At 50.0% G+C, this 40,905-nt stretch carries 34 protein-coding genes and 1 riboswitch; of the genes, 23 read left to right on the top strand and 11 right to left on the bottom strand.

Annotation, left to right across the window (positions count from 1 at the left end; all coding sequences use genetic code 11):
* From JWG39_RS12565 to JWG39_RS12550, 4 genes are all read right to left on the bottom strand, one after another.
* A partial coding sequence (locus JWG39_RS12565) for an amidohydrolase family protein (protein WP_205219761.1) occupies positions 1–1,057 on the bottom strand: 1,057 nt, incomplete at its 3' end.
* A 14-nt stretch (positions 1,058–1,071) separates the two neighbouring features.
* Positions 1,072–2,148: a cyclic dehypoxanthinyl futalosine synthase gene (gene mqnC / locus JWG39_RS12560; RefSeq protein ID WP_205219760.1), complete on the bottom strand. Its 1,077-nt coding sequence runs from the start codon at positions 2,146–2,148 to the stop codon at positions 1,072–1,074.
* An 11-nt stretch (positions 2,149–2,159) separates the two neighbouring features.
* Complete coding sequence (mqnE, locus tag JWG39_RS12555) at positions 2,160–3,254, bottom strand: aminofutalosine synthase MqnE (protein ID WP_205219759.1); 1,095 nt, start codon at positions 3,252–3,254, stop codon at positions 2,160–2,162.
* Positions 3,255–3,377: 123 nt separating this feature from the next.
* Positions 3,378–4,703 carry a sigma-70 family RNA polymerase sigma factor gene (locus tag JWG39_RS12550; RefSeq protein ID WP_205219758.1) on the bottom strand — a complete coding sequence of 442 codons (1,326 nt, stop codon included), beginning with the start codon at positions 4,701–4,703 and terminating at the stop codon, positions 3,378–3,380.
* Positions 4,704–5,850: 1,147 nt separating this feature from the next.
* On the opposite strand from JWG39_RS12550, the gene malQ reads away from it, so the two are divergent.
* The 3 genes from malQ to JWG39_RS12535 all read left to right on the top strand — a co-directional run bounded on the left by malQ (position 5,851) and on the right by JWG39_RS12535 (position 9,380).
* A complete protein-coding gene (malQ, locus tag JWG39_RS12545; protein ID WP_205219757.1) occupies positions 5,851–7,410 on the top strand; it encodes a 4-alpha-glucanotransferase in 1,560 nt (519 codons plus the stop codon).
* Between the two features lie 85 nt (positions 7,411–7,495).
* Positions 7,496–8,527, top strand: a complete 1,032-nt coding sequence (gene fbaA / locus JWG39_RS12540; protein WP_205219756.1) for a class II fructose-bisphosphate aldolase — start codon at positions 7,496–7,498, stop codon at positions 8,525–8,527.
* A gap of 373 nt (positions 8,528–8,900) precedes the next feature.
* Positions 8,901–9,380, top strand: a complete 480-nt coding sequence (locus JWG39_RS12535; RefSeq protein WP_205219755.1) for a PilZ domain-containing protein — start codon at positions 8,901–8,903, stop codon at positions 9,378–9,380.
* Between the two features lie 43 nt (positions 9,381–9,423).
* On the opposite strand, the gene hflX is transcribed toward JWG39_RS12535, so the two are convergent.
* Together hflX and JWG39_RS12525 are read right to left on the bottom strand one after the other, a co-directional pair.
* On the bottom strand, positions 9,424–11,055 hold the full coding sequence (gene hflX / locus JWG39_RS12530; protein WP_338032216.1) for a GTPase HflX: 1,632 nt from the start codon (positions 11,053–11,055) through the stop codon (positions 9,424–9,426).
* A gap of 94 nt (positions 11,056–11,149) precedes the next feature.
* Positions 11,150–12,793: an NAD+ synthase gene (locus JWG39_RS12525; protein WP_205219754.1), complete on the bottom strand. Its 1,644-nt coding sequence runs from the start codon at positions 12,791–12,793 to the stop codon at positions 11,150–11,152.
* A 233-nt stretch (positions 12,794–13,026) separates the two neighbouring features.
* On the opposite strand from JWG39_RS12525, the gene JWG39_RS12520 reads away from it, so the two are divergent.
* The gene (locus tag JWG39_RS12520) at positions 13,027–13,170 is read left to right on the top strand and encodes a hypothetical protein (protein WP_205219753.1); all 144 of its coding nucleotides are present in this window, start codon (positions 13,027–13,029) and stop codon (positions 13,168–13,170) included.
* Between the two features lie 305 nt (positions 13,171–13,475).
* Here the strand turns inward: JWG39_RS12520 and mltG are convergent, their stop codons facing one another.
* Both mltG and lon read right to left on the bottom strand, forming a co-directional pair.
* Entirely contained in the window at positions 13,476–14,495 is a 1,020-nt protein-coding gene (gene mltG, locus JWG39_RS12515) for an endolytic transglycosylase MltG (RefSeq protein ID WP_205219752.1), read from the bottom strand.
* A 66-nt stretch (positions 14,496–14,561) separates the two neighbouring features.
* Positions 14,562–16,949 carry an endopeptidase La gene (gene lon / locus JWG39_RS12510; RefSeq protein WP_205219751.1) on the bottom strand — a complete coding sequence of 796 codons (2,388 nt, stop codon included), beginning with the start codon at positions 16,947–16,949 and terminating at the stop codon, positions 14,562–14,564.
* A 469-nt stretch (positions 16,950–17,418) separates the two neighbouring features.
* Between lon and JWG39_RS12505 the strand changes: the two genes are divergently transcribed.
* From JWG39_RS12505 to dgt, 14 genes are all read left to right on the top strand, one after another.
* The gene (locus JWG39_RS12505; protein WP_205219750.1) at positions 17,419–18,207 is read left to right on the top strand and encodes an acyltransferase; all 789 of its coding nucleotides are present in this window, start codon (positions 17,419–17,421) and stop codon (positions 18,205–18,207) included.
* Between the two features lie 45 nt (positions 18,208–18,252).
* Positions 18,253–18,447, top strand: a riboswitch (cobalamin riboswitch).
* A gap of 48 nt (positions 18,448–18,495) precedes the next feature.
* Positions 18,496–19,338 carry a precorrin-2 C(20)-methyltransferase gene (gene cobI, locus JWG39_RS12500; RefSeq protein ID WP_338032215.1) on the top strand — a complete coding sequence of 281 codons (843 nt, stop codon included), beginning with the start codon at positions 18,496–18,498 and terminating at the stop codon, positions 19,336–19,338.
* 1 nt (position 19,339) lies between these two features.
* The gene (locus JWG39_RS12495; protein WP_205219749.1) at positions 19,340–20,287 is read left to right on the top strand and encodes a hypothetical protein; all 948 of its coding nucleotides are present in this window, start codon (positions 19,340–19,342) and stop codon (positions 20,285–20,287) included.
* A gap of 4 nt (positions 20,288–20,291) precedes the next feature.
* Positions 20,292–21,335, top strand: coding sequence for a FecCD family ABC transporter permease (locus tag JWG39_RS12490; protein WP_205219748.1), 1,044 nt, complete (start codon positions 20,292–20,294; stop codon positions 21,333–21,335).
* Positions 21,328–22,113, top strand: coding sequence for an ABC transporter ATP-binding protein (locus tag JWG39_RS12485; RefSeq protein WP_205219747.1), 786 nt, complete (start codon positions 21,328–21,330; stop codon positions 22,111–22,113). The genes JWG39_RS12490 and JWG39_RS12485 overlap by 8 nt, the downstream gene beginning before the upstream one ends.
* A 2-nt stretch (positions 22,114–22,115) precedes the next feature.
* Entirely contained in the window at positions 22,116–23,015 is a 900-nt protein-coding gene (locus JWG39_RS12480; RefSeq protein ID WP_205219746.1) for an ABC transporter substrate-binding protein, read from the top strand.
* Positions 23,012–24,367, top strand: a complete 1,356-nt coding sequence (locus tag JWG39_RS12475) for a cobyrinic acid a,c-diamide synthase CobB (RefSeq protein ID WP_205219745.1) — start codon at positions 23,012–23,014, stop codon at positions 24,365–24,367. Before JWG39_RS12480 ends, JWG39_RS12475 begins: the two co-directional genes overlap by 4 nt.
* A gap of 15 nt (positions 24,368–24,382) precedes the next feature.
* On the top strand, positions 24,383–25,024 hold the full coding sequence (locus JWG39_RS12470; protein WP_205219744.1) for a precorrin-8X methylmutase: 642 nt from the start codon (positions 24,383–24,385) through the stop codon (positions 25,022–25,024).
* Positions 25,025–25,307: 283 nt separating this feature from the next.
* Positions 25,308–26,411, top strand: coding sequence for a cobalt-precorrin-5B (C(1))-methyltransferase (locus JWG39_RS12465; RefSeq protein WP_205219743.1), 1,104 nt, complete (start codon positions 25,308–25,310; stop codon positions 26,409–26,411).
* Positions 26,412–26,413: 2 nt separating this feature from the next.
* On the top strand, positions 26,414–27,625 hold the full coding sequence (gene cbiE, locus JWG39_RS12460; RefSeq protein WP_205219742.1) for a precorrin-6y C5,15-methyltransferase (decarboxylating) subunit CbiE: 1,212 nt from the start codon (positions 26,414–26,416) through the stop codon (positions 27,623–27,625).
* Positions 27,625–28,389 (top strand): precorrin-4 C(11)-methyltransferase, encoded by a 765-nt coding sequence (gene cobM / locus JWG39_RS12455; protein ID WP_205219741.1) that lies wholly within the window; start codon positions 27,625–27,627, stop codon positions 28,387–28,389. Before cbiE ends, cobM begins: the two co-directional genes overlap by 1 nt.
* A 50-nt stretch (positions 28,390–28,439) precedes the next feature.
* The gene (locus JWG39_RS12450) at positions 28,440–29,444 is read left to right on the top strand and encodes a cobalamin biosynthesis protein (protein ID WP_205219740.1); all 1,005 of its coding nucleotides are present in this window, start codon (positions 28,440–28,442) and stop codon (positions 29,442–29,444) included.
* Positions 29,366–30,136 (top strand): precorrin-3B C(17)-methyltransferase, encoded by a 771-nt coding sequence (gene cobJ, locus JWG39_RS12445; RefSeq protein ID WP_205219739.1) that lies wholly within the window; start codon positions 29,366–29,368, stop codon positions 30,134–30,136. Before JWG39_RS12450 ends, cobJ begins: the two co-directional genes overlap by 79 nt.
* A 449-nt stretch (positions 30,137–30,585) precedes the next feature.
* Positions 30,586–32,034 (top strand): dGTPase, encoded by a 1,449-nt coding sequence (gene dgt / locus JWG39_RS12440; RefSeq protein WP_205219738.1) that lies wholly within the window; start codon positions 30,586–30,588, stop codon positions 32,032–32,034.
* A 142-nt stretch (positions 32,035–32,176) separates the two neighbouring features.
* On the opposite strand, the gene JWG39_RS16845 is transcribed toward dgt, so the two are convergent.
* Complete coding sequence (locus JWG39_RS16845) at positions 32,177–32,311, bottom strand: hypothetical protein (RefSeq protein ID WP_275889008.1); 135 nt, start codon at positions 32,309–32,311, stop codon at positions 32,177–32,179.
* Between the two features lie 359 nt (positions 32,312–32,670).
* On the opposite strand from JWG39_RS16845, the gene JWG39_RS12435 reads away from it, so the two are divergent.
* The 5 genes from JWG39_RS12435 to JWG39_RS12415 all read left to right on the top strand — a co-directional run bounded on the left by JWG39_RS12435 (position 32,671) and on the right by JWG39_RS12415 (position 37,257).
* The gene (locus JWG39_RS12435) at positions 32,671–32,940 is read left to right on the top strand and encodes a FeoA family protein (RefSeq protein WP_205219737.1); all 270 of its coding nucleotides are present in this window, start codon (positions 32,671–32,673) and stop codon (positions 32,938–32,940) included.
* 4 nt (positions 32,941–32,944) lie between these two features.
* Positions 32,945–33,178 carry a FeoA family protein gene (locus tag JWG39_RS12430; RefSeq protein WP_205219736.1) on the top strand — a complete coding sequence of 78 codons (234 nt, stop codon included), beginning with the start codon at positions 32,945–32,947 and terminating at the stop codon, positions 33,176–33,178.
* Between the two features lie 2 nt (positions 33,179–33,180).
* Positions 33,181–35,523 carry a Fe(2+) transporter permease subunit FeoB gene (gene feoB / locus JWG39_RS12425; protein WP_205219735.1) on the top strand — a complete coding sequence of 781 codons (2,343 nt, stop codon included), beginning with the start codon at positions 33,181–33,183 and terminating at the stop codon, positions 35,521–35,523.
* Between the two features lie 90 nt (positions 35,524–35,613).
* Positions 35,614–35,835: a FeoC-like transcriptional regulator gene (locus JWG39_RS12420; RefSeq protein WP_205219734.1), complete on the top strand. Its 222-nt coding sequence runs from the start codon at positions 35,614–35,616 to the stop codon at positions 35,833–35,835.
* 165 nt (positions 35,836–36,000) lie between these two features.
* Entirely contained in the window at positions 36,001–37,257 is a 1,257-nt protein-coding gene (locus JWG39_RS12415) for a DUF2325 domain-containing protein (RefSeq protein WP_205219733.1), read from the top strand.
* Positions 37,258–37,427: 170 nt separating this feature from the next.
* Here JWG39_RS12415 and JWG39_RS16840 read toward each other — a convergent pair whose 3' ends face one another.
* On the bottom strand, positions 37,428–37,562 hold the full coding sequence (locus JWG39_RS16840; protein ID WP_275889007.1) for a hypothetical protein: 135 nt from the start codon (positions 37,560–37,562) through the stop codon (positions 37,428–37,430).
* Between the two features lie 114 nt (positions 37,563–37,676).
* Entirely contained in the window at positions 37,677–40,547 is a 2,871-nt protein-coding gene (locus JWG39_RS12410; protein ID WP_240192123.1) for an ATP-binding protein, read from the bottom strand.
* Between the last annotated feature and the right edge of the window lie 358 nt (positions 40,548–40,905).

Here is a 40,905-nt window from a genome sequence, read left to right as displayed (position 1 = left end):
CCCCCCCCTCAGTCGCCATCAACAGAATACGAGAAGGCGTAATCCCCTGGTCACTGAGTCGGCACATCTCCTGCCAGATATCAAGGTCCGGGTTGGAGGTTATAGAATCTGTACCGAGGCAGAGGCGGCCTCCGATGCTTTCTGCCAGCCTTACGGCGTCAGACTGCCCGACGCCGAGCCATCTGTTGCTCGATGGACAGAGGCAGACATGTGCCCCACTTCTTTCGAGGAGGGGAAAATCCTCTTCTATAAGGTTGGTGCAGTGTACCAGCAGGGTCTGATCATCAAGAAGGTTCAGTGCGGAGAAATACTGCACTGCAGAAGGAAACCGGCCGCAACGGGTAAAAGAACCATCCCAGGCATGACGCTTTTCCAGAAAATCACGGAAAATTCCGCTGTGCCTGGAGAGAAATTCCAGTTCGTCTTTCGTCTCGGAGGTGTGAATAGAGAAGAGCTGCCCATTTCGGCGGCAGCGTTTTTTCAGCGCAACAAGCAGTTCAGGAGCAACGGAATACGGCGCATGTGCAGTCAGATGGCAGGTCTCCGGCAGAGCAGCAATACGCTTTTCAGCAGCCTCTACAGCAGTTGCCACCGGTGCAATAATCTCCAGCATGCCAACAACTTCCGGCACAGCCGCCTCACCCTCCAGCCAATGAGACGATGGCAGAGCGTTGGCGATATCGCCAATCAGAACAACACCGTCATTGTACTGCCTGCGGGCCATCTCAGTGGCCGCAGCGCAGAGCAGCTCTTCACTGAAGTTACATCTGGTCCGCTCCGCCATGAGTTGTTCAACCCAGGCAGTAAAAGGTGTACCTGCCTGTGGTCTGGACGTACTGCTGTAAGCAGAGAGCTCAAGGTGGCAGTGAGCATTGACGAGGCCCGGCAGAATTGCTCCACGGTACCGTTCGTATACCGCATCGGCATATTTCTCCTGCAGCAGGGGACGCCGGCCCATGTCAATCACCCCCCCGTTCTTGTCAAGAACAACGCAGTTGCAATCCTGCTCTATCCCCGGGGGAAGAAGACAGATTCTGTCAGCCTCAATAATTCGCATCAGTCCTGCCAGAATCAGACAAGAGAATAATCCATGAAACGCTGCGCAGGAGTAAATCCGGCATCTTTCACCAGTCTGCGGATTTCTTCCTGCGAGAGTCGGAAAGTAACTCCCGCCGCTGCCACCACGTTCTCCTCAATCATGGTACTGCCAAAATCATTGGCTCCAAAGGAGAGGCTGATCTGCGCAATCTTCGCTCCCTGTGTTACCCAGGAAGCCTGAACGTTATCAAAATTATCAAGATATATGCGGGAAAGAGCCAGCATTGCCAGATACTCATGGGCGGTTGCCTTCTCAATCTGGCCTTCGTAAAGAGTATTGCCCGGCTGAAACGGCCAGGAGATAAATGCAGTGAAGCCACCGGTCCGATCCTGCAAATCCCGCACTCGGGTCAAATGAGCCAGTCGTTCCTCCATCGTTTCAACATGGCCAAACATCATGGTAGCGGTAGTACGCAAACCTTTTTTATGCGCCTTCTCCATCACTTCAAGCCACTCGCTGGTATTGCATTTGCGTGGTGAAGTCTCATTACGGGGGCGATCGTCGAGAATTTCCGCTCCGCCGCCGGGAATGGAGCCCAACCCGGCCTCAATCAGCGCGTCAAGAACTTCATCGACACTCTTCTTTGAAAGTTGTGCGAAATGCTGAATCTCCGGGGGGGAGAAACCGTGTACATGGATACCGAGTGAGTGCATGTAATGCACCATATCCACATAAAAATTTAGTCCAAGATCCGGGTGCAGCCCGCCCTGCAGCAGAATCTGTGTGCCACCAAGCGTTTTTGTCTCTTCAATCTTTTGTTTCAACTCTTCATTACTCAGCACATACCCGTGCGTATCGCCGGGGGCAACGAAAAAAGCACAGAATTTACATCCAGATGTACAAATATTGGTGTAGTTGATATTACGGTCAACGACATAGGTCACCCGTCCTTCCGGGTGCTTGCGCCGACGCACCGTATCGGCGAGTACCCCCAGCTGGAGCAGCGAGGCGTTGTTTGCCAGTTCCATAAACTCAGAGCTGTTAATACGGCTGCCCTCCTCCATCTTTTCCAGAAAGGTGCGGAGGTGCCCATTATCCAATTTCTTCATGGTGCCCTTCCTTAAAAAGTTTTGAGAACGTTATAGAGGGTGTCCCGCTCCACCGGAATTCGGCCAGCCTCCCTGATGAGACGGATAAGAGTTTTGTGACCAAGGGCCTGACAGGTGTCACCATCAGCCATGTGAGTGATGGTCTCTTCCTTGACAGTACCGTCCATGTCGTCGGCACCGAAGGAGAGCGCAATCTGAGCCACCTTCGCTCCGAGCATCACCCAGTAGGCCTTGATGTGGGGAAAGTTGTCGAGGAAAAGACGGGAGACAGCTATATTTTTCAGGTCCGTAACACCTGTTGTGGCGGCAATCTCCGACATCTGAGTATTTCTGGAATGAAAAGCCAGCGGAATAAAAGACATGAAACCGCCTGTTTCATCCTGGGTCCTGCGCAACACATCCATATGCTCCAGCCGTTCATCAATAGTTTCGATGTGACCGTAGAGCATGGTGGCATTACTTTTCAATCCAAGGCGGTGGGCAGTCTTCGCCACCTCAATCCAGCCGTCACCGGAGAGTTTTTTCTCGCAGAGAATTTGACGAATACGGGGACTGAAAACTTCTGCCCCGCCGCCGGGAATGGAGCCCAGCCCGGCATCTATTAACAGTTCAAGTGTCTTTTGAACACTGTTCCCGGAAACTTTGGCAAAGTTTGCAATCTCCACACAGGTGAAGGCTATGAGATGCACATCCGGCCGCACCTCTTTGATACCGCGAAGCATATCGAGATAGTACTCAAGGGGCAGATCAGGATGGCAGCCTCCGACAATATGTACCTCAGTAATTGGCTCATCAAGGTGTTCACGAATCTTTTTCTTCACATCATCTACACTCATCTCCCAGGCGATACCGGCTTCCTTCTTGCAGCCAAAGGCGCAAAATTTGCACAGGTTGATACAGATGTTGGAGTAGTTGATGTGCTGGTTGTAATTAAAATAGGCATTGTCACCATTTTTACGCACCCGAACGATATCAGCAAGGGCACCAAGGGCGAGAAGATCATTACATTCATAGAGACGGCGGCCATCCTCGACAGAGAGTCGCTCTTCATTTAAAACTTTCTGATGAATATCCCCAAGACCTCGTTGTTTTATATATTTTTCCATAATAAAAAAGACGGTTTTTTTCCCGGCTTTATACCTCAAAATTTAGAAGAAAAAATCGCAGGAGAGCGCAACCGAATTGAGAATCCCCTTCATGCTGTCTAAAAACCCTCTCTGCAGATTGCCTCAGTCAATAAAAAATTTCAACTTATCACGCCTGCTGGAATGACGCAGACGATTAAGCGCTTTTTTCTCGATCTGGCGGATACGTTCCCGCGAAACATTGAACAACTTGCCAATTTCTTCAAGTGTATATTCCGCCTTTTCACCAATACCGAAACGAAGGCGGATGATTTTCTCCTCACGCTCAGAGAGCGTTTCAAGAATATCATTCACCCTGCCGGTAAGCTCCCGGTTCTGCACCGCGTCGTAGGGCGATTGCGACTCCTGATTCTCAAGGAAATCACCGAGAGTGGAATCATCATCCCCCACAGGAGTCTCCAGAGAAATCGGTTCACGGGAGGCCTCAAGGATGGAGAGAATTTTGTCCATCGGCAGGCTGGTCGCCTTGGAAATTTCCAGAGGGGTCGGTTCACGCCCAAGTTCTTTATAGAGGGCATAAAATGCCTTGAAGAACTGGCTGCGCAACTCAAGAAAATGCACTGGCAGACGGATAGTCCGGGTCTTATCAAGAATTGCACGGGTTATTGCCTGACGAATCCACCAGCTTGCGTAGGTCGAAAATTTATTTCCCTTGGTATAATCAAAGCGGAACACCGCCCGCATCAGACCAAGATTTCCCTCCTGAATAAGATCAGCAAGTGTCAGACCCTGGTGCATATAGCGTTTGGCAATGGAGACTACAAGCCGCAGATTGGCTCGAATCATTGAGTCTTTGGCCACCTCAATACTGCGGCTGTAGGCTTCTATTTTCATCTGCAGTTCAATAAGTTCACGAATATCCGAATACTTACGGGATGAAACGGTCACATTATGACACATGTAATTCAACTGCTGTTTCTTTGGCTTCAACGTAGGATCACGTTTCTCCCACAGATCAATCCGCTCCCGGAGCACCCGCATCTCTTTAACGCCTGAATCATCCTCACGAATAGAAGTGATAATGGCATCGAATCCCTGCCGGATTGCTTTGGAATACTTTGCCTCTTCCTCAGGAGTGAGCAATTCAAACTGTCCCATTTCACGCAGATAGGTAGTGGTCGTTTCTTCAGCCTCATGAGCCTCATCGTCTGATGAGCTGACCTTGTCCTCCCGGGGGTTATCCTGTTTGGAATCACTGCTCTCCCACTCTTCTCCTGAAAGAGTGCACTTTACACCGCTCTTCTCCACGGAAACGACCTCAATGGATTGTTCCGTTAAAAAATTAAAAACCGACTCGATTTCACTGGGGTCCTTGACTTCATCCGGAAGCAGTTCATTCAGCTTGTCAAAGCTGATGCATCCTTCATCCTTTCCTGCTTTCAACAAATTTGCTTTGAGTTCCTTCAGCACAGAAAAAGCTCCCTTTTAAATTAAAAAAAACAAAACCTGACACCGCAGCGTAACCGGCTCAGGAAAAAATAAATCGTTATGAATCAATAATATACAACGTTTTTCTGCACAGCCAAATTGGAAAAAAATAAAATTACAGATCTCCCTTTCGGCTTTTCCTCTCTTCCTTCTTTTTCCTTCTTTCTGTAATACAATATTCATCATTTGCCATAACCGGGTTCAGGGAACATCGAACAATCCCCCCTCTTCTTTGTTCCAGGCAAACAACTATCCTCGGAGATAAGCGCCAGATTCCGATATCAAGTACAGGCGGGCAGATTTCCTCCTGCGCCTCGCATATAAACGAATGCAGGATGTTTCAAGGTTCCCGTATGTAATTTCAGCATATTGCACATACAAAAAACAGTTTTTAAATAAATCTTATATAATAAGCAGTAATACTGATGCCAGTACTGCTTTCCACGGGTTTTTGAAAAGTTCCGTTAATTTGCTTCGATGTCCTGAACTGCAGGATGTATTTTTTTTTGCTCCAATAATGAAAACGACAGTGAAGAAGTGGCGGGTTTTCTGAAATAAATCACAGTGTGAGTCCCGTTTTTTTAAGAGATAAAACTTCTGCACAGAGTAGAAATTTTGGGAAAGCAGCTACGGAATCGGTGCAGGGATCCTCCGTGGCTGGCAGGAACGAAAGAGAGGCTGTGTATCTCAACGCAAACCCCACCTCCCCCGATTCTTTTCGAACAATATAGTATTACTCATCCTCGTATAAAAATCAACGAACGAAATTTAAAGATGATGTAAATCGCTTTTTACCACATCTGCCTGCCTGCAGAGCAAGAACCTTCTCCGAGAAAAAATTAATACAGCACTGACAATCTTAATAATTCGAATGCACTGTGACATGGATATTATTATTATTTTGATTATAATAGTACAAGAATGGTTTTACTTCAGGGTACCTTGAAACAGCCTGCATTCGTTTGTATTCGAGACGCAGGAGGAAACCTGCCCGCCTGTACCTTGATATCGGAGTCTGCGCGTACCTCCGAGGATGATTTTTTGACTCAGTAATTTCCACTACTGAATGAATTTGACAAAAAGAAGCATATAGCTCCATAAATTTCGCAGTAAAAGAGGAAAAGAACCAATGAAACTGCAACGCATGAGCGGAATTCTCGCACACGTCACATCTCTGCCTTCACCTTTTGGTATAGGCGATGCGGGAAATTCGGCCCTCAATTTTCTCAATTTTCTTGAGCAAAGTGAACAGAGTTGCTGGCAGATACTGCCAACGGTTCCCACCTGTGAACACTTCAATCACTCTCCCTATATGAGTAATTCCGCCTTTGCAGGTAATCCCCTGCTTATCTCCCCTGAATCTCTCAGAGATGACGGCTTCATCTATGATGATGATCTCAACGACCACCCGTCCTTTTCTCCCTTCTTTGTCGAATTTGAGAAAGTATGCCAGTTTAAAGAGAAACTTATAGCCATTGCTGCAGCCAATTTTCAGTGGGAAGACTCTTCGTGCAGAAAATACGCTGCCGATTTTAACCGTTTCATCAAAACAACGAAATGGCTTCGTGACTATGCTCTGTTCATGACGGCAAAAGAGGTTTTCAACCAGGCTGTGTGGAACCAGTGGCCAGAGGATATTGCCGGACGCAATAAAAAAGCACTTGACGCCTTTGCGGCCGAATATCGCGACCGTATCACCTATTACAACGTAGAACAGTTTCTCTTCTCCATGCAGTGGAAGCGGCTGAAAGAAAAAGCTGACGAAAAAGGCATCCAGCTTTTTGGCGATGTCCCCATTTATGTCAGTTATGACAGCGTTGATGTGTGGGTAAATCCCAACATTTTTTTTCTTGATAAAGAGACGTTCAAGCCTGTAAGTGTTGCCGGCGTTCCTCCGGATTACTTTTCAAAAACCGGTCAGCGATGGGGAAATCCTCTCTACAACTGGCAGAGCAAATCGCCAGCCATCCGCAAAAAGATCTACGACTGGTGGGCTGCACGCCTTGCCCATACTTTTGAGATGGTGCATATCAGTCGCATTGATCACTTCCGTGGTTTTGAATCATATTGGGCCGTGCCCGAGAATGCCGAAACTGCTGAAACGGGCGAATGGCTGTCTGGTCCCGGAATCCGCTTCTTTGATGCCATGAAAAAACGGCTCGGAAACATAAATATTGTGGCGGAGGATCTTGGTATAATCACTTCGGAAGTAGAAGAACTGCGTGACAGAACCGGGTTTCCCGGTATGAAAGTATTGCTGTTCGCCTTTGACGGAAACCCGGACAACGCTTTTCTCCCGCAGAACTATGACACAGCCAACTGTATTGTCTACACCGGAACCCATGACAACAGCACTGCAGTCGGCTGGTATTTTGAAGAAGATCGAACTGATGAGGATCGGCAGCAGATGAAATCCTATGTCAACGGAAATCTCGGTGACAACCATCAGGTTCACCGCGATCTGATATATCTCGCTCACTCTTCCACAGCCTTTCTTTCCATAATTCCGTTGCAGGATGCACTTGGTTTCGGTAATGACTGCCGGATGAACACCCCTGGAACGACCGAAGGCAACTGGAAATGGCAATGCTCCAGTGAATACCTCACCGGGGAAGTCAGTACCTTTCTGCGTGAAACCACCCTGCGTTTCAATCGCGGTCGTAAAACTCCAGAGACTCCACTTTCATAAAAAAAATGATATATTACAAAAAATAGAGAATGGGCACAGAAGAGCCCGGTACAGACAGTCTAAATCCTAAAACAGGAGAATAATTATGCCAGTAGTCAATTATCAACAGTATTGTCAGATGTTGGATAACGCAAAGCAGAACAAATTTGCCTATCCGGCAATCAACACCACTTCGAGTGAGACTATCAACGCCGCGCTGCTTGCCTTTAAAGAAGCAAAATCAGATGGTATCATTCAGGTATCTACCGGCGGAGGCAAGTTTGGCTCGGGTCTTGGTGTCGGCGACGCGGCAAAAGGTGCCATCGCCCTTGCAGACTATGCCCGCCAGATGGCGGAGTATTATGATGTCAATATTGCCCTGCACACCGACCACTGCCATCCCGAGGCTGTGGACAGTTTCCTCGTTCCCCTGCTGGCCGAGTCAAAAAAGCGCACAGCAGCGGGACAGCCGCCAGTGTTCTCTTCTCACATGTTTGACGGATCGCCCATTCCGATGAAGGAGAATATTGCTCAATCAAAAGAAATCTTCAAAAAATGCAGGGAAATGGACGTTATCCTTGAGATCGAAATAGGGGTTGTCGGCGGCGAAGAAGACGGTCATGACACCTCAGGTGTCAAAAAAGAAAAACTCTATACCACACCAGAAGATATGGTCTTTGCCGCGAAAGAGCTCCTTCCCATCGGCCGCTTTCTCCTCGCAGCTACCTTTGGTAACGTTCACGGCGTGTATAAACCCGGCAACGTTAAACTTCAGCCCATTATTCTTAAAAACGGCCAGGACGCCATTGCAAAAGAACTGGGCGCAGATAAGCGCCTTGACCTCGTTTTCCACGGTGGTTCCGGTTCTGACTTGAAAGACATTCGTGATGCTGTTGACTACGGTGTGATAAAAATGAATATCGACACCGACACCCAGTACGCCTATACACGTCCGGTAGTGGACCATATGATGAAAAACTACGATGGCGTTCTCAAAATAGAGGGCGAAGTCGGGAACAAGAAGGTGTACGATCCCCGGTCATGGGGTAAAAAAGGAGAACGCAACATGGCAGACCGTATCATCCGTGCCTGCGAAGACCTTCGTTCCTCCGGAACCAGTCTTGGGAAAAATATCTGACACGCAGTCTGCTTTTCATTGAATGCGTGGATTCCCACGCATTCAATTACACGATTCCAAACTGGTGAAAAATATCTGTTGATGTTGCTCAGATATTCAGTTATGAAACCGCCATCATGCTCTTGGGAAAAAGGTTAATTGGGTTGAATTTCCTTATATTTTTTATTAAAAGAAGAGCTGAAAAGAATCAATTATTCAGCAAGAAACTAAAATCTAGAAAATGTGGCCACGAATAACAGCTTCAGGCTGGTATTACTCCACAGATGGACAGGGAAACGAAAGATTTACTCTCCTGCTTTAACTATGACTTGCGTTTAACATTGAGCAGCCAGCTGCATCGAAAAAGGAGAAGAATCCAGAGGAAGGAGTTACTGTGACTGACACCAGAAAAAGCGAAAAGACCTACGTAAGAGAAGATAACAAAGCAACAATTATCTGCCCTGAATGTGGTTTAAGCAGACATATCTCTGTGGCGGGGCTGCGCGACAAAAAACACCGCATCAAAGTACGTTGCAGTTGTGGCTATACTTTCGAACTTAACCTTGAATTTCGCAGGAATTTCCGCAAGAAAACTGATTTTCCGGGGAATTGTACTTTTGAAAAGGATACCAGGAATATTCGTGTTATTGATCTCTCAATCAGCGGAGCCTGTTTTGAGGTGCGGAGTCCCCACGATATTAAACCGGGAATGGAGGGTGAACTTCTTTTAACCCTTGATAACCGCAAGATGTCAAGTCTCTACCGCAAAGTTGTCATCCGCACCGTCAACGGCAATCGTATAGGTTGTGAATTCCTTGATTCCAATACGCCTTCAAGAGAACTCGGTTTTTACATGATGCCGACCCCCGATTGAACATCTTCGTTTATTTTGTGTAACACTGTGACGGGCCTGCAATTTACAGTCCCGTCGCTTTCCCTCCGAGGTATCGTTCTGCTTCCAGAAGAAAACTTTCCAGCGTCTCTGGATGTTGTGCACTCACCAGCAGCCCTTCTTTCGCTACTGTCATCTCCAGCAGTTCCCGATCCTCAACAAGATCTATTTTGTTAAAGAGTTTCAACACAGGTATTGAACCAAGGTCAAGCTGCTGCAGAATATCCTCTACCACCTGCATGTGCTCCCTGTACAGGGAGTTTGAAACATCAACCACATGCACCAGCAGGTCAGCCTCCTGCAGTTCTTCCAGCGTTGCCATAAAAGCCTGCATCAAATCTGCGGGCAGATGACGGATAAAACCCACGGTATCAGTGAGAATTACCTCCATTTCGGTGGGAAAGCGCATCCGGCGGCTGGTAGGGTCAAGAGTGGCAAAAAGCTGATCCTCCGTATAGATATCGCTCTTTGTCAAAGTATTGAGCAACGTAGATTTTCCGGCGTTGGTATAGCCTACGAGTGAAAGCACCGGCAGGTCACGTTTACGCCTCTGTCCCCGACGGCGATAACGTTCAAGGCTCACCTGCTTGAGTTCACGGGCCAGGCGGGCCAGACGGTCATTAATACGACGACGGTCAATCTCCAGTTTGGTTTCTCCCGGCCCCCTTGCACCAATTCCGCCGGTAAGACGGGAAAGAGCATCATCACGGCTCGACAGGCGGGGCAGCATATATTTCAGTTGCGCCATCTCCACCTGCAGTTTTCCTTCTCGACTGGTGGCCCGCCGGGCAAAGATATCAAGGATAAGCTGGGTGCGGTCAATAACCCTCATATCTGTAAAATTGGTAATTGAACGAATCTGGGAGGGGTTAAGCTCCTCATCAAAAATCAGCAGGTTGGCATTAAGCTGGAGGGCGAGAATCATTATCTCGGCCAGCTTTCCCTTCCCGAGAATAAGGCGGGGATTGATCTTCCTGCGCCGCTGCAGTACCTGATCCAGCACTTCAACCTCTGCCGAACGCGCCAGTTCGGCCAGCTCAGTGAGCGATTCCTCCGCGTGCAGCCGTGGCTCGGTGGAAACAGAGACGAGGATCGCACGGTCTCCCTTGCTCTCTACCCTCCGAGACGTGCTCACACGACTGAATTCCCCCTCAAGGGCAGCAATCAGCTCCTCCGCAGAATCTTTCTGCTGTGCCGGATGTACCGATGTAAGAAAACTCCACCCCCTGCCCTCTTCAACTTCAGGCAGCAGATGAACGGTGTGCAGCAAACGGGGCAGACCGTCTTTTCCCACTTCAAGCATGGAGAGCAGATCGAGCCGAAGAAAGAGCAGGTCCATCAGGTCTTCTTCACTGATCATCTCCCCGCCAAGATGGGTATGTACAAGGCGCAGTCCGCGCAGGCGGCCACCTGCTGCACGGATATTCCCCAGTGACGGAATAACTATCTGCGCATAGTCCCCGACAATGAGCATCTCCACCTTGCCGGCACGGTTGATCAACAGCCCGAGCTGGCGGTTCAATTCAAAACTCAGCTCCGCCAGTGTCCTCGCCATCTCCGGACTTATAATCTGTTCGCGCCCGCTTTTTCTTCTGGCAAGTCGCTCCAGTGCTTTAATCTGGCGGGTCTTCAGCCCGTTAAGATTCCCTTCAATCACTAAATTGTTTCCTTCCTGCAGTCCTCAAGGACTGCGTTGAAGATGTGTGGTTCAAGATCTCAAATCCTCCTTCCGCAAAAATCAATACAGTAGATTACCCTCTAAAATTTTGCACATTAGGATAACGTCGACCGATACCAAATGCCCGAGGGCGCACCTTCAGACCGAGAGCGGCCTGTTTCCGTTTATACTCATTAATGCGGATTCTGCGCAGGACATCTTCCACCATTACCCGCTCAAACCCGGCGGCAACGATCTCCTCGATACCCTTTGCTTCCTCAATGGTCATGACAATGATCTGATCAAGTTGATCGTACTCGGGAAGCTCATCCTGATCCTTCTGCCCCGGCTTCAATTCGGCCGAAGGCGCCTTCTCAATAATGCTCTGAGGAATTACTTCTCCGCCCCGATTGGCGTAGCGGGAAAGCTCATAAACATCACCCTTGAGCAGATCAGAAATAACCCCCAGTCCGCCGCACATATCACCGTAGAGAGTACAGTATCCCACAGCGATCTCACTTTTGTTCCCGGTGGTAAGCAACAGATGACCAAATTTATTTGAAATGGCCATTAACAGATTGCCGCGAATCCGCGCCTGCAGGTTCTGCTCAGTAACATCCTCCTCCCGTCCCGCAAAGAGACCGGCAAGCTGCGTATTAAAGGCAGCGAAAAGGTCCCCGATAGGCTGCACCTCGAAATGAACTCCGAGGTTTTGAGCAAGTGCACGCGCATCATCCATAGACCCCTGTGAACTGTAGGGAGAAGGCATGGCTACGGTGAGGACATTCTCCGCGCCGAAAGCCTCCACGGCGAGAACTGCGGTGAGTGCGGAATCAATTCCGCCGGAGAGCCCAAGGACAGCAGAGGTGAAACCATTTTTCCCCGCATAATCTTTTACCCCGAGCACAAGGGCATCCCACATGGCAGAGGTTTGTGTGCGTTCCACAGTTTCATGCAGCTCTCCTTCTCCCGTTTCTGTATTGTACACGACCATATCTTCTGCAAAACCTTTCGCCCGGGCAGCAATCTCTCCGTTCGCAGTCATGACAACACTGCGGCCATCAAAGATCAGTGAATCCTGACCGCCGACCTGATTGCAGTAGAAAAAGGGAAGATTATGGACAAAGCGAAATCTATCGAGAATGGCAAGACGCTGAATATATTTCCCTCGGGTGAAGGGAGAAGCGGAGATATTAATAATACCACTGAGGTGACACCCCTCCTCCGAGGCGCAGGCAAGGATATCATTCACCGGATTGACATCATATCCAGGCATTTCTTCGGCCCAGATATCCTCACAGACCGTCACCCCAAAGGAAAGTCCGTCCACTTCATAAAGCGAAGTCTGAGTATCGGTGGTAAACCAGCGGGCCTCATCAAACACATCGTAGGTGGGAAGCAGTTTCTTGGTGCTGCGATGAACAACCACCCCTCTGCGATATACGGCGGCACAGTTATAGAGTCGGCGGGGCTCACCATATTTAGTGTAGATACACCCCAGCATCACATCAATATTCGGCAGCTGCAGGGCGAGCTGATCAAGGGCAGCATCCTGTGCTTTAAGAAAAGATTCCCGCTCAAGCAGGTCCTGTGGAGGATATCCAGACACGGACATTTCCGGAAAGACTGCAAGTCGGCAGCCAGCGGCAGCTGCCTGCTCCGCGCCAAGACGAATTTTCTCACAGTTTCCGGCAAAATCTCCGACAATGCAATTTATCTGAATAAGGGCAACTTTCAAGGGAACCTCCTGGGCCGATTGGATTAAATGTTGCCCCTGGTTTTACCTTTTTTTGAAACATTTTTCTGCTCTTATTTGTGATTTTTACCCAGATCTTTCGTAAGTTCTCAATAAGCCGTGGACGTATGTAATTTCAGCATGTTACGTATACAAAAAACAGTCTTCAGGCAGATCTTATAAAAAAAGAAATACTCTTATATCTTTATTCCTTTTGGGTAATTTCTCAAAAAGTCATGGAAAAAGACAAAAGGAAGAAAGAAAAAAAGCAAAAGATTTCCAAGCAGTCGTATTTTCTGGTCAGTAAAAAATGTGATTGGTATAACAGCGGGATTGGGGAAATTATGCCGCCGTTTGTGGGGATTGGGACGGCGTGGTGATTTTCGCGGCGGTGTGTAGACAAGGCATGCCTTGTCTCTACGGTGGTGATGGCGATCGTAATGGGAAAAAGAGACCGTAACCGAATACGAGATAATGGTAATCCGTTACACCCGAAAACTGACACTATTTACATTTTGTATTAACCACAGAACGTAAAGATAGAACAACAGTAATTCTCTGTTTAATTTTAAAATCTTTTTTAAAATTTTTTGCCTTTATTCAAATATTTAGAGCTTTCCTTTGGCAAAAAGTTTTTCGCTGTTCCGTCTTTTGCTTTTCCCTGTCTCCTGTTTCCTTTCTCCCGTTACCGCTGGAATTTATTGACTGCATTAATATGATCACGCAGAGTCCTTGAAAATTTATGGGTTCCATTATTTTGGGAGACAAAATAGAGGGCGTCAGTATTGGCCGGTTCCAGCACAGCAAGCAAAGCTGCCCGTCCAGGATTGGAGATGGGACCAATTGGCAGACCGTGAATGACATAGGTGTTCCACGGAGTTTTATGGCGAATCAAGGAACGGGTTATTTTCCCATCATAATTTTCTACACCATAAACAACAGTGGGATCGGACTGCAGGCGCATCTTCTTCTTCAATCGATTCAGAAAAACCCCTGCAATAATCGGCCGTTCGAAAGCGGCATACGTCTCTTTTTCTATCATTGAAGCAAGAATTACCGTACGGTTGCGATTCGGTACCGGATATCGCCCTGTTACCAGTTTTCCCCAGACATTACGAAATGTCCCGACCATCATGGCGATAATCTTTTCCGCACTGCGCATCGATTTGGGAACGGAATAGGTGGCTGGAAAAAGAAATCCCTCAAGGCTGTTCATATTGTACATGCCGAGGCTGGAAATAAACGCCTCATTGTGACAGAGGGAGATAAAACGTTCCTTATCACACCAGCCCTTGTCGGCAAAAAGTTGAGCAGTCTCCTTGATATTCTTTCCTTCAGGGATGGTAATCGAATACTCCACCGAGTGAGCGGTAGAAAGCAGGCTGATAATCTCCTCCGGATTAGCTCCAGTCGGCAACAAAAACTCTCCCGCCTGCAGGTGACCGGCGCGACCGGAAATTTTCGCCATGAGAAGAAAGCGAATATCATCGTGGATTACCTGTTTCCCGGCAAGAATCTTCTCAATCTTGCGAACCGAACTTCCCTCGGGGATTTCTACAACCACCGTCTCCGAACTCATCTTCGGTCCTGGTGTCCATGCATAGTCGTAGAACCACAGACATCCCCCTGCCCCCGCCATAAGCAACAGGCCCAGGACCAGAAGGATACTGAAGGTAAAAACACGAAGGCGCGACGCCCGTTTCACAGGCGCCCGCTTCGATTGGTAACAGTCAGGTTTTTCGTACTTGTGCTGCGACGTCATACAGATCTTTTATTTCTTTCCGCCAAGGGCTATTTTCACGACTTCATCCATGTTCTTCACCGGATAAAAAGTGAGTTGTTTACGGAGTTCCTCCGGGATCTCCACGAGGTCATTTTTGTTCTGCTCGGGGATAATAATCTTATTGATATCCGCCCGCAAAGCAGCCAGAGCCTTCTCTTTCAAACCTCCGATAGGCAGTACCCGTCCCCGCAGGGTTATCTCACCGGTCATAGCAAGATGCCTGCGCACTTTTTTATTGGTAATAGCTGAATAGAGTGCAGTGGCGAGGGTAATTCCGGCAGAAGGTCCGTCTTTGGGAATTGCTCCGGCTGGCACATGGATATGAAAGTCATGCTTTTCAAAATAGCTGCCATCCGCATCAAGACCAAGATCCTCCGTCCGACTGCGGCAGTAGGTCAGCGCCGCCTGGGCAGACTCTTTCATCACATCTCCAAGCTGTCCGGTGAGGGTAAGTTTCCCTTTGCCAGGCATGATGTTGACTTCAATCTCCAGAATTTCTCCGCCAATCTCCGTCCACGCCAGACCGGTAACCAGACCGGGTTGTTCAAGGCGTTCCAGCTCGGATTCGGGGATGGTCTTCGGCGGGCCGAGATACTTCTCTACATTACGTTTTGATACGGTGTAGGGTCCACGGCCGCCTTCTGCCACCTTGCGTGCAATTTTGCGGCAGACCGAGCTGATCTCCCTCTCAATGTTACGCAATCCCGCCTCGGCCGTGTAGTGAGTAATCATATATTCAATAGTATCATCACTCATCTTCAGCTGAGATTCCTTGAGCCCATTCTGCTTGATTTGTCGCGGCAGCAGATAGCGCCGCGCGATAACCCCCTTCTCCTCAAGGGTATAGCCGGAGAGACGAATAACCTCCATACGGTCAAGCAGCGGGCTGGGAATGGTATCAGTCATGTTGGCGGTGGTAATAAACATCACCTTGCTCAGGTCAATCGGCATATTCATATAGTGGTCACTAAACTCGGAATTCTGTTCCGGGTCGAGTACCTCAAGAAGCGCCGAAGAAGGGTCACCCCGATAATCCGACCCCACCTTGTCAATTTCATCCATCATGAGAATTGGATTATTGGAACCGGAGATTTTCAGGGCCTGAACAATACGCCCCGGCATGGCTCCAATATAGGTGCGCCGGTGACCACGAATTTCGGCCTCGTCACGCATTCCACCGAGAGACATGCGGTAGAATTTACGCCCCATTGCCCGGGCCACAGACTTGCCCAGAGAAGTTTTACCAACCCCTGGAGGGCCGACGAAACAGAGAATGGGTCCCTTGGTCGATTTATTCAGTTTGCGTACGGCAAGATATTCAAGAATACGATCTTTAATCTTCTCAAGACCGTAGTGATCATGGTCCAGCACCTCGCGGGCATGGGCAAGATCAAGAACATCTTTGGTACTCTTCTTCCACGGCAGATCAAGAATCCAGTCGAGATAGATACGGATGATGGTTGCCTCCGAAGAGTCAGGATGCATCATGTCCATACGCTCCAACTGACGTTTGGCTTCTTTGCGCACATGCTTCGGCATCTTTTTCTTTTTCAGCCGGGCCTGGAGCTCTTCAATCTCCATGCTGCGATCGTCAGTATCACCGAGTTCTTTCTGCAAAGCATGGAGCTGCTCGCGCAGGTAATATTCCCGCTGAGACTTGCCCATCTCCTCTCGCGCCTCACTCTGAATACGCGCCTGCACCGTGCTGACCTCAAGTTCCTTGGTCAGCAGATCGTTGACAAGGCTGAGTCGAAGCACAGGATCGGTCTCTTCAAGGATGCGTTGAGATTCGTTCACCTTCAAACGCAGATTGGAACCCACGAGATCGGCAAGACGGCCCGGTTCCTCGATGTTGTTGATAATCATCATCAGGTCAGCAGAGAGGATGCCGCGCAGCGACATAATCTTTTCAGTCTGTTCGCGGACGTTGCGCATCATCGCCTCAACTTCCACGGTAACTTTTCCGCTCTCCCCGTCTTCCATCACATCAACCGACACCTTGAAGTAGGGGCTGGTACTGACATATTTACTGATGCGAACCTTCGCCATCGCCTGAATGAGCACCTTAAGACGGCCATCCGGAAGCTTGAGGGTACGCATGATCATGCAGACCATGCCCACATCGTAAATATCATCGGCGGAGGGATCATCTTTTGAGGCATCCTTCTGTGCGACAAGCATCAACAGCTTATCGTTTTCCATGGCTGCATTCACCGCCTCAATAGAGCTGGTTCGGCCGACAAAGAGGGGGATAATCATATAGTTGAACACCACCACATCCCGCACAGCCATCATCGGCAGCACATCGGGGATATCCAGGTCTTCATTGCTGGTGAAGTCGTCCATGCCAATACTTAATGAATCGTTAAATTCCACGTCAAAAAACCTCCAAAAATATATCTTAAAACGTCCCTGCGACGTCTACTGACTCAATATGTTGACATCCTTTCCGGCCTAAAGGGCGGCGATTCCTGTGGTGTCCGCGCGTTTTCTGCGTAAGTCACTTCGGCGGATTCCTGTTGCTGACAGCTTTACTGCACCGTTCATTTCACAGGCTGACCGGGCATGCCCTGCTCTCCTGAGAAAGAGGCATACGTTGAACGCCCTGGCGTTTACGTTTTACATCCAGGCCCTGAACAGCGGGATTTTCACGCATGCAGTTAAACCAACGGTATCTTATATACACGGGGAAAGGTGAAGTCAAGCGCAGGCAGCGTGGAGAGAGATCCGTATAACACCCGTTCTCTGGAATAGAGAACCTGATTTTTCTCTTGAAGAAGAGTATTTTCTTGTCCATACTCAATTATCATTCAAAAATTCGATACTTTTAACAGAGAGAAGACCCATGAAAATTGCAGATTTATTTGACACCTCAGAATTTGAACACGCCAGCCTCTTTCAGCCAAACGACGAACCCTGGCAACCCCTCAACGACCTTAAGGAGTATATGAACAGTTTTGTCTGGCCGGAGTACCCCATCCCTGCTGGAGCACCGCTCACTGAAACGCTGGTACTGTACAACGGTGACTGCCGCCCGGCAGACGGCCTGGAGATTATCTTCGAGGACGCCACAAAAGGAAAGCTCAAAGTCTTGAAAAACGGCAACGAACTGCCCGGAGCCTCAGTGCTGATGGCCGGTGCCCTCTTCCTCTCAAAACAAATTTCCATAGGCAAAGGCGTGCTGGTGGAAAGTGGTGCGCTGCTGAAGGGTATGAATATTATCGGTGACTGCTGCGAAGTGCGCCAGGCTGCCTACCTGCGAGGGTATTGTCTTGCCGGAAAACGCTGCGTCCTCGGCCACGCCACTGAAATCAAACACAGCATCTTTCTCAACGATGCCAAAGCAGGTCATTTCGCCTACCTCGGCGACTCCATCCTCGGCAGCAATGCCAACCTCGGTGCAGGCACCAAATTCGCCAATCTGCGTTTCCTCCCCGGCAACGTCTCCATCAGGGTGAACGGTAAATTCATCGATACCGGTCGTCGCAAGCTTGGCGCCATCCTCGGCGACGGAGCTCAGACCGGCTGCAATTCCGTCACCAATCCCGGTGTCATCATGGGAAAACACACAATGCTGCTGCCCAATACCACAGCAAAGCCCGGTTTTCACAAAGCGAAGGCAATCCTGCGCTGACACGTGCCATTCCGTACGGTTCTTGCAAGTTCAACGATAATAAAGTATCTCTTTACATCTTCAGGTGCTCCAGAACGTGAGCCAAAAGGGAATCCGGTATAAAACCGGAGCGAGCCCGTCGCTGTAACCGGGGACAAACTCCATCAAGACCACTGAAGCGCACGTCTTCACGCGATTCGGGAAGGGATGGACAGAGAATGATCCGGAAGCCAGAAAACCTGCCTGAAAACGCTGAGCCAGAGTTCTCCCGAGGCAGGGAAAGGCGACAGCGCTCCACATAGATTTCAGGTGAAAGGGACACCCCGAATCAAGCCTCGCTGGTTCGGGTATTTTTTTGCCCGCCAGACAAGATCAATCAAAATTTATGAGACTGACTTCATTATGAAAGGAACATTCTACGTCGTTGGTGCAGGTCCTGGAGATCCCAAACTCCTCACCCTCAAGGGGGCAGAGGTCCTTGAAAAATGCCCCGTCTGGTTTATCCCCACAGCATTTAAAGATGCCAGCAAATCAATCGCCTTCGACATCGCCTCGGCGATAGTCTCACCTGCTGACAAAAAGATCCTCAATCACTATTTTCCCATGAAGAAAATACACCGGGGTGAGACCATTAAACCGGAGGTGAAATCGGCCTGGGAAAATGGCGCGAAAGCCATCATGGAACATCTTGAGGCCGGACATGACGTGGTCATGCCAACCCTCGGTGACCCGGGAATATACTCCACAGCCCTCTACGTCTGCGAAACCCTGCAGGCCTTCGGTTCTCCCTTCACCATCAACATTATTCCCGGCGTTCCGGCCATTGCCGCCACCGCCGCAGAGGCGCAGCTCCCCCTCTGCCTCGGGGATGATCGTCTGGTAATAATTCCCGCCACCTTTGAAAATGAAAAGATTAAAGAACTTCTCTGCCATGCGGAGGCTGCCGCCTTTATGAAGGTTGGACAGGCCCTTGACCGGCTTATTCCCCTCATAGAAGAACTCGGCCTGATTGACCACACCGTGCTGGTGGAACGCGCCAGCCTGCCGGATCAGCGAATATGGTATGACATCCGCAAAGCAAAAAATGAGAAACTGCACTACTTCTCCACCATGCTGGTGCGTTCCGCCCATAACGGAGAACCCCTCGCCTGATATGGAATTTTTCCCGGCCCTCGCCCACGTCTTCTGGCAGATAGCCCGCATGACGCTGTTCATTTCCCTCGGGCTTTTTGTCGCCAATATGATTGAGGCGCTCAACTGGAGTCATCGTCTCGCCGTCCTCGCACGTCCGCTGATCCGGCTCGGTCACCTCTCCACGACTACCGGAGCGAGTTTTTCTCTGGCTTTTTTTTCCGGAGTCTCGGCCAATACCATGCTCTCGGAGGCATACGAACGCGGTGAGATGAGCCACCGCGAGCTGGTTCTTGCCAACCTCTTCAACTCCCTGCCGCGCTTTTTTCTTCATCTGCCCACGGTTTTCTTTCTCACCGTCCCCTTCATTCACATGGGCGCGTTTATTTATGTAGGCCTGACCTTTGGCGTGGCCATAATCCAAACATTTACCGTAGTCCTCGCGGGTCGTCTGCTGCTGCCGCCCAATGAGAGTGAAATTGCTGCCGTAGACAGGAAAAAAAGCACGACCATAAAAGAAGCACTGGTAAAAAGCGGCAAACGACTGAAAAAGAAGATTTTTCATATTTTTCTGATCATGACGCCCATCTACCTGATCTTTTTTGCCCTCGGGCAGTTTGGCTTTTTCCACAGCCTCAACAATGTGCTCGCCAATCATGTCTGGTTTCTGAGCTGGCTGAAACCAGAGGCACTCGGCATTGTCGTGCTGCACATCACCACTGAATTTTCCGCCGGACTCGCCGCCGCCTCCGCTCTGCTCGCTGACAACTCTCTCAGCGTGAAAGAGGTTGTACTGGCACTGCTGGTCGGCAATATCCTCGCCGCTCCCATCCGCGCGGTGCGTCACCAGTTTCCCTACTATACAGGTATCTATTCACCGAAGCTGGCTCTCGAGCTGGTGAGCATCAGCCAGCTCACCCGCGCAGGCTGCATTGTACTGATCACTCTGTGCTACTTCTTTTTCGGGTGAGAACATGCGACTCTACTTCCCTCTGTTTCTTGCAGCACTCACCATCATTACCTCTGCCGCCATCCTCATCGCTGCGGGAATGGGGTATATGGAGATTGGCGCGGGGGATATTTTCGTCATTGTACTGCACCACCTCTTTGGTACCGCCCTGCCTGCCGGGCTGGATCCTTCCGCCGTCTATGTGGTGTGGGAAGTACGTCTGCCGCGCATCCTCATGGCTTCCCTGGTGGGTGCGGGACTGGCGGTAAGCGGCACGGTCTATCAGGGAATTCTGCTCAACCCTCTGGCTGACCCCTACACTCTCGGCATCTCCAGTGGAGCCGCCTTCGGCGCCAGCCTCGCCCTGCTCTTCAACATCACGGGAACCGGTATTCTCGGCGCGGCAAGCTGTCTCTCCACACCACTATTCGCCTTTGCCGGAGCTGCCGCCACCCTGCTCCTGGTCATGCGCCTTGCCAGTTTCGGCGGGCAGATTTCAGCGCAGACGCTGATTCTCGCCGGGGTCATTGTAGGAGCCATCCTCTCGGCAGGTATCAGCTTCATGAAATACATCGCCGGCGATCAGGTGGCGGTCATCATCTTCTGGCTGATGGGCAGTTTCGCCTCCGCCACATGGCAGGGAACCGGGGTCATGCTTATCACCCTCCTTTTCTGCCTTGGCATCACCGCCTTCTACGCCCGTGATCTTAACATTATGAGCCTCGGTCGGCGCAGCTCCGATGCCCTCGGCGTGGAGACGGCAAAGGTCCGCAAAATTCTTCTGCTCACCGCTTCCCTGCTGGCAGCAGTCTGCGTCTCGCTCTCCGGCATCATCGGTTTCATCGGACTGATCGTCCCCCATCTCACCCGATATCTTACCGGGCCGGATACCCGCCGCCTGCTGCCCGCCGCATGTCTCATCGGTGCCCTGCTGCTGCTCTTTGCAGACACCCTCACCCGTGCAGTCCTGCCTCTTGAGGTCCCCATCGGAGTGCTGACCGCGCTCATCGGCGGTCCGTTCTTCTGCTTGATATTTCGCAAGAAACAGCAGGGAAGGAATTATGATTGAACGGGCACAGGAGCTTCACTGCAAAAACCTCACCTTTGCCTACGGCAGCGCTCCGCCGGCAGTGCAGGATATCACTGTGACCTTTGCTCCCGGAATCTTCTACGGAATCCTCGGCCCTAATGCCTGCGGCAAAACAACCTTTCTCGACCTGCTCATCGGTTCGAGACAACCCGCAACCGGCAGCATCACCCTCGGCGGCATCAGTCTGTCAGACATTCCCCGACGCAAGCTTGCGCAGTGTATGACCCTCGTCCCGCAGGAATATGACACCAGATTTGGCTATACCGTGGAAGAAATTGTACTGATGGGCCGCCATCCGCACATGGCCCGCTTTGCCAGTCCCTCCGCAACCGACCTGCAGGCAGTAGAAGAGGCGCTGACCGACCTTGATATCACCAGTCTCCGCCATCGCCACACCTCCAGTCTCAGCGGTGGTCAGAAACAGCGGGTGATCGTGGCCCGGGCGATGGCCCAGCAGTGTGCCATTCTGCTCTTTGATGAGGCCACATCCAGCCTTGATATCAGCCATACCCTGTCCATTTTCAACCTGGTTCGAAAACGTGTTGCCAATGGACAGACGGTGATTGCCGTCATTCATGACCTCAACCTCGCCGCCGCCTTTTGTGATAAAATCCTCTTTATCAAAGAGGGACGCCTGCAATGCGCGGGCAAAACAGCCGATGTCCTTACCACAAAGAACATCGCCGAAATTTATGCCGTACAGAGTGAAATTGTTCAGGGTCCTCCTCTGCGAGTCCACTTTTCCTATGGGAGCTGAGTATGAAACTGCGTGCACTGTTTTTTGCTGTCCTCTTCATTCTTCTCCCGCTGAGCAGCTTTGCTGAATCCGCTGCCGACGGTATTACAAAGCCCTTTATCCGAATCATTTCCCTCTACCCGGCCCACACTGAAAACCTCGTCCGCATGGGGGCATTGAAAGAGCTCATTGGTGTCGGCACAGAAGATGATTACCCCGCGGAGATACAGGGCAGGCCCCGGTTCTCGTACCATGAAGATGCCGAGAAATTTATCGCGGCAAAGCCGGATCTCGTACTTGTTCGACCGATGATCGAACGCTCCCATCCGCAGCTCATCGCCAAACTGCGTGCGGCACATATCACCGTCGTTTCCCTGCAGCCGCATGGCATGGAGGGTCTCTTCACATACTGGCAGGAACTCGGGAAACTCAGTGGCCATGTTGCAGAGTCCCGAAAAATGAGCGAAGATTTCCACAATGAAATTCTCCGCCTGCAGCAGGAGATAAGCACCTGGCAGAGCAGCCACAACCTCTTGCCGCCAAAGGTCTATTTCGAGGTTATGCACAGCAAATCGCGCACCATTGCCGCTGGCAGTATCGCCGCCTATGTCTTGAAAGAGGCGGGGGGAATTAACATCGCCGGGGATGCGAAACAGGTCCGCACCACCAATATCGCCTTTTATCCAACAGAGAAACTTCTCAGCAAAGGCAGCCAGATAGATATTTTCATTGCCCAGCAGGGACGAATGAACGCCGTCAATCGCGAGATCATCGAACAGGAGCCGGGATATAATGCCATCCGCGCGGTACGGGAAGGGAAGATTTATCTGGTTCCTGAGGAACTCGTCTCCCGGCCAACCATGCGTATCCTTGAGGGTATCAGCACCATCGCCCGCATCCTCTACCCTGGAATAAAACTATGACTGTCACCCCCGCCTTCGTCCTCTCCGGCGTCTCCTCCGGCAGCGGTAAAACCACAGTCTCCCTTGGACTGATGGCCGCTTTTTCCCGTCGCAGCCTGCAGGTTGCACCCTTTAAGTGCGGGCCGGATTTTATCGACCCCGGTCTGCATCACTTCGTTACCGGCAGGATCTCACGCAACCTTGATCTGTGGATGGGGGGAGAAACTTTCAGCCGTGACAGCTTCCTGCGCAACAGCGCCGGGGCGGATATCGCCATTATCGAGGGAGTGATGGGAATGTTTGATGGCGGCCTCTCCTCCTCCGGCGTGCTGTCAAGGAAGTTTGCCCTGCCGAATATTCTCGTGCTCGACGTGCGCTCCATGTCGGAGTCGGCAGCGGCGGTTATCAAAGGGTTTGAAACGCTGATGGCGGGAGTGACAGTGACAGGTGTTATCCTCAACCGCATCGCCAGCGAACGCCACCTGCAACTGGTGAAGAATGCAGTGGAAGAGCATTGCAATGCCGAGATTCTCGGTTATCTGCCGCGCACCATGGAGTTCTCAATTCCCAGCCGCCACCTCGGTCTGCTTACCGGTGACGAGGCCCCCCTCTCTCCCGAGGCACTGCAGCTCCTTGCGGAGAAAATTGAGAAACATGTCAACCTTGACCGCATTCTTGAACTCTGTTCCCCCGCAGCACATCCTCCTGCTGCCCTGCTGCCCGTTCCTGCACCGACCTGCCGAATTGCCGTCGCGCGGGACAAAGCCTTCTGTTTCTACTATGAAGATAACTTCGACCTGTTGCGCGCCGCAGGAGCAGAACTGCTTTTTTTCAGTCCGATAGAGGACACAGAAATGCCCGCCGCCGACGCGCTGTATCTCGGCGGCGGCTACCCCGAGCTCTACGCTGATGCTCTGAGTGAAAACCACTCCATGCTGTCGAGTATTCGCTCTTTTATAGCCGCTGGCAGACCGGTATTTGCCGAATGCGGCGGTTTCATGTATCTCACTGAAGGAATTGAAGAAGAGGAAGGACGTTTTGCCCCGTTGATTGGGCATTTCCCGGTGCGGGCGACGATGAATCAACGTCGGGCCAGTCTTGGATACCGCGAGTTGACGACCCGGGCAGAAAGTTTCTTTGGCCCTGAAGGCACAGTGTTGCGCGGTCATGAATTCCACTATTCAAAGATTTCTGCGATGCCGGATGAGATCGAGCGACTCTTTACCGTCAACAAACCAGGAGTCGGCGAACTTGCATCTGAGGGGTATCGCAAAGGCAGTGTGGTCGGCGGTTATATGCATCTGCACTTCGGCAGGGCCCCGGCAGCAGTGGAAAAATTTATCGCCGAGGCTGTCCATTCATCCGAAAAATAATTTTATGGAGATCACATGACAGTACAACTTACCAAAATTTCCGCTGGCGACATTGAAGCGGAGTCTTTCCGTATTATTGAATCTGAATTTAACTCCACCAAACGCGCCGAGCTGGACGACCCGACCTTTAAGGTGATACAGCGGGTCATTCATGCCACCGGCGATTTCGCCTTTGGCGACAACATGCGTTTTGCTCAAGGGGCAATTGCCCGAGGCATTGAGAATCTCAAGGCGGGAAAGAATATTCTTACTGATGTCACCATGGTCGCCTCGGGTATCAGCAAACCGACCCTTGCCAGATGGGGCGGCGAGGCCATCTGTAAAGTGGCTGATCCTGAGATTGCCGCCCGGGCGAAAGAGCTGGGGAAAACCCGCTCGGAAACCGCACTCAATGAACTGCTTGACGAAAGCATTGGTATTGTGGCCATCGGCAACGCCCCAACCGCTCTGGTGGAGGCTGTGCGCGTGGTGAAGGAGCGGTTTCCGGTAAATCCTCCGTTGATTATTGGCGTGCCGGTAGGGTTTGTGAATGCTCCGGAGTCAAAGGACCTCCTTGTTGAGGAAAATAATTGTTATATTACAGCGCTTGGCCGTAAAGGGGGAAGCCCGGTTGCTGCGGCTATTGTGAATGCGTTGATGAAGCTGGCGATAGAGTAATACCATTTACATTTTGTATTGGCGGATTCAAAGGCAGTGGGACAGGAAAAGAGAGGCAGGAAAAAGGAGGCAGGAAAAAGCAAGAGGTCTTGTAGAGACGACCAATTTGGGCGTCTCCAGCACAACAGACGTTTCTACAGTGAGATCAATTTTATATCTTGTTTGCCCATTCCTCATCGCCCAAAAAGATGCCAGCGTAGTTGCGTTGTCTGGTCAGTAAAAAATGTGATTGGTATAAATCTGCTTTCCCCCTCTTCCCTGGAGAGGGGGTACAAAACACAAAATGACAAAAAAAACCGAAAATCTCCGCTCCGGCTTTACCACCGGAGCCAACTGCGCTGCAGCCACAAAGGCCGCTCTCACGGCCATTATCACCGGGAAATGCCCGACCACCGTCGAAATCCCCTTTCCTGGAGGGAAACGTCACAGTTTTACCCTTTTGGACTGCACCCTTGATACAGCAACTCAAACTGCGACCACCAGCCTGATAAAAGATGCTGGCGACGACCCGGATGTAACCCATCTCGCCGAAATCAGGGTCACTGTCAGCCTGAAACACAATCCGGACATTACCCCGCCCCGCTGTCTCTATCTCGACAACATTCAGCTTTGCACCGGCAGGGGTGTTGGCCATGCCACCAAACCCGGCCTTGCCTGTAAACCGGGAGAGCCGGCCATCAACCCCGGTCCACGGCAGATGATAAAGATGGCCGTGAAAGAAATTCCTGAAGTTACCGGCAAAGATATCTGTGTAACCCTTTCCATCCCCAAAGGGGAAGAGCTGGCGAAAGAAACCCTCAACGGACGCCTTGGCATTGTCGGTGGCCTCTCAATCCTCGGCACCAACGGCATTGTCCGCCCGCTCTCCGCCGCAGCCTGGCGCGCCACCGTTGCCGCCAGCCTGAAGATGGCAAAAAAGTCCGGCCTGCGCGAGGTGGTTGTCTCCACAGGCCGTACCAGTGAAAAAGCCGCCCGGCTGTATCTCAACCTGCCCGAGGCTGCCTGTATTGAGATGGGGGACTTTCTCAAATTCACTCTCAAAACCGCTGGCCATTTCAAATTTGACGCCGTCCACTACAGCGGCATGTGGGCGAAGGTAACCAAGGCCGCACTGCGTGTTCCGCAAACCCATGTGCGCAATGGCGCACTGGAGATGGTGCAGGCGGCAGCGCTGCTTGAAGAGCTGGGCGCGGAGGGAGATCTTTTGCATACTCTGCAGGACAGTAACACTGCCCGCGAGATGTTTTATCATCTTACCGATGCAGGTCGCAACGACATCATTGAAGCTGTCTGCGAACGGGCAAAAAACTACTGTGAAGAGCTGTCCGGCCTGCCGGTGCCGTTCTATCTCGTCGACCCCGGCGGTAATATTCTGGTAAAGGTATAGACATGGAACACAACATTATCGTTATCGGCATCGCTACTCTCGAACTGAGTCCTGGACAGCAGCGTCTGCTTGAAGGGTGCTGTGCCGTTTTTGGCACGCCCCGCTTCAAGGCACTTGCCGGGAACATCGAGTATTATCCGATTACCCCGCTCAAAGAAGCCATCACAGCCATCGCCAGTGCCCGTAAACTCGGCAATGTGGCCGTGTTTGCCAGCGGTGATCCGCTTTTCTACGGCATCGGCCGCACCCTGATGCGTAACTTTCCCCGCCAGATTCTGCAGTTTGCACCGTCACTCTCCTCCATTCAGCGGGCCGCCGCCCTTTTCCGTCTTCCCTGGGAGGACGCCCGCCTGCTCAGCCTTCACAACCGCAACTGCGACCACCTGCCAGGCCTGCTCCTGAGTCACCACAAAAGTATACTGCTCACTGACAGTACAAACAGCCCGAGACACATCGCGACCCGGTTGCTTGACTACCTGGAAAAAATTGACTTTATCATTGAGGCTGCCGCCTGGCGAGTCTGTATAGCGGAAGATATCGGCAGTAAAAAAGAGAAAATATTCACCGGAACACTTGCCGAGTGCGCGACACAAAAGTTTGCCCCGCTCAACGTCTTCTGCCTTTATCGGGAAGAGGCCGAACCACAGACCTGCCCATGCGCTTTCGGGCTGACAGAGGAGGAGATCCACCACAGTCGCGGCCTGATAACCAAAAGTGAAGTTCGGGCGGCAACCCTCCACGCTCTGCGCCTGCCGAGACACGGCATCTTCTGGGATGTGGGCGCAGGCTCCGGCGCTGTCTCCATTGAAGCTGCACGGATAAATCCACAGCTGACCGTCTTTGCCGTAGAACACAAAGAGGAGGAGATTGCCAATATCAAGGCCAATATCCGCCGCTTCCGCTGCTTCAATATCGTACCGGTTTTCGGTCGCGCCCCGCAGGCCCTGGCCGGGCTGCCGACGCCGAACCGCATTTTTGTCGGCGGCAGCTCAGGTGCCCTTGAAGATATCGTGAAAACGGCGGCGGAGTTCCTGCCGGAAGATGGCCGCATCGTCATCAACGGCGTGCTTGCAAAAACGGTGGAAACCGCCCCGTTGCTGCTCACTACCCACAGTTTTACGGTCGAATCAGCACGCCTCAGTGTCACCCGTGTGGACCACGCCGGAAAGACAACAGAGTTTAACCCGATAACCATAACCACAGGAATCAAGTAATGGAAAATACAGTCTATTTTGTCGGCGCAGGTCCCGGTGATCCCGAACTTATCACCATAAAAGGACAGCGCCTTCTGAAAGATGCTGATGTGGTCATCTACACCGGCAGCCTCGTACCGAAAGCACTGGTTGAAAATTTGCGGGGCGAAGTGATCGACTCCGCAGGTCTTAACCTTGACGAAGTCTTTGCCCTTGTTCTTAACCGCTGGAAGGCCGGGAAAAAGGTGGTACGCCTGCACACCGGCGACCCCTCCATCTACGGTGCCATCAACGAACAGATGATGCTGATGAGAAAGGAGAACATTCCTTTTGCGGTAGTTCCAGGAGTCAGTTCGGCACTCGCCGCCGCCGCTGCGCTCAGCACCCAGCTTACCCTGCCGGAAGTGAGCCAGACCGTTATTTTCACCCGTATGGCCGGACGCACACCAATGCCCGAGGGAGAAGACATCAGGTCGCTCGCGGCACATCAGGCGACGATGATGATCTTCCTCAGTGTCGGCATGATGGAGAAACTGGTTGCCGATCTCATTGCCGGAGGCTACCCCGAGACCACCGCCGTTGCCGTAGTTGAAAAGGCGAGCTGGCCCGACGAGAAGACGGTGCGCGGGACCCTCGCCTCCATCGTCCAGCAGGTGAAAGAGGCAAAGATTACCCGTACGGCAATGATCGCCGTGGGTGATGTACTCGTTGAAGGTGATCCGCCGGCACTCTCTAAACTCTACGATAAAACCTTCACCCACGGATATCGCAAAGGGACAAGCTGAAAAACCTTTTGTGTCTGGATGCTGGTGACAACAATACAGGGGACTTTGCTGTGAAAATTGCTATTCTCGCGCTTACTTCCGGCGGTATCAAGCTGGCACAGAAACTGGAGGGCAGGCTGAACGCCTCCGTCCTCCCCAAAAAAAGAGGGGAAAAATTCTCCGGGCGGCTTGCCCGCGCGTGGTCGGAATATGATGCCTTTATCTGCATAATGGCCACCGGTATTGTGGTTCGCGCCATCGCCCCGCTGCTGCGTGACAAGACAATTGATCCCTGCGTCCTGGTGATGGATGAGAAGGGAAACAATGTCATCAGCCTGCTCTCGGGACATCTTGGTGGCGGCAACGCCCTTACCCTCAGAGTGGCACAGGAGATCGGCGCGAATCCGGTTATCACCACGGCATCGGACACTCTCAAACTGGCTGCGCTCGACCTCTGGGCACAGGAAATGCGGCTGGTACCGCCGCCCCGTCCGCAACTCAATGCGCTTTCGGCCCGGCTGGTTAACGAGGGCCGGTTGCGGGCGTGGTGTGATGTGGAGGTTACCGGACTGCCGCAGGGGCTGGAGATGACGACACACCTGAAAGATGCCGATTTTCTTGTTTCACACCGCCTCTACGCCGTTGAACTGCCCCAGTTTTATCCGCAGAATGTCGTCATTGGCACCGGCTGCAACCGCGATACCCCGGCCGAAGAATTTGAAACCGCCATGACCGGACTGCTTTCCGGTCTCGGCCTCGCTCGACAGAGCATCCGTAATCTGGCCAGTATTGATGCAAAAAACAACGAAGTCGGTCTGCTGCACTTTGCTGAAAAGAATCGGTGGTCTATCGATTTTTTCGATCGAGATGCCATCAATACCCTGAAAAATCTTGAGATCTCTTTTGCTGCAATGAAGGCAGTGGGAGCCATCGGCGTCGCCGAGCCCACCTGTCTGCTGAGCGCCGGAAGTGAGGTCCTGCTATCGAGGAAACGAAAATGGAAAAATATAACAATGGCAGCAGCACTGGCACCCTTTACGTTATCGGTACCGGCCCCGGAAGCAAAGGGTGTATGACCTTTGCCGCCGCAACGGCCATGAAAGATTCCGATGTCATCATCGGCTATAAAACCTACCTTGACCTGATTCCCGAATTTCTGGAGGGAAAAGAGGTTATCTCTTCGCAGATGATGAAAGAGGTTGATCGCGGCCGCGAGGCATTAAAAATCGCCGAAGAAGGGAAAACGGTATCGCTGGTCTCCGGCGGGGACCCTGGCATCTACGCCATGGCCGGGCTGGTACTGGAACTGGCTCAGAAGGAGGATTGCAGATGCAGGATTGAGATTATCCCCGGACTGGCGGCGATCAACTCCTGCGCAGCCCGTCTCGGCGCGCCCCTGATGCACGACTTCGCCGCCGTCTCTCTCTCCGACCTGCTCACCCCGCTGGAACTCATCTATAAGCGCCTCGATGCAGTGGCCGGTGCGGACTTCGTCGTGGCCCTTTATAACCCGCGCTCGAAAAAACGTACTGAGCAGATTGTTAAAGCCCGGGAAATCTTCCTGAAATACAGGAGTCCCGACAATGTGGTGGGTATCGTCACCAACGCTACCCGCGACAATGAGACCATCATCCTCACCACCCTCGACAAGATGCTTGAAGAGGATATCGGCATGCAGAGCACCGTGATCATCGGCAACAGCCAGACATATCGCTGGGGCGACCTGCTGGTGACACCACGCGGCTACAGTGAAAAATACAAAATGTGAGCATTTTTTTTCCTGTCGTCCTCATCGGCGACGGGAAAAAAAGCCTTCTCTCTTCTTCCAATCCTGATTGTTTTCCTTCGCGACCTTTATTCTGCCCTCCTCCGGTCTTCAACTTCACGTTTCTGGTTGAAAACAGTAATCATTCAGCGTACTTTCTTGAGGTACCTTAAAAAATCCGGTATTGCGTTCAATAACTTTGATATCGGAGTCTGGTGCTTACCTCCGAGGAGAAGTCTTTGACTGTAATAAAGAAGATGGGCGAAAGACTAATTATTCAATGCTCCCTTGAGTTGATTCAATGTTATGTAAAAATGGCAGGATCTGTTTAATCTCCAAATTAAATATTATCGAGAGCAATCGCATGATTTCTTCACTCTCCCCAACGCCCAAAAAACCTCCGAAACCCTCCTCAGACCCGCTCTGAAAAAGGGCGTGGTAAACGAGTAAACATGGACTACACTACCCGGCTTAAACCTTCTCGCTGTTGCACTTCCGCCATTCCCGGACGCAGTTTCAACGAGGAGATGGAGAGTGATCGTGGCCGTGCCGTCAACTCTGCCGCCGTGCGTCGACTGCAGCAGAAAACCCAGGTTTTCCCTCTGCAGATCAACGCCGCCGTGCGCAGCCGTCTCACTCACTCTCTGGAGGTACAACAGGTAGGGAGGCACATTTCCAAGATAATTCTTGACAGGCTTTCCAAAGCTGGCCAGCTCGATACACTTGGACTGCAGGGAATGGAAGAGGGCTTTATCTGCGCCGTTGAAACGAGCTGCCTGCTGCACGACGTCGGTAATCCGCCCTTTGGACACTTCGGTGAAAAGGCAATCAACCTGTGGGCCGAGAAGGTCCTGTGCAGTGAATATCACCACCGTTTTCCCGGGAAGCACGAAGATTTGCTGCGCGACCTCTGCAATTTTGAGGGCAACGCTCAGGGCCTGCGCATCCTGCACCACCTGCAGGCGCTCAATCTCACCCACACCCAGCTCGCCTGCCTGCTGAAATACACCCGTTCCGCTGCGGAAGAAGCACCGAAGCGTACCTCCATTTTCGGTTATCTGAAGAAAAAACCTGGTTATTATCTCTCTGAGAGCAAACTTATCAAGGAGATCGCCCATCACGTTGCCCTCTCTCCAGACTGCCGCTTTCCTCTCACCTATATCATGGAGGCGTCAGACGATATTTCGTACTGCATCGCCGATATTGAAGATGCCGTAGACAAGAACATTCTTACCATCCAGCGTCTGCATCAGCTCATTCTCTCTACCTGGAGGAGTTTTAAAGAGGAGAATCCCGAGGTTATCACCGCCGACTACCTGCCGAAGATCAGCGAAGAGGCCTTTACCCATTTCACCGTCGAGGAATTCAACAAGGACAGCGTCTATATTCTCGGGCTGCGCACGAAACTGGTGAACGACCTCTGTGAATATGCCGCCAAGCGCTACATCGACAACCACGAGGCGATCTTTACAGGAAATTTCGACGAATCCCTGCTCGACGGCTCCGATGAATATCACTTCGCCACGGAAACCCTGCGCCGCATAGCCATTGAACACGTCTTCTGCACCCCCGAGGTGGAGAATCTTGAGCTCAAGGGTTATGCGGTCATCTCCGGCCTGCTCAATATCTACTCCCCACTGATTAAACTGGACGGATTCCTGTTCGAACAACTCTGCTGCAACGGAAACCTGCCCGACCATCCCATCGAATCACGACTCTTCCACAAACTACCGAAAAAACAGACAGAGGCCTACTCCCGCGCGATAGACAAACTGCCCTCCTCTTCCGCAACGGCACAATGGGAATTCTACCATCGCTGCCGGCTGATTATCGACTACATCAGTGGCATGACCGATGGTTCTGCCCTTGCGGAGTATCGTAATCTGAAGGCTATTGACTGACAGGTTGTGTGCTGTCCCGGTTGGCAAGAATGAAAACCGCTATGTCCCGGCTGTCGTATCATTGCCCGATGTATCAGTTTCCGGGTGTAACGGGTTATCATTAGACAAGGCATGCCTTGTCTAACCACCGCCGCGAGAATTATTACGTCCTCTCAATCCCCACAAACGGTAGCATGATTTTCCCCAATCCCGCTGTTACCATGGCGAAGATCATTATTACGTTTTCTGCCACGTTTCCTGTCACCGTCACATTCCCGTCATCGTGTAGACAAGGCATGCCTTGTCTCTACATCATCGCCGGAATCATCGCTTCGTATTGATTTTTTCGTAAACGGTTTCTCAATCCGGGCATTACCATCGACGATCAATCCCTTTATTCGAATTGTTCATCTCTACGGGAATCTTTTGCTTTTTCCTGCCTCCTGCCCCCCGTCTCCTTTCTCCCTGTTTTTGAATCCGCCAATACAAAGTGTAAATGGTATTATACCCTTTTTGAATATTTGTTAGGCATGGCGAAATAATCTCTTGACCTTGAACTTTTGTCCTGTTATTAGTTGAACCTTAAATTGTACGTCAAGCGAAACTTAAGCATAATTCAGGACGCAGACAACCTTGAGATCAAAGACGGAGATATCGATGAACAAAGGATATAACAATCCATCAGTGAAAAATACCGGGCCATCCTTTCCTCTTGCTTTGGCGGGTGCCGGGGAGAGGGTGCGTGTTGTTTTTATCCAGGGTGGAGCACCCTTTAAGGAACGTCTGCTCAGCATGGGGATTCAGGTTGAGGACACGATGGAAGTTATTCAGTCCCGCCACAAGTGTGCTGTCCTGATTGCCAAAAGTGAAAATCGTTTCATGTTGGGTGGAGGTATGGCCCGGAAAATATATGTCACAAAGGAGTGAGATCATGGGAAAGACACTTGCAGACCTGGGAGTGGGAATGCGTGGCCGCGTAACTGGTTTTGATAAAGGAACCCAAAATTATCGAAAAAAATTACTGGCCATGGGGTTGATTAAGGGAACGGAATTTACCGTAAACAGGGTTGCTCCAATGGGCGATCCGATTGAGATCGGGGTTCGGGGCTACCATTTAAGCCTGCGTAAAGATGAAGCTGTAACGCTTACGGTGGAGGGCGTTTAACAATGAATGATTTTACCATCTGTGCAGTCGGTAATCCCAACTGCGGGAAGACCACCCTTTTCAATGCATTGACCGGAGCAAAACAACAGGTTGGCAACTGGCCAGGGGTAACAGTTGAGAGAAAGATCGGGTTTTACAGCCACGGGCGTCATAAAATTGAGGTCGTAGACACCCCGGGTATTTATTCTCTTTCTGCAGCCTCTGTTGATGAGGAGGTTGCACGAGATTATGTCCTCTCCGGTGAGGCTGATCTCATCGTTAATATTGTCGATGCCTCCAACCTGGAAAGAAATCTCTACCTGACCAGCCAGCTTCTGGAGATGCAGGTTCCCCTGCTTGTTGTCCTGAACATGATGGATATTGCCAGAGACAGGCAGATCGAAATTGATGTCGACGGTCTGTCCCGCCAGCTGGGCTGCCCTGTAATCCCCATGATTTTATCCAGGAATAAGGGCATTTTAGAGCTTAAAGATGCAATAAATATTGCTGTTAACAGGCCTTATACGGCTGCCACTGCAATGGTTACACATCCGGCAGAAGTTGAAGAGGCCGTGATAAAACTGCTGCCACTGGTAAAAAAGACTGCCACCGAAAAGGGCTGGAACGCTAAATGGATGGCAGTCAAATTGCTTGAAAACGATGATCAGATCATAGCAGCATCTTCTGCTGGTGCTGTCAGCAGAGCCCTGGAACTGCAGCGTGTCATCGAAGAGAAGAGAGAGGATGATCCGGATATCCTGATTGCTTCAGCACGTTACGAATTCATCAACTGGCTGACCAGAGATAATGTCACAAAGAAAGGGCAAATCAAGGACTCTGTGTCGGACAAGATAGACAGGGTCGTTCTCAACCGGGTTTTCGGTATTCCGATTTTTCTTGCGGCCATGTATCTGATGTTCATGTTTACCATTAATCTGGGCGGAGCCTTTATTGACTTTTTTGATCAATTCGCCGGTGCCATCTTTGTTGATGGCTTTGGTGATCTGCTTGTCTCTATCGGGATACCTGTATGGCTGAAAACGATACTGACCGACGGCGCGGGTGGGGGTATCCAGACCATGGCCACCTTTATTCCACCCATCGGCTTCATGTTTCTTTTTCTCTCCCTGCTCGAAGACTCCGGGTACATGGCAAGAGCGGCCTTTGTAATGGATCGGTTCATGCGAATCATAGGTCTGCCCGGGAAATCCTTTATCCCCATGCTGGTCGGATTTGGCTGTAATGTCCCGGCGATCATGGCCACCAGAACCCTGGAAAATCAGCGTGATCGAACGCTCACCATCATGATGAACCCTTTCATGTCCTGCGGGGCCAGACTGCCAGTATATGCGCTGTTTGCTGCGGCCTTTTTCCCCACTGGCGGGCAGAACCTGGTTTTCCTTCTCTATCTGATCGGGATCGCTTTTGCCGTTCTTACCGGTCTTATCCTGAAAAACACTCTGCTCAAGGGAGAGACAACTCCATTTATCATGGAACTGCCGCCATATCATCTGCCGACAGTCAAGGCTGTTCTGCTGCGAACGTATGACCGGCTGAAAACCTTTCTGTTCAAGGCTGGCAAAGTGCTGGTGCCGGTGATTGTTGTCTTGGCATTTTTGAATTCTCTGGGAACTGATGGCTCCTTCGGGAATGAAGATACGGAAAATTCAGTTCTTTCCTCCATAAGCAAAACTATAACCCCTGCTCTTCATCCACTGGGAGTTACGGATGAAAACTGGCCTGCGACAGTTGGGGTATTTACCGGTATTTTTGCCAAGGAAGCCGTTGTCGGCACACTGAATGCGCTCTATAGCGGTATGGACTCCTCAGCAGCTGCCGAGACTGGAGATGAAGAAGCAGAAGAAAAATCTGGCTTCCGGGAAGCAATCGGTGCCTCCTTTGCCACCATTCCTGCCAACCTTTCCAACCTCGCAGAAACTCTCCTCGATCCCCTGGGACTGTCTATTGGCGACGTCTCCGATAAAAATGCTGCTGCTGAAGAAATGGAGGTCAGCGCAGGGACCTTTGGCTCCATGGTAACCCTGTTTGGCTCGAAGGTGGCCGCTTTTTCCTATCTGCTCTTTATTCTGCTCTATTTCCCATGCAGCGCAGCTGTTGCAGCAGTATACCGGGAAACAAATCTGAACTGGACGCTGTTTACAGGATTCTGGACGACGTTCCTGGCGTATTTCGCCTCTACTCTCTTTTACCAGGTGGCAACTCTCAGCAGCCACCCGGCAAGTTCATTGATGTGGATTACTGGTGACCTGCTGGCCCTTGGGACTGTTGTTGCTGTCATGAAGGTACTGGGTGCAAAAAAAAGGGATACCATCTCCACCCCCCTCATGGCAGCCGCGAAAGCCTGATTCGAAAGCCTGATTCAATCGCCATAAGGGTACCCATAAACAGAGCGGGGAGAGCTTTTCCCGCTTTCATCTTTACTACAGGTTCTCACAGTGACTCCCATCGAAATTCGAAAATATCTTCAGGAACGAAAGCTGGCAACATTGCATGACATTGCACTTCATTTCAGGATGACAACCGAAGCCATCAGCCCCATGCTTGAACTTTGGATACATAAAGGCAAGGTAAAAAAACATCTGAGCAGCCTGGGATGTTTCAAAGGATGTTGCAAGTGTGATCCGGCGACCATAGAAACGTACGAATGGCTCTCCTGAGCCGTCTCACAAGGATACTGAACGTGTTCCATCGACTCTGCGCAAAGCATGGTCATATAAGAGATTAAACTGCCGCATAAGAAAATATTATGGCGAAGTCTTTTTGATTTAAATATCAGGCATTGCCAACCAAATAAGCAGCACCCGATCAACAGGAGGTTTCAAATGGGAAGGGCATTAAAAATACTGAGCAAACAATCTCCCGCATCTCAAAGAAAAAAGCTCTGGTCAATAGACCAGAGCCATATCTGCTCTGTGCTCGGAACCTGTTTCAGGAAATCCGATTTGAGAAAAATGGCGCGTAAGAAACAGTTTGGATTGAATTCGGAAGACAGCGACTTTCTGCTTCATTTGGCGCTGGTCAACCAGGTTGGTGCCCGGACTCCCACGCCCAGGGCGTTAAACAAAATGCTGGATAACATATATAAGGTTGCGATTCACCGTTACGCCAAAGTAAAGGATGATCAGGCAATCAAAGCCTTCTGGGAAGAGGATATCCTGAGTGGCAATATACCGGGAGCATATTGGGCAATCATGACCCACCCTTCCGCATCTCTAGAATTGATTACAGATATTTACGGTCAGGTACAGATGATGGGGCATGATACCCTCAGGAATTACCAGAGGGACAACAGAGCGTTTGGTAACCTGAAGGAAAAAGTTGCTCTTCTTGAAAAAGTCTCTGGCAACGAACGACAACAACATTTCAAAGAAAAAAAAGATCTGGAAAAGAAACTCTCTGATTTGTCCGAAATGAAGCAGTTACATATTTCCCTGCAGGCAGAAAATTCAAAACTGAAGACTCTGCTTGACCAGAGTTCTGCTGGAGAATCTGGTAATCTTAAACAGCAGCGTGATGAACTCCGACGACATATCGCATATCTTTGTGGTCGTCTTGACAATCTGAGCGAGGAGTTGGAAGTCAAAGAAAACATGCTTAAAATCGCAGAAAAGACTGTGAATAATCTTGAGAAAACACAAACAGGGATTTATTTTGAAAACGAAAAATTTCGGCAGGAAATCATGTCGCTTGAGGCCGTATTGCACCCCCAGATATCCACAACCTGTAATTGCGCAGACTGTGAAGATCGAGACACCAATCGTTGTCCCGGGCCAGATTTATGTGGCAGGAAGGTTCTCTATGTAGGCGGTCGACAAAGCCTGGTTCCCATGTACCGAAGGCTTATTGAAAGACAGGGGGGCAGCTTTCTGCATCATGATGGCGGTATTGAGGTTGCCCGCGCCAGATTACCGGAAATGTTAACCGGCGCAGATGCAGTCGTATGCCCGGTTGACTGCGTCAGCCATGAAGCCTGCACCTGCGTCAAAAAGGTGTGTAAACGCTATATGAAACCCTATGTAATGATGCGGAGTTCGGGGTTGTCATCCCTTACAAAAGGATTGGCTGAAATTTTCCAGTAACAGGCAGGGATCATAGAGAAAACCGCCGTGCCCCCACAAACGGCGGCATAATTCGCCCATTACCACCAACCAGCGTCACATCATGAAGGGGTCTTCAATTACAATGACCGTTCTGTTTCCGCCTCCGTAGAGACAAGGCATGCCTTGTCTAACCACAGCCGCGAGAATTATCACGCTCTCCCAATCCCCACGAACAGCGGCATAATTTCCCCCAATCCCGCTGTTTCCATGTTGAAGATCATTATTACGTCTTCTGTCGCGTTTCCCGTCACCGTCACATTCCCGTCACCGTGTAGACAAGGCATGCCTTGTCTCTACATCATCGCCGGAATTATCGCTTCGTGTTGATTTTTCGAAAACGGTTTCTCAATCCGGGCATTACCATCCACGATCAATCCCATTCTTCGATTTCGACTCATCTATTCTTGAACAGATTTTTTTTCATCAAACATGTCACGTATTTTTTTGGAAAGCTGGCGTGTCATAAACGGCTTCATAAGAAAACCATTTATCCCCATAGATATTGCTTTTTCTTCAGACATGTTTTCACTGAACCCTGTACAAAGTAATATGGGAATATCAGGACGTATTTTGATCAATTCAATTGCAAGTTTATCTCCTGCCATATTGGGCATTGCAAAATCAGTGATGACCCCATCAAAGGTATCAGGGTGAGCTTTAAAAGCTTCAAGGGCATCAATACTGCTGGTTCGTGAAGTTACTTGATAACCCAACCGCTCCAGCAGTCGTTTTTCCATCTTTATGATGACTTCTTCATCATCCACTAGAAGAATATGTTCCGTACCTCTCTGTATTGTTGGTTTTTCTTGATTTTTTTCTTTTTCAAAAGAATTCTCAACTCGGGGAAAATAAAGATGAAATTCCGATCCTTTACCAGGTTCACTGTAGACATAAATATTGCCACCGGCACTCGTTACAATACCATGTACAACTGAAAGCCCCAGCCCTGTCCCCTTACCTTTTTCTTTAGTAGTAAAAAATGGATTAAAGATTTTTTCTTTTAATTCCTTATCCATGCCTATACCTGTATCCGCAACTGTAAGGCAAAGATAAGTACCTGGTTCCATATTTATGATATCCTGTTTGTCCAGTTCTATTTCGTTCAAGCTGATTTTCATTTTTCCGCCTGTTTTTTCCATGGCATGATACGCATTCGTTGTCAGGTTCATGATAATCTGATGAATTTGTGTAGGATCAGCTTTGATAACACCACAATCAGACCTGATATCCTGAACGATCTCAATAGTCGTTGGGATTGTGGACCGGATAAGTTTTAATGCCTCTTTGATAACAGGTTGTATTTTAATGAGTTTCACTTCAGAGTTATTTTGACGGGAAAATGTGAGGATCTGTTGTACCAGCTTTTTTGCCCTCAAAGCACTGGTGTAAATCTCCTGTAAACTCTCCCGGAATGGACTTTGGGGGGGAATATCATCCAACAGCATCTCCGTATGCCCGATAATTGGGAAAAGAATGTTGTTAAAATCATGAGCTACTCCTCCGGAAAGCGTACCAATGGCTTCCATTTTCTGAGCTTGTTGAAGTTTTTCTGCTAAAACCCTGGCTTTGTTTCGTTCAGTGATATCGCGCAATATACCAAACACCCCTATCGCTTTTCCCTGCCGGTCTCTTCGAAGATTTAGCGTCATTTCCACTGCAACATGCTGACCAGAAGAAGTTTGGCGAATAACTTCTACCCCCTTTAAATTGCCTTCTTTCAACACTTTTTGTATCAGCTCTTTAGCCTCATTCTGAAATTCATCTGGACAAATCCGGGTTATAGATTTACCTAAAATCTCATCAGCTTTCCAACCGAAAAGATGTTCGGCACCAGAGCTAAACAGCGTAATCGTTCCCTCTAAATCAATAGCCATAATGGCATCGATTGACGCTGCCAGGACGCTACTGTAGCTCTCTTCCAGTGTCTGGTTTCGATTTTCCATTTCAATAGACCAGAGGGCGAACGAAATATCTTCGGCAACTTCCTCAAAAAGTGTTTGCTCTTCTTTATCTTGAAAAAAAAGCGAGGGAACAACTACGCATATATAACCGAAAAGCATACCGCTGTGTGCTAAAGGAACCGCCATCATCGCAGCTTCCTCCTCACTTCTGGCCAAAGGGCACCCTTTACATTTATTACACGGCATATGCATCATGTAAAGTTTGTTTGCTGCTATTATTTTCTCAATACAGAAGGGCACTGTTCCCGACTCGATGTATGTTTCAAATTCTGAAAATTTCAGATCAAATCCAGCATGATAATATGGTGCTGCCAGTTTTCCCTCTTTAATGTTACCAATCCAGACACGGTGATACCCCCGTGCTTCAATAAAAATACGGCAGACTTCCCGGAGCAGCCGGCTTTTATCATTTTCTTTGATGATTAACTTATTTACATCACGTATACCATGTAATACACGATTAAGGTGGACAAGTCTTTCATTCAATATAGTTTTATTTTGCACCATACGGGACAAGATAGCAGCTCCAAAAATCATAATAATAATATAACAGAAACGCATGAAAACAGAGTGAGGATTTACATCCAAAACGATCCAATGCCAAATATTCTTTTCATTCATTGGTTGAAATATATAACCGATCATTCCATCTAATCCAATAAACAGTATCCCAATCAGAATTGCACCTGCATAAATAGTCGTAATATCTTGTTGTGCCGTTTTACGAGATAAGCCAAAAAAGCGCCGTATCGGACCTATGCTTAATGTCACATAAACAGCCAATAAAAGAATACAGGCTGTAATAGTATGTTTAATGGCAATGGTGTGACACCACGACAAAGGGACATACGCGTTTGTAATTTCAGAATCCCATGGGGGAGGATTTAAAGTGACGAGCCAACAAAAAATCGTATAGAACCCAAGTTCTATAAATATTCGAAAAGGAATTTCAACAGCAAATGAAGAAAGATACCAGTGGGATACAGAATTATGCCGACGATAATCTGACCAAAAGCCATGCCAGATGATCCACAAGGTAAACACCGGTACCGCATAAAGAATTCCCCAGCCGTCACTGTACCAAAGCCACCACATACTTTGGCAGCCTCCGGCTAAAGCTGCAATCAGCCCATACCTCCATCCCCAGGCGATAGATGCCAGTAATGGGAAGTAAAGCCCTGCAAGAATGCTGACTTTAAAAGAAGGAAGTTCAATAAGTTGTATATTCTGAAAATTGATCCAGAACCCCAACAGACCCAATAATATTGCTGTAAGAACTTTACTTGAGTTGTTAAAGGCTAAATTCAAAACGCTCTCCTTTTACCAATGGTTTTTGGCAATTTTTTATGATCAACTGCTGAATGAGTACAAGAAGTGCAACAGCGCGATACAAAGAAGAGTGAGCTGCCGGTATGGTTATGGTTACCTTGCACTGGTACCGGCACTCGCTGTCAGCAACTCACGTTTTTAGAAAGGTACCAGATCATGGCCTTTCTTCAAACAGGAAGATCTCAGACTGAGCTTACCTGTACATTGAATCAGTGGTGTCCGGTTAGAAAATTGCATGTTTCTTTTTTAACCGTTTTCGTGGTCGTGGACTGCATTTTCGTTTGTGTATTTGCATAGCTGCTGCCTGTTCTGCTGCCTGCTGTCTTGCTTCATTACG

Source organism: Desulforhopalus vacuolatus (assembly GCF_016918505.1).
GTDB lineage: Bacteria > Desulfobacterota > Desulfobulbia > Desulfobulbales > Desulfocapsaceae > Desulforhopalus > Desulforhopalus vacuolatus.
Note: the sequence above shows the minus strand (reverse complement) of the source record. Positions and strands in the feature narration are given on the sequence as shown.

What these genes read in the sequence shown, in the direction of transcription:
- mqnC (WP_205219760.1), bottom strand. Translation starts at nt 2,148, where the DNA reads ATGAAGAAATTGGATAATGGGCACCTCCGCACCTTTCTGGAAAAGATG.
- mqnE (WP_205219759.1), bottom strand. Translation starts at nt 3,254, where the DNA reads ATGGAAAAATATATAAAACAACGAGGTCTTGGGGATATTCATCAGAAA.
- malQ (WP_205219757.1), top strand. Translation starts at nt 5,851, where the DNA reads ATGAAACTGCAACGCATGAGCGGAATTCTCGCACACGTCACATCTCTG.
- fbaA (WP_205219756.1), top strand. Translation starts at nt 7,496, where the DNA reads ATGCCAGTAGTCAATTATCAACAGTATTGTCAGATGTTGGATAACGCA.
- JWG39_RS12520 (WP_205219753.1), top strand. Translation starts at nt 13,027, where the DNA reads ATGGAAAAAGACAAAAGGAAGAAAGAAAAAAAGCAAAAGATTTCCAAG.
- JWG39_RS12505 (WP_205219750.1), top strand. Translation starts at nt 17,419, where the DNA reads ATGAAAATTGCAGATTTATTTGACACCTCAGAATTTGAACACGCCAGC.
- JWG39_RS12495 (WP_205219749.1), top strand. Translation starts at nt 19,340, where the DNA reads ATGGAATTTTTCCCGGCCCTCGCCCACGTCTTCTGGCAGATAGCCCGC.
- JWG39_RS12490 (WP_205219748.1), top strand. Translation starts at nt 20,292, where the DNA reads ATGCGACTCTACTTCCCTCTGTTTCTTGCAGCACTCACCATCATTACC.
- JWG39_RS12485 (WP_205219747.1), top strand. Translation starts at nt 21,328, where the DNA reads ATGATTGAACGGGCACAGGAGCTTCACTGCAAAAACCTCACCTTTGCC.
- JWG39_RS12480 (WP_205219746.1), top strand. Translation starts at nt 22,116, where the DNA reads ATGAAACTGCGTGCACTGTTTTTTGCTGTCCTCTTCATTCTTCTCCCG.
- JWG39_RS12475 (WP_205219745.1), top strand. Translation starts at nt 23,012, where the DNA reads ATGACTGTCACCCCCGCCTTCGTCCTCTCCGGCGTCTCCTCCGGCAGC.
- JWG39_RS12470 (WP_205219744.1), top strand. Translation starts at nt 24,383, where the DNA reads ATGACAGTACAACTTACCAAAATTTCCGCTGGCGACATTGAAGCGGAG.
- JWG39_RS12465 (WP_205219743.1), top strand. Translation starts at nt 25,308, where the DNA reads ATGACAAAAAAAACCGAAAATCTCCGCTCCGGCTTTACCACCGGAGCC.
- cbiE (WP_205219742.1), top strand. Translation starts at nt 26,414, where the DNA reads ATGGAACACAACATTATCGTTATCGGCATCGCTACTCTCGAACTGAGT.
- cobM (WP_205219741.1), top strand. Translation starts at nt 27,625, where the DNA reads ATGGAAAATACAGTCTATTTTGTCGGCGCAGGTCCCGGTGATCCCGAA.
- cobJ (WP_205219739.1), top strand. Translation starts at nt 29,366, where the DNA reads ATGGAAAAATATAACAATGGCAGCAGCACTGGCACCCTTTACGTTATC.
- dgt (WP_205219738.1), top strand. Translation starts at nt 30,586, where the DNA reads ATGGACTACACTACCCGGCTTAAACCTTCTCGCTGTTGCACTTCCGCC.
- JWG39_RS16845 (WP_275889008.1), bottom strand. Translation starts at nt 32,311, where the DNA reads ATGCCTTGTCTACACGATGACGGGAATGTGACGGTGACAGGAAACGTG.
- JWG39_RS12435 (WP_205219737.1), top strand. Translation starts at nt 32,671, where the DNA reads ATGAACAAAGGATATAACAATCCATCAGTGAAAAATACCGGGCCATCC.
- JWG39_RS12430 (WP_205219736.1), top strand. Translation starts at nt 32,945, where the DNA reads ATGGGAAAGACACTTGCAGACCTGGGAGTGGGAATGCGTGGCCGCGTA.
- feoB (WP_205219735.1), top strand. Translation starts at nt 33,181, where the DNA reads ATGAATGATTTTACCATCTGTGCAGTCGGTAATCCCAACTGCGGGAAG.
- JWG39_RS12415 (WP_205219733.1), top strand. Translation starts at nt 36,001, where the DNA reads ATGGGAAGGGCATTAAAAATACTGAGCAAACAATCTCCCGCATCTCAA.
- JWG39_RS16840 (WP_275889007.1), bottom strand. Translation starts at nt 37,562, where the DNA reads ATGCCTTGTCTACACGGTGACGGGAATGTGACGGTGACGGGAAACGCG.